The organism is Lysinibacillus fusiformis, assembly GCF_003049525.1.
Classification (GTDB): domain Bacteria; phylum Bacillota; class Bacilli; order Bacillales_A; family Planococcaceae; genus Lysinibacillus; species Lysinibacillus fusiformis.
The window spans coordinates 173,014-220,080 of record NZ_PYWL01000008.1; the positions used below are offsets into that span (position 1 = coordinate 173,014).

The window sequence follows — 47,067 nt, forward strand, 5'->3', positions numbered from 1 at the left end:
CACAACCATCCCCATAGTTCTCTAGCAAAAATAAAGGCAATCCATAAAATTACTCTCTTAAAAAACTTATGATAGCAAGCAATTGCCTACAATAGCCCTCTATCCACGCATATTGTAATAAAGAATCTGTTCAGTAAACATGAAGAACTAAACTACTTAATCAGGATGGAGGGATAAAATGAAAATAAGCTTTTTATCACCTACTTATAATAGCGAAGAATGGATCCTAACAATGCTTGACAGTATTCCTAAAGAATATGCCTATGAAATTATCGTTGTAGATGACGGCTCCACCGACAAGACGTTAGCCATTTTACAGGACTATCAAAAAAACTGTACAGCGTTAAAAATCATCGTTCATCCAACGAATCTAGGTGCAAGCGTTGCCTATAACCGATGCATCGCTGAAGCAACAGGTGATTATATTGCCATCATCGATAGTGATGACCACTATTTACCTGCCATCCGCAATGTATTAGCACAGGTGGATGGTGAATTTGATATTTACTATTACAACATGATCATTAAGAATGGCTATGCGTTTATTAAAGATGAATCAAATCGTTATTCCTTGCCGGGACAATTTAAAATCATACGAAGAAGCTTTATCGGGGATGCGAAATTTACTATACGTAAGGATATTGCAGGAGATTGGGATTTTAATTGTGCGCTCATGGACAAAAATCCAACCAGTAAATATACCCATGAATACGCTTATTGGTACAACTATCCACGAGAAAACTCAGAATGCGATTTGCATGAAAGAGGATTGAAATAACATCATGAACGGACCTAAGCATGTGGGAGGTGTAACAAGCCAGACAATGTTTAAAGATAAAACTTTACTGATTACTGGAGGAACAGGATCTTTTGGTAATGCGGTACTAAATCGATTTTTAAATACCGATATTAAGGAAATACGGATTTTTTCAAGGGATGAAAAAAAGCAGGATGATATGCGAAAGCTTTATCAAAACTCTAAAATTAAATTTTATATCGGGGATGTACGTGATTTACAAAGCCTTCACCCTGCGATGTATAACGTAGATTATGTGTTCCATGCTGCGGCCCTCAAGCAAGTTCCCTCTTGTGAATTTTTCCCTTTAGAGGCTGTTAAAACAAATATCTTAGGAACAGATAATGTTTTAACTGCGGCGATTCAAGCTGGCGTTAAAAAGATTATTTGTCTATCAACAGATAAAGCGGCATACCCTGTCAATGCGATGGGGATATCCAAGGCGATGATGGAGAAAACATTTATTGCTAAATCACGGATGGTCGACCCAAAGCAAACATTGATTTGCGGCACACGATACGGGAATGTAATGGCTTCAAGAGGCTCAGTCATACCACTTTTCATCGAACAAATAAAAGCTGGTAAACCTTTAACTATTACCGATCCAACTATGACTCGTTTTATGATGAGCCTTGAGGAAGCAGTCGAATTGGTGTTGTATGCATTCTCACATGCGCAAAATGGCGATATTATGGTGCAAAAATCACCCGCTGCTACGATCGAGAATTTGGCACAAGCTCTCCTTGAAATTTTCCAAGTGAACAATGCGATTCACATTATTGGCACGCGGCATGGGGAGAAACGGTATGAAGTATTATGTACAAAGGAGGAAGCAGCAAAAGCCATAGATTTAGGTGATTTTTATCGAATCCCAGCAGATAATCGAGATTTGAATTATGGAAAATACCTGGATGAAGGCTCTCCTAAAATTACCTTATCGGATGAATATAATTCCAATAATACACAAATGTTAAACGTGATGGCTATTAAAGAAAAATTACTAACCTTATCTCTCATTCAAGAAGAGCTTCTCCTTTGGACTGGAGGAACACCATGAAATTTTTAGTGCTCGGCGCTTCTGGCATGGCGGGTCATACCATTTCCATCTACTTACGGGAGCAAGGGTATGATGTGACAACGTATACGAGAACTGCTTTCGCATATGGAAATAATATTACTGGTGATATTACAGATTTGAACTTTTTACGTTCACTTCTTCAAGACCATCAGTATGATATTGTCATTAATTGTATCGGTATGTTAAATAAAGAATGTGAGGCAAATCCTGAGAAGAGTATTTTCTTGAATAGTTATTTACCACATGCTATCGTATCTCTCCTTGAAAATCGCCAGACGAAGCTTATTCATATGAGTACCGATTGTGTATTTTCAGGTGAAAACGCACCCTATTATGAAAATAGTGTAAAGGACGGAACTACCTTTTATGACCGTACAAAGGGTTTAGGCGAAATTGATCATACCAAACATTTAACATTCCGTAATTCAATTATTGGCCCTGATTTGAAAATGGATGGAATTGGGCTTTTCAATTGGTTTATGCACCAAAAAGGTCCGATTCACGGCTATACTGGTGCTATTTGGACGGGGGTCACAACCCTCACCCTAGCGAAAGCCATGGAGCAAGCAGCACATGAAGAATTAACTGGACTCTATCATCTTGTCAATACATCGCCTATATCCAAATACGATCTGCTTCAGTTATTGAATAAGCACTTTATGGACCATACAATAAAGATTACTCCACATCAGCTTATTAATGTTAATAAAACTTTAATTAATACTAGAAACGATTTTTCCTTTACGGTCCCTAGCTATGAAGAAATGATAATTGACATGAAGGAATGGATTTTGCAGCACAAGGATTTATATCCTCACTATATTTCTTAAAACTTCAACTCTATTACGAGTATTGTTACGTTACTCATAATGGAGTTTTTCTATTGAATGACTGTGCCCACTGGCAATTGTCCTTCCTTGATCCAATTCTCTACAAAACGATTAAAAAATGCAGGCTGGGCTAATGATACTCCATGCCCTATGTTGTTTAACATGATTCCTTTTGCATTTGGATGGCTTTGTACAAGCTTTTGTGCAGATTTTTTCATTATTTTTTTCTCTTGATTGCCAACAGTAATTAAAATATGCCCCTGTGCATTGTGGAAATTTCGTGGGATTGAAAACGTCATATTTTCTTGTAAAACCTGAATTAATGCATCGTATGTTATCTTAGTGCTATCATGATAATAGCGGTCAAAATAGCGATCATCGATGTATAAGGTTTTCGCTTGAAGCTTTGCGAAGGTTTTATTTTTGATAAGCGGGAATGATAGTCGGAGAAACGGCCGAATCATCCATGCTGTAGTAGGTGAAGGGATAACAAGAGCACTATTAATAATCGAAAAGTGGATTAAACTAGGCTTTATGCTTAACATTTGTATGGCAATTTGAGCACCTAATGAAAAGCCAATAACAATTACCTGCTTGCCATTCGCCTTTTCCTCTAAGAGCTGTACGAGATGTTGTGCACATTGCTCAATAGAAAATGAATGATCGGACACAAGCTCAGGCACTACACAGTGATACTTGGAGAAGTGCTGAATTTGTTGTTCCCACATCCATCCCCCAACACCACCCCCATGAAGAAACATCATCACTGGACCGTCGAAATGGCCATACTCTTTATATTGCATAATGGATTCATGCACCTACTTTCTTTACTGTTTAGCTTCTCAAAAGCTTGTTTGAGATTGATTGAATGTCTGGTTTTTTGTATTTCCTGGGCAATTGTTAACGTATGTCTTTCTCGATACGGAAATTAATTGCCTCAAACCTGTCAAAATGGAATCATTTACAAATGATCATCCCAAAAGTCCTTACTAAAACTCGTGTTTGCTTGATGCTTCCCTGCTGGTTTTACAATATCAGAACCTCTTAAAATGACACCTTTTCCAAATTTCTGTTCAATTTGATCTACCAATTTAATAATGGGTTCGTCTTTAATATGATCTTCAAAATCAAAAAAAGTTAGCTGCTGAGTCATCTCTTTAATGTCACTTACATTGGAAATAGTCACACCCAATAATCGAACAGGCTCCTCATTCCAGTTTTTATTAAACAGATTCCACGCCTGTTCAACTATATCCTCTTTTGAAAATATCGCGTTATTGACTGATTTACTCCGTGTATACGTTTCCCAAGAAGCTGTACGGATGATAATACTCACAGTCACTCCTGCGAGCTTTTTAGCCTTTAATCTTTCTGCTACCTTTTCAGAAAGAGTTGTCATTATTTTATATAATTCATCTCGGTCAGTCGTATCATGAGATAATGTTGTCGAATTCCCTACACTCTTCGTATCATATATTGCTTCTGGATCAACAGGTCGGTCATCCTCGCCATTGGCCTTCTGTTTCAAGCGAAGTCCATTGATGCCAAACTTCTGTTTTAATGTGTATTCATCAGCCGCAGCTAATTCTCCAATCGTTTGTATACCTAACTCTTTCAGTTTTTCTGCTGTGCTTTTCCCGATTCCATGCATCTCTTTAACATTCAATGGCCACAAAACTGAAGGGACATCACGTTTACGTAATATTGTAATGCCCATCGGCTTTCTCATTTCACTGGCCATTTTTGCTAAAAACTTATTGGGTGCAATGCCGATTGAACAAGGCAATTGTAGTTCGTTCCAAATTCTATCTTGTATACCATGTACATGTTCTAATACATTTTGTCCTTCGATTATAGGCAATTGTATATATCCTTCATCTATAGAAACGGGTTGAAGTATTTCACTATACTCTTTCAGTAATCCAAAAAAAGATTTTGAAGCAGCTCTATATCGTTCAAAATTTGGAGGTAGCACAATTAACTCTGGGCATTTTCTTCTGGCCTCACCGACATTCATGGTTGTATATACACCACTTTTTCTAGCTTCATAGCTACACGTAATAACAATCCCTCTACGTTCTTTTGGATTACCTGCAATGGCTATAGGTTTTCCCTTTAATGAGGGATCGTAAATTTGTTCCACTGAGGCATAAAAGCAATTAAGGTCAATATGTAAAATGATTCTTCCTTTATGCAATTTCGTTCACCTCACGTTGATTTTAATGTTAGCTATATTTTATCATATATGAGTCCTTTCACACTTAATCTACCGTCTAAGCAAAGCATGTTTTTATAGGTTTCACAATAAAATAAAAAGGTTCTTTTGATGTATACTCTCGGAAATCAAGTGACATCAAAAAAACCTTTTATTTTGGTTACCTATCCTATTAGAATCTATCCGATGAGCTCCCTTATTACTGATTAGTAAATGGTGAGAAATCATCACTTGTTTGGTCGTAATCTTCCATCCGCTTTTGAACCTTTATTTCATCAGAAGCTGCTATTCCTGTTATTAGTAGATTAAGTAGTGCAAAGGTTGGTGTAGCACCTTTTAGAGAAATAGGAGAAGGAGCAACCACCTTAAACAAAATGTCCGAAAGAAGCCCTAATGGCGACAATTCATCGTCTGTTATGCCTATCACTTGTGCCCCTTTTTTCTTTGCTGCTTTGACAAATGCATTCGTTTCTTTTGAATATCGAGGAAAAGAAATAGCCACCAATAATGTCTTTTCATCGATTAAGGATAATAAATAATTAGAATCCTCTATTTCTCCACGATATAAAAACGTATTTCCTACAACAACATTGAGACTAAACGATAGCCAGTTAGCAGGACCATATGAGGAACGGAAGCCTATGACGATTCTCTTTTCAGAACTAATTAAAAGATCTATAGCTTTTTTATACTGGGTGTAATCTATTTGTTCTAACGTTGCACGTATATACGAAGTATCTTTCTCGATTACATGTTGAATTAAATTTGTATCTTTTAAAGACTTGGACGTAGATCGAAGCCCTTCAATTGGATCTGAAATGGGTGAAGAATCTTCTAATAAAGTAGCTTGAATTTCTTTTTGCAATTCGCTAAATCCAGAATACCCAAGAGCATATGATAACCTAATCACCGTTGTATCGCTTGTTTCACTTGCAATACCTAGCTGCTTCGATGTTTGAAATGCAACCTCTTTCGGAAAGTCAACAATATATTTTGCAACTAATTTCTGTCTTTTTGTTAGTTCATTAAATTGTTTTCTAATTCTTTCATTATAATTATCCATACAGCCAGCCCTTCCAATGAGTTAATCTAGGTATGTAACTTATTTAATACAGGTTCAGTAAATGGTTGATGACTAAAAAAACTCCCATTTTATTATTCAGTATGCATCACTTTTATATTTAAAAAACCACTAAATCACTTAGAGATAATGAGCTCCAAGTTTTATACTTTTATCTGTCGGTGTAATGTATCCAATGAACAATTACTATAGTACAAACATTCAATCTATTACGTAGGTAATTTGGTAATTACACGAACCTTTATTGTGAGTTTTATGTATAATTTCAGTTTCATATTTTTAGCATATCCCTAACCCGTGTAACCTTTCAACCTTAGATTCTAGGGCATTCACTATAAATATATTTAGTGTGAATACCCCAACATTAATTGATTTTCAACAAGAAAATAACTTACTAGTTGTAACATCATCATACCATTTAGCTATGAGTTATGTTATAGTTGTATATTTTTTCATAACCGATTATATTTGATAAATTATTAATAGCCTTTGGGTTTAAAAGCTAAACGGTTACTTTATTAAGAAAATGATTATAAGCAACTCTCGATAATTTAGATATGAAACTAGCACCTTCTGCTTCAGTATTATTTCCTATAGAAAATACTGAAATGATAAAATTACCTTTATTATCAGGTAGCTGGACTATCCCTGAATCATTGACAACACTTGCAATGGTGCCAGTTTTATGAGCAACAACTGTATTTTGAGGTAATAAATAAGGTATTCTACTTCGAAATTGTTGCTTGGCAAGGATTTCAAACATATCATGACAAGCTTTTTCAGAGATTAATTGCTTATTTGCCATTTTTTCTAATAAAAGTGCCATATCAGCTGCGGTTGTTACATTGTTTGCATGACTTTCTTTAAATACAATTGAATGATGATCAATTTCACCATTTTTAAATCGACGGTTAATGTCATTATAAGTGTCCATTGAGAATTTTTGTGGAGGTAATCCCACACAAGAGCAAAGAAGCTCCCAGCAGCTGAGACGAATGTAAGTATTGCTTAGTCCAATTTCTTTCATATATTGATTTACATTTTCTTTCCCTAAAATACTCAATAACTTATCTGTTCCCACATTATCACTAACAATTATCATCATAGTCGCTAAATTTTTTATCGTAACGTCGATTCCAGGAATTAACTCCTTAAATATACCTGATCCATTGACTAAATCCTCTTCTTCCAACCTAATATGTTCTTTTAGTTCGACCTTCCCCATTTGAACATCACGATATAAAGTGGCCAAAATAGGAATCTTAAAAACACTTGCAGCTTGAAATAAACGATTCTCATTTATTGCAGCAGTCTCTCCAGATTCCAGATGTTTCACATAAACCCCGAATGTCCCAGTAGCTTCTTGTATAATTTTTTCCAAACTCTCCTGTAATCCCATCATCAACATCCTCTCAAATTTCTACATAAGGAGTTCAATATGAAAACCTTGGAACTCACTAGTTAAGTGGTATATTTACGGAAACTTTAGGGAATTGTCTAAAATGATATGATATTCCGTATGCTTCACTATTATCATCCACTAGTATCTCAGCTATTTCTGTAAAGTCATTAAAATATGCTATAAACATGTTATCGCTCACAAAAGTTATTGGTATCTCTACATTTTGTGAGAGTAGAACTGGGTTTCCTTCCTTGATTTTAATGCACACTTTCGTCCCTTCATTCGATTGATATTCTCCTTGATACTGTTGAAGTCGTTCTTCTGAAATATCATATTCTTCAAAGGTAAGGTGATTGGCGTCTACCTCCCTTTCACTCAAAGCATTAAATGCAAGTTGCATAATTCGGGCAGCAGGTACACCTGCCAAGTTAGTTAATACAACACCTGTAACCCCTTTTTCAGGTAAAATACTTAATTGAGCTGAAATTCCCTTGAGCCCTCCACCATGTTCAATAAGAGTAGTGCCAAAATAATCGGGAGTAATCATAAAACCGTACCCATAGAATCTTCCAGGTTGTAATTGAATATGGGGCTTAGTCATTTCTTTTACACTTTCTTCTGATAATATTTGCTTACCATCTACTACACCAGCATTACGGAAAATTTCTGCATACAATAACATGTCTCTAGCTGTAGATTTCAAAAAGCCTGCTGCTCGCATTGAAGTAGAATCCCACCAAATTGGTGCAGCCAAAACGTGTTTTGTTCCATCGCTTTTGTCCTCTGTATAGCAAGTGGTGATATTTTCATAATCAGCGTACTCCTCAATTGTGAAATAGCTGTTTTCCATACCACAAGGTGTGAGGATATGATCATATATATATTGTTCATAACTTTTTCCACTGATTCGTTCGATGATTGTTCCTAATAAGGCATATGATTCATTGGAATAACTAAAATGTGTACCAGGTGCACCCAATAATTCAATATCTTGTTCATCAATAAACTGCATAAGTTGCTCATAAGTGTCAATTGGTCCGTGATCTTCAACATTAATATTTAAACCTGGATATTTTTTTACAGTTGGGTCAAGATCTAGTGACCTTTTCATTGCATAAAATAACGAAGACATTGGAGGCAATCCTGCTGTGTGAGTCATAAAGTGATGAATAGTGATATCTTTGATAGCCTCTTTATTTTTAACGTTGAATTCAGGCAAGTATTTACTAACAGGATCATGCACATTCAATTTACCGACTTCCTGCAGTTGCATAATAGCCACACAAGTAAATGATTTTGTTATCGAACCAATACCAAAAACTGTATTTTCAGTTACAGGTAGTCCATCGGCTACATTACGGAAGCCAAATCCTTTATGGTAAAGAATCTCCCCAGCTTCAGCAATTGCAACAGCAGTACCAGGAATCTTATGTTTTTCCGTTATCTTTTGACCAGCCTCTTCAAATGCTTTTAAATTCACATCTACTTTCATTTCTTTTCCTCCTTTAGAGTAGTTGTATATAATAATGTAGATCGAATCGATGATCTAACTATTATCCTCACATTATTGATTCTCAGTCGTTATCAAGTTCGAAAAATTTTCTACAGGTAAATGTCTGTTTATAAAATCGAGCATTGAATTCAACCTAGCTATTCTTAATTCGGGTTTGCCGTATTGGAGGAGCCCATGACTTGATTGTGGAATACGAACCAGTTCTACTTCTCCTCCTCGACGCTTAATATGGGAATAAAACTGTTCTGCCTGCTCTATTGGACATCGTAAATCATCTTCATTGTGTAGAAGTAGAAGTGGCGTTTTTACATTATCTACATAGGCAAGAGGAGAGAATTTCCAAAGATTCTCCAAATCTGTCTTTCCAAGAAACTCCTGATCAATAAAATATGGTGCTATATCGCTTGTGCCATACATGGAAATCCAATTCGAAATACAGCCTTCAGAAACTGCTGCAAAAAATCTATCGGTGTGAGAGATGAGCCAATTTACCATGAATCCACCATAGCTAATTCCATTAACGGCTACCCTATTTTTATCAAGATATCGATTTTTTTGTAAGGCAAAGTCAAGTCCGTTCAAAATATCATTCATATCCTTTCCACCATAATCACCATGTACAGCATTGGTAAATTCTACACCGAATCCTGAGCTTCCTCGTGGGTTCGTATAGATAACTGCATAACCTCGCGCAGCGAATAATTGCAATTGATGAAAATATGTGAAACCATAAGCAGAATGTGGTCCTCCATGAATATCTAATAGAACAGGATATTTTTTCTCAGGATCAAAGTTAGCGGGTTTTAAAATAAAACCTTGCATATACCAATTATCAACAGATTTATAGGAAAAAACCTCAGGCTCAACTACGATGAGTTCGGATAATAACTTGTCGTTGCAGTCATCCAGACGAACTTCAGTTTCAGGGAAAATGGGTACATGTAATTGAGGAAAAGCTTCTGTTGGATACCGATAATTACAGTCGGCTGTATTCGTTTCATCAATTCTAATGGCTGATAACTTCCCAGGATGATTGACTGTCGAATAGGCCATACTAATCGTCTCTTCTCCATCAAATGAAAAATGAAAAATAGTACGGTCTCCACCAGCAATAATTACCGGATGATCGTCATTTTTATCATTCGAGAATCTAACAATTTCATTTCTTCCTTCATGGGTACTAAGCGCATAAATATACCTACTATTATTAGACCATTGAGGGCGAAGTGCATATCTGAGATTACGCATATCTGTAAAAGTCATATCAAGGAGGGTGTCTTGATATTTTTTGCTTAAAGATCTAACATCCCCTCCCTCTGAAGGTATGACTAATAATTCCTTCTGTTCTGCATGGTTGCCAAAAAACGCTATCCACTTTCCATCAGGTGAGTAAGAAGGTGAGCTTGCTTCCGTATCACTGTATAGCAACTCCGCATCTCCTCCGGAAGAAGAAACTCGATAAACCTTTCCTCCAAAAAGAAAATTTTCATTTTCTGCGTTTGAACTGAACACGATATATTCTCCATCTGGTGACACGTCAGGCTGATGAACTTCATTTATTCCTTTTGTTATCAAAACGAATGTTCCAGTATCTATATGAATAGCAACAATTTGACGTTTGTACGGTTTATGAAACCCAGTTCCATCATTTTTGTAATATAGATGATGATAGCGTTTAGCCCCATCTCTCCATAACTTATCCTCTTGTTCCTTCTCACTCTTTGCTTCATGAATTGTTGCATTTTCATGAAAGGTTTCTAGTTCCGAATGTACAATTACAGGTACCAATCCATATATCGTTTTACCGTTAGGAGCCCATACTATTGAGCTAATTCCTTGACGAAACTTTGTCAGACACCGGGCCTCTCCACCATCGAGAGATAACAGCCATGCCTGCATTCCGTAAGCACGGTCCGAGATAAATGCTATGGTTTTTCCATCGGGTGACCAGATAGGATTGACGTTCCTTGTGCCTGAGGATGTTAAAACTCTTCGTGTTTTTCCTTCTACATCGCTTAAATATAAATGTGTTTCGTAATTATTTTCTTTCACAGCTATGGTTCTTTCATAAACTACCTGTTGTCCATCAGGAGAAATGACAGGATTGCTTGGCCATTCAAAGTTATAAATATCTTCTGGCACTGTAGTTCTTAACATCTTTTAGCACTCCTTATTAATAATAGATATTTCACTATTGCAATTCTTCAGAAAAATACTTTCGCAATATTCTAATCTAGTCTCTTCTACTAATTTTCACTAATACTATGGTTTAAATAATTTAATGGTAGTCATAGCAAGAATTTTTACACCATTTTGCAAAGCATCTAAGTTAAAATTCATATGAGGATGGTGCAGTCCAGGTTGTAAATCGGTTCCAAGTCCAATCATTGTAGCTTTAATATGAGGAAAATACTTTTTATAAAAATGGAAATCTTCCCCTCCAGGAGTAATGACTGGAGCAGCGATTGCGTCATTCCCTAGAGCTTCAATAATAGCTTCTCCCACTAGTTCCTCAAGTTGTGAACTAGGTTCCGCAGCAATCATCGATGCTAGTGTCTCTATTTCAACTATTGCCCCATTTGCTGAGCCCGAAGAAAGAACCGCATTTTCTACCTTTTTAAGTAAATCTTCCATAACATAGTTCTGTTGTGCACGGACATCAATGCCAAATTCAGCATAATCGGGAATGATATTAATATTGTTTCCACCGGCCTGAACCATGGTTATTTTGACAGATGAGGATAATGTCGGATCTGTTTTAACTGAGTTAACAGCCTGAATAATGGCTCCAAGTGAATCAACAACATTTATTCCTAGATTTGGTCGTGAACCATGAGCTTGAATTCCATGGACCTTCCCTTTCAATAGTGTTGTCGCGCCATGATAGATGGCAGGAGATGCTTGGCCAAATTTTAATTCTTGAACGGGACGTACATGTATCCCTAGTAAACAATCAACATCATCCATAACGCCTCTATCAATTAGAGCCTTAGCTCCTAAACCGGATTCCTCAGCTGGCTGAAAAATAATTTTAATAAGCCCCCTTGGTTGAAAACCTAATTTCTTTAGACAAGAAATAGTATGAAGAACCATTGTCATATGAGCATCATGACCACAGGAATGATTGGCTTTCCATTCACCGTCGACCAGCTGCCATAACGCATCAATGTCTGCTCTAATTCCAATGGTTGGACCAAGTTTTTCATTTCCCCAATATCCAACAACTCCGGTATGCTCCTCAAACCTCTCAAAAGGTATTTTCAAATATTCGAATTGCTTACATAAGTAATCCGTTGTCTCTTTTTCTTTCCAACTAATTTCCGCATTACAATGAAAATGATGATATGTTGATTTTATTAGCTCTTTATTCTCATCAACCCAATTATTGATTTGTTCAATCATATAGGGGCTCCATGGATTTATTTTCAATAACATAAAAATGAATGTTAGCTAAATTTTTTTTTAACATTCCGGTTACTACAAAACCTTTTGAGAAAGCATCATTTACTGCATCTCTCAACTTATACCTCCAAGCCTTCGCCGCTTCAAAATCCTCTTGTTTCAAAATCTGAAAATTAGCTGGAACAGGTATTAAATATCCGTCTTCATTCTTAATCGATTCTCTCTCATTGGGATATGGGATATTTCTACTATCACTATATGACAGCAGAGACTTATAGTGATTAACCAATGTATCCTTTTTGAGTACACCGGTAAGTGCATTCGCTACTCGGCTCGAACAAATATCCCATTCTACTAAAAAACGATCAGAAGGTAGACCTTTATTCAGTTTATCGCTCATTTCACCATAATAAGAAGGAAAGTACGTTTGAGAATAAGCTCCTAGCTTATTAAGATTAAAGTATGCATTTTTGGCTTCTAAAGGATCAAAAGTCCATACAATTTTTTGATAGCCGTATTCCACTGCCCACTCCCTTTGCTTAAGTTTTAGCTGTAAGCCTATCCCATAATTACGGTACTTACTATGGACGCCAGTCATATGAGAAATTAAATATTTTTTCCCATTCTTAAAGCCCGAAAAACCGTATGAAAACCCAATTAATTCACCTTCTTTAAACGCTCCAACGATGTTTCCACCATTGTGAGTTGCAGCAACAAGCTGCGGAAGAGGCGTTACTACATCTTTATCCCAGATATCCTCTTGAAAACTAACTACATCTTGTATTTCCTTTAAACTTATAATACTTTTATAGATGATTGGCTGTGTGAAAACCATTGGTAAATCCCTCCAGACACCATGAAATAAAATCAACTTGAAAATCATTTAGTAGAACTTTATTTTATCTCTAATAAACTCTTTCTGGGTCACTGTAAGTTGATTAATGAATTCCTGATTAACCTCAAAACCAATTCCAGGTTGTTCTGGAACAATAATAGTGCCAGCCTTTGAAAGCTTTACTTCTGGTAAAATGATATCTTTATCAAAATAACGACTTGAAGCAGATGTATCACCCGGAATACTAAAGTTACTTAATGAAGCGATTGCGATGTTATGAGCCCTACCTATACCAGCTTCAAGCATTCCACCACACCAAACTGGGATATTTTTTTCCTCGCACAGATTATGCATTCGAATTGCTTCGAATAGCCCTCCTACACGACCAACCTTAATATTAATAATTTTACATGCATTAATTTCAATTGCCTTTCTTGCATCTTCTAATGAATGAATACTTTCATCTAGACAGATAGGTGTTGTTAATAAGTTTTGTAATTTTGCGTGATCTATAATGTCGTCATGAGCTAACGGCTGTTCAACCATCATTAAATTAAACTGATCTAATTCTTGTAATAGTTGTAAATCATTCAAACTGTAGCAAGAATTAGCATCAGCCATTAGTGGAATTTGTTCTCCAAACTTTTTCCGAATAGCCTCTAAAGGTTTAATGTCCCAGCCAGGTTTTATTTTCACTTTAATCTTTTTGTAGCCATCCTCTAAAAAGCCTGCCACCTTGTTTAATAGAGTTTCTATGTTATTTTCAATTCCAACGCTTACGCCCACTTCAATCTCTGATCGTTTACCTCCTAGTGTAGTAGATAGCGTTTGCCCTTTTTGCTTACTATATAAATCCCAAATGGCCATTTCAAGTGCTGCCTTTGCCATGTTATTTCTACGTATATAGGAAAACAATTCTGAGAAATCTTTGGGCTCTTTAATTTCATTTTCTAATAGCTTTGGAATCAAGTAAGTTTCAAGCATGTGCCATACTGTACCTGTAGTCTCTTCATTGTATATAGGAAAAGGCATCGCGACACTTTCAGCAAAGCCAACTTTATCTCCACCATGAACCTTAACGATGATAATATCCTTTTCAGTCACTTTACCGAAGCTAGTTTCAAACGAAGATTTTAAGGGTAATTTAATTCTTTGTAACGAAATTTTATTTATATCCATTTAGTAATACCTTCCTTTTTATATAAAATTACTTTTGGTCTCTTACTTCCGTTCTTTCTGGTTCAAACAAGTGACAAGCTACAAAATGTCCCGGTTTAACTTCTATGTTTCGAGGTTTTTTTGTCCTACAAACCTCCATACACGCGAAGCACCGCGGATGGAAAGTACAACCAAGAGGAGGATTTACCGGATTTGGAACATCACCAGTTAAAATGATCCGGTCTTTTTTTTCACTTTCAGGATTTGGGACTGGAACAGAAGACATAAGGGATTTTGTATATGGGTGAAGCGGTTCAGCAAACAATTGATTTTTATCGGCAAACTCTACCATTCTCCCTAGATACATGACCCCAATTCTGTCACTAATGTGTTTTACAACACTTAAATCATGAGCAATAAAAATATAAGTTAGTCCTAATTCTTTTTGGAGGCTTTGAAAAAGGTTAAGTATTTGTGCCTGTACAGATACATCTAGGGCAGAAACTGGCTCATCTGCTACGATAAGTGACGGTCCAACCGCGATTGCTCGGGCGATACCAATTCTTTGTCTTTGCCCTCCACTAAATTCATGAGGATAACGATCTGCATGAAAAGCACCTAACCCCACCATTTGCAAAATCTCTATTACTTTCTGTCTTCTTTCTTTTTTAGTCGCTCCTATTCCATGTGTTAATAGTGCTTCTTCTAAAATAGAAGATATTCGTAGACGAGGATTTAAAGAAGCAAATGGATCTTGGAAAACAATTTGCATTTGTTTCCTGAGCTTTCTCAATTCCTGTTTGCTCAAGCTTAGAACATCTTTGCCTTCAAATAGGATGTTACCACTTGTTGGTTCAATTAATTTTAGAATACTTCTTCCAGTTGTAGACTTGCCACAGCCGCTTTCTCCAACAATTCCTAATGTTTCTCCTTTAAATAGCTTGAAAGTAACACCATCAACAGCTTTCACATAGTCCTTATTTTTTGAAAAAAAACGTTTATTGATTGGAAAATAGGTTTTTAGATTTTGAACTTCTAGCAATACTTCACTCATGCGAATGCCTCCTCCTTACTATATAGCCAACATCTAACGGAGTGTTCATTATTCGTTTTTATGAGAGGTGGGTTGCTTTCAAAACATTTTGAATGAGCTTGGGTGCACCGAGAAAAGAAAGGACATCCTTTCGTTACTTCTCCGATATTAGGTACATTGCCTTCGATTGGTTTCAGCTTATCCTGTTCATCTTCAAGACTAGGAATAGAATTTAATAGACCAATAGTATAAGGATGTTGTGGATTTTTATAGATCGTTTTCACATGGGCTTCTTCAACAATTTGTCCATAATACATCACCATAACCCGATCAGCCATTTCTGCTACAACACCTAAATCATGCGTGATTAATAATATGGCTGTATCGTAGTTAGTTTTGAGATCATTCATTAAATCTAAAATCTGGGCTTGTATAGTTACATCTAATGCTGTTGTCGGCTCATCAGCAATTAATAGGCTAGGATTACACGCCATCGCCATTGCAATCATGATCCTTTGTCTCATTCCGCCAGAAAGTTGATGGGGATATTCGTTAACAATTTTTTCCGGACGTGGAATTCCAACCTTTTTTAATATATCTACCGTTTGCTTTTTTAACTCATCTCCTGAGGCATCTGTATGAAGCTTAAGAACCTCACTAATTTGCCTGCCAATTCTATGAACAGGATTTAAGGATGTCATAGGCTCCTGAAATATCATTGAAACGTCTTTCCCTCGAATCGAACGCATTTTCTTTTCAGATATTTGATTAAAATCCATATCTTTAAAAAGAATTTTCCCTTCAATTTCACCAACACCATTTGCTATTAATCTCATGATGGAAAGGGACGTAACGCTTTTTCCACATCCAGATTCTCCTACCAAAGCAAGTGTTTCACCTTTATTAATAGTAAAGTTCACCTGACTCACTGCATTGACAAAATCTTTCTTCCCCGTTTTAAATTTAATAGAAAGGTCTTCCACTCTCAGAAGCGCTTCATCTTTTATTCCCATATTTTTCACTCCCAAGCAGTTATTTTTGCCTTGGATCTAATGCGTCACGTAATCCATCACCTAGCAGATTAAAACCAAGGACGACTAACATAATGGCCATACCTGGGAAAAGGGACATCCACCAAGCCTGCCCTAAAAAAGCTTTCCCGACGTAAGCCATCGAACCCCATTCAGGAGTTGGAGGCTGAGCACCGAGCCCCAAGAAACTTAACGCTGCAGCTACTAGAATACTAGTTCCAAATTGTAAGCTGGATAAAACAATTACGGGTGATAAGACGTTTGGAAATACGTGCTTTACAATGATTTTAAAATCTGAAACTCCAAGGGCCTTAACTGCCTCTATATATTCTTTTTCTCTTATTGATAAAACCGATCCTCGAACTACCCTTACATACGAAGGTATTGCCGAAATTGCGACTGCGATCATCGCGTTCGTTAATCCGACACCAAGTACAGCAATAATAGCGATGGCAAGAAGGAGTGAAGGAAAAGCCAGTAAAATATCCATAACCTGCATAATATAAATATCAAATTTACGATAATAGCCTGCTATCACTCCTAAAATGACACCGATAACACCTGCGATTAGCACTGCAACAAGCCCCATCATTAAGGAAACCCGACCACCATATAATATTCTTGAAAATATATCCCTCCCAAAATCATCTGTCCCTAAAAAATATTGTCCTCCTGGAGGTAAAAACCTTTGTTCGAAATTCATTACGTCAACTGGATGTGGAGCTATCCAAGGAGCAAGTAAGGAAATTGATACGAAGAACAATAAGATAAAGGCCCCACTAACAGCACTTTTGTTAGTTATTATTCTTTTCCCCACGACTGACCAGTAAGTTTTAGACTTTGCTTCAGAATCTTTATTGTGAGGCGGATTGAATTTAGTTTCTGAATCTGTAAGTTTAGGAGCTGAACTACTCAAAATACTTGCCTCCCTTTCTAATACTTAATACGAGGATCTATTAGACTGTAAACGAGATCCACGATCATATTAGTTATAATAAAAAGAAATGCCATAAATAGAACTAACCCTTGTACTGTTGGCAAATCCCTTTTAGTAATGGCTTCAATAGAAAAACTCCCTAACCCCGGTAGTGCAAATACCGTTTCTATGACTACTGCACCTGCTAATAGAAAACCAAACTGTAGACCAATTAAAGTAATAACTGGGATCATCGCATTTTGGAGGGCATGCTTAAAAATCATAGGAATCATGTCAAGTCCTTTAGCTTGAGCCGTTCTCATAAAATCTTGTTTAATAACTTCAAGCATGCTAGACCTCGTCATTCTTGCTATATTGCCAGCTGAGCCTAAACCCAGTGTTATAGATGGCAAAATTAACGAGTAAAACCCTTGATATCCAGAAATAGGGAAAATATTGAATTGATAGGAAAACATCCAAATTAAGAATAATGCTATCCAAAAACCTGGTGCAGATATTCCTATTAAGGAAACCACCATAGCTAGTTGGTCAAAGATTGTGTTTTGTTTCACTGCTGCTAAAATACCCATTAAAATTCCAATGACGGCTCCAATGATTAAACTATAAAGTGCTAGTTGTACTGTAATTGGAAAGCGAGCCACAATCTCTTCACCCACTGTCAAACCCGTAATATAGGAAGTCCCTAAGTTCCCTTGCAACACATTTTTAATGTAATCAATGTATTGAATAAAAAGCGGTTGATCTAACCCTAAAGTCTTTTTCATTTCCACTATGGCCTCTTCTGAAGCAAAGTCTCCTAGAATATAAGTTACGGGATCACCCGGTATGAGATGCATCATCAAAAAGACTAAAATTGATACACCAATTAGAGTAATAACCATTGAAAGAGTTCGATTCAAAATATATTTAGACAAGTTTTAATCCCCCCTTTTAATAAGGCAGTTAGCGATGAGCGGTCCCTAACTTTACAGGTTAATTTTTATTTCGAAGTGATATCATTGAAAATAATTGATTGTGAGTAAGGATTTTGTTTAAATCCATTAATGTCACGGTAAGCGGTTACATTTTCACGTACAAATAACGGAACCCAAGGAGACTCTTCCACAAGGAATTGCTGTGCTTCCTCATAAATCTTCGTCCGCTCTTCCATATCCATCGTTTGACGTGCTTTAGTGAGTAAATTGTGTAATTCTTCAGGTTCGTAATGCATTCTTAATGAACTTCCTTTTCCAAAAAGCATATATAAGATATCTGGATCTGACCATCCGTACGTATTTAGAATGGCATCATGTAATCCCTTTGGTGTGTTTGCACTAATGGATGCTGGCTCTTGAACAGAAATATTAACTACAATACCAATCTCTTTTAATTGGCCTTGAAGAATTTGAACAATTCTTTGCATAACTGGTTCATCAGATAACCATATTTCAAATGAGAAAGGCTTTCCGTCCTTCTCTACAATGCCATCTCCATTTGTATCCTTCCACCCAGCTTCTTCGAGTAACGATTTAGCTTTTTCCACATTTTGCGTGTATTTTTGTGCTGCCTCTCCTTCAACTTTCTCACTATATCCAGGGATGCTTTGAGGCAGTGGACCAAAAAGTGGTTTTGCATAACCTTCCAAAGCAAATTCTACGAGTGGATCCCGATTGATACCAAGTGCGATAGCTTGCCTAACACGTTTGTCTTGGAACATTGGTTTTTTATTATTGAAGCCTAAGTAAGTTATGCCTTGTTCGAACATACGATCAATTTTCACACCCTCTGTTGTTTCAAGGTCTTTAATATAATTCGGGGGCACATTAGTCATAATTTGCGTGGTACCTTTTTTAAATTCTAGTACCCTCGTATCGTCATCCGTAATGAATCGGAATTCATATTTATCAAAACCAGGTGCGCCCTTATTGTCTACAAATGGTGGGCCCCAATTATAATCCTCATTTTTCATATAAGTAATAGAAGATCCACGTACTCTTTCCTCAAATTTAAATATTCCTGAAGCTGAAGGATTTTTTCCAAAATCCTCACCGTAATCATCAAGTGCCTTAGGATCCATCGGTGCTAAATAGGCGGTAGTTAATCCACTGGCAAAAGGTGCAAAAGGCTCTGTGAAATAAATCATTAATTTTTGCCCATCAACTTCCATTTTGTCCACTGGTCCAGCTAAAAACTTGACGGCAGAATACTCTAGGAACCTTTCAAATGACTTTTTAACCGCTTCAGCAGTAAGCGGTTCCCCAGAATGGAACGTGACATTTTCATCTAAATAAAAAGTCCAAATCTTACCGTCATCTGAAATATCATATTTTTCAGCAAGACCAGGTATTATATTTCCCTCCAGGTCTCTTTTTAACAATGTGTCATAAATATTAGCAGTTGAATTATCAACCCAAGTTGTTTTATGGACATCAATTGTATCCGGCTCACGAACAGAAGAGATGACTAATGTATTCTTTGATTTGCTATCGCCATTTCCAGAACTTTGTTCATTTGAATTTGGGGTACAGCCTGCTAAAATAACCATGATCATTACCATAACGATTAATTTAATTCCGCTGGTTTTCTTTTTCACCTTCATCCTCCTCTTTACTTAACTTTATCTTTCTGTAAAAATTCAACATCTTTTTTAAAAGGATAAACTTCTTTTGCAAGTCTTGAATGTTCAAAAGAAAACAGGTTAAAACTTGATAACCCAGGTGAGTCAACGGTAATGATTGTATGGGCTAAGGGTTCAAATCCGGCACGGAAATGCTGACTTGATTTTAAAGCGACAATTTTGTATGACCTAATATCAATCCCGTGTAATAAAAAGATTTGTTCATCCAGTGTTTGCGACCTTTTAGAACAAACAACAATATCAATATCGCCAACTACTAATCTTGCAGACTTACCATAATTTACTTTTGCACCTTTTCCCATTTGAGAAGACTGGATAAATCGGCCATCTGCTAGAGTTTTAACATAAGCAGTTACCTTGAGCGGTTTTCCATGTAAATCATCTGTTTTGCCACCTAGTAATACATCGATTGTTGCTCCTACTCCACTATTATGAGCAATATTCACTACTTCCGGGTCATAAATAAAACTGAAACAAGCATTTTCAAGATTTGCCTCTATCATGGCTGAAAGTAGATGAGTTCCATCACCTGGCGTACCCCCTCCAGGATTGTCTGAAGTTTCGTTAATGACAATTGGCTTTCCTTCTATTTTTAGTGCTCTTTTAATTCCTTCATCTGGATTAATAATGTCTGGAAAAAACATCTCTTTTGTATTCCAAATCTCCAAAGCGATTTCTTCTGCAGTTTGATCTGCAAGCTCCTGATCATTATTAGTGACGGTCACCACCGAAACTCCAACTTCAGGTATATTCGTGTAAGGAAAGCCATGAAAGAATGTGCAATCAATAATTTTTTCATTTACTTCATGTGCCCAGCACAGTTCATTGATATTTTTTGCTGGTGGTAAATTTGTAGTAGATGTAGGAATCATAAGTGGGAGTTTTTTTAGGCTCATTTTTGGTTGAAGCTCACCTGAAAGAATTTTTCGGGTAATATCGATTGCCTCGATTCCTCTTTCAAAACAATCAACATGTGGGTAAAAATTAACGCCCAATAGGACATCTGCTTCTTGAACCATCTGATCCGTTATATTTCCGTGTAGGTCTAGCGTGACGACAACAGGAATTTTATACCCGACAACTTCTCTAATAGCGGATAATATACCGCCTTCAAGATCATCAACGTCTTCCGCGACACCAGCACCATGAAGTGCAAGACAAATGGCATCATACTCTTTCACAGCTTTAATTGAATTCGTTAACTCCTGAAGAAGCACGTTGTAGGTTTCTTTTGTTATAACTCCAGAAGGCATGGCAAATGCTGAAAATAAAGGAATTATTTCTACTCCTGTTTCTTCAGCACGTTCCATCATTCCACCTAAGTAATCTCTTACTTTACGATGTTTCTGTAGGATCTCGTCGCCATGAATCCATTCCCATTCCTTAAACGACTCAACAGTTGTTTTCTCATTAGCAAACGTGTTTGTCTCATGTGCAATTTCGCCTATCAAGATTTTCATTATTTTACCCACCCTTTTTGAAGTATTTACTTTAAAATAAAACAAAAATAAAGTAAATGTTTTATTTTTTTAATCATATTGATTTTGGGCAAAGTTGTCAATACAGTTATTTATTTTTTCTAAAATTTCAGAATTTATAGATACATGTACCTGTTCAGCCAGCGCTATCATCAAAACAGGACAACAATCTACCGACTCTTGTCCAAATAAATCTAAAAAAAGCAACTGGACATAGCGATCGCCATGTTCAGTTGCAAAAAATTGCTTATTTATATAGAAAAGGCCCAGCACTTTTTTTATCGAGAAACTATGTCTGATCCATCAATTTTGTTTTCTAGCGCCAACTTCAAACCTTTTTGATAATATTGATTCATGATATCTTCCGGAACCATGCTCCCCCCAGTTCCCCAAATAATATGTGTACTGTTTTTCATTAATTGTTCTGTTAAATGAAGCTTGCTTAAATAATCAGTGCCCTCTTTATATAATTTTATTGGTCCTAACATACCAGCTAGTGCTGATGGTTCTAAATAAATGCCTTCAGTATCGACAAGGTCCTTAAGTAACCTATACAATTGTTCATCGCTAACAGTAAAATTACCACTTAAAAAAGGTTCTATAGTCTTACCAACAAATCCAGAGGGTCTTCCTACAGCAAGTCCATCTGCCTCTGTTACATTATCAATGCCAATCTCTTGCACAGAAACCTGATCATGCAGTCCTGTCATTAAACCGAGTAGCATACAAGGAGAGTGAGTAGGTTCAGCAAAGAAACAGTGAACATTATCTTCAAACAATAGCTTCAAGCCAAAAGCTATCCCCCCTGGACCGCCACCTACACCGCATGGAAGGTAAACCATTAAAGGATGGTGTTTATCTATCATTATATTCAGATCATCTAATTGTTTTTTTAAGCGTGACGCAGCTACTGCATAGCCTAAAAATAAATCATGTGAATTTTCATCATCCACAAAATAGCATGTTGGGTCCTTTTCTGCCTGAATTCGACCTTCTTCTACTGCTTTACTATAATCAGCTTCATATTCAATAACAGTGACATGACTATTTCTGAGCAAGTCCTTTTTCCATTGCTTAGCATCTGCTGACATGTGAACCGTCACATTAAAGCCTAATTTTGAGCTTATAATACCAATACTCAGTCCTAGATTCCCAGTTGAGCCTACTGCAATAGAATAGTGTGAGAAGAAAGATCGGAACTTCTCACTAGCCAAAATTGAATAATCATCATCGACCGTTAACAAATTATGTTGAATAGCCAAATTCTCTGCATGTTTGAGAATTTCATAAATCCCCCCTCTAGCTTTGATAGATCCAGATATAGGAAGATGACTATCACATTTCAGTAATAAATCACCTAAAATTGGCTGCTGAAAAGTATTCTGTAATGATTGCTTCATGGCAGGAACATCCACTAGAGGAGATTCAATCATTCCCGCTGTTCCTTCCGTTTCAGGAAAAACCTTCGCTATATATGGAGCGAAGCGTACCAACCTTTCCTCCGCATCCCTTACATCCGCTTCGTTCAGAGGGGATTTTTTAATTCCTGATTGGAAAATCTCCATATTCGGATTTATCCAAAATACTTCCTCCATTACTGTAAGCTTATCGAATATTGGATATTGTTCTTTCCATATTTGTTTATCTTTTTTCATCATCTAGCTGATCCCCCCATTTTTCTTGTAGTAGTTCTAGTTATAAAATATAATTAAATAATATTTAATAAAGTTTAACACATTTGCTGTTCCCGTTAAATAAAATTTAATAATGTTAAATAATTTTTAATTCATATGATAGGAGTTTCAAAATGGAGAATATTGATATTGGGAAGAAAGTTGAGAAATACAGAAAAATGAAGGATTTGACTAATAGAGAATTAGCAGCTTTAGCTGGCATTACCCCTTCCATGTTAAGCCAAATTGAACGGGGTCTAGCGAATCCATCCATTCAAACATTAAAAGTCTTAGCAAAAACTTTAGATGTTCCAACATTTAGCTTTTTTATGGAAGAAACAAACACTGAGGCTTTAATAGTGAGATCCAATAAACGTAAGAAAATGATTGTAGATAACTTGTCCTATGAGTTATTATCACCCGATTTCACAGGTAATTTGGCGTCAGCCATTTTGACCGTTCCACCCTATACGTCTTCTTCAGAGAAACTTTTGGATCATAGAGGCGAGGAAATAGCAGTTATTATAGAAGGAAGCATAAAAATTTATTTGGGTGAGGAAGAATATCTTTTAGAAGTTGGTGATAGTGTGAAAATACCAGCAAATTTGAAGCATAAATGGGAAAATAATTCTAATACAGTGGCAGTTGTATTATTTTCTGTTACTCCTCCTATTTTTTAAAACATTAAAAGAGATATGTATGAATACGAACAAAAAATATTTTTGTCTCACCTAAACAAATTTGAATATAGAAGGAGTTAGCATGGTAAGTTCAATTAGTGAAATCACCAAAAAAATTATATGGAGGTTTGTGAGTTAACAAGTAATAAAAATGGCAACTTACATTGTACGAAGAATTTATATGTAGTAATGCTGTATCTTTAACGGAATCTGTGTATTCTTCAAATATGCATCCTATGTCCCCTTATAATGATGAGGTTTTAATAAGTTTCTTTATGTATGAGCAAATCGAAAAAATTATATACATCTTATGGGTTTACGTTTACTAGGAAAGTAAACACTTTTACAGGGGACATGACAACTCATGAATATTATTATAGGCTAGATTTATAAGTTTGACTGTCAATACATAAACGAGTCTGTAGACAAACTTAACATTTTAAGAGTTTGTCTACGGACTTTTATGTTTTTCCTCATGGATAGTCATAGTTATGTAATGCCTAGCGCACTTAAAATTTTAGGTTTCCTACAATTGCAATAGACTTGCCCACCTAAGAATCACGCACTCTTCATTAATATCTCTATACCTCTTCGTATGACTTAAAGACGATTAATCAACAAATGTATAGTCACCATTACTTTCGAGAATATCCTTTAAGATGATTAATGCTTGCTCCAACTGATACTCTGGAGCTGCTATAGCCATACGCACAGCATTCACTGGCTTTGCATTGCCGACTGCGAAGCGTTCTGCAGCATAGACCTGTACACCCGCTTTTGAGGCCAGCAATTCAAATTGTACGCCTGTGAATTTGTCTGGCAATAGGAGCCATCTGAAAATACATTCCTCGTCACCTAAAATGTGATACTCTGCTAAATAATGATTAACAAGTGCATTTTGTTGTTTTGCATATGCTCGATGTTTTTCCAATATGGTTTGAGCAACTCCTTCATGTATCAATCTTGCTGCAAGCTCTAGCATAATTGGAGAGACTGATATATTGATATTATAGAGAGTTTCCATTATTTTTTTACGAAATGCAGGAGGTGTGACGATAAAGGATAGTCGCAGCCCTGGTGAGATTGTTTTCGACAGACTAGCAATATAGATCACTTTTTCTGGTGCATAGGAAGCAATCGGAGCATATGGATTTTCCTTAAGAAAGCTATAAATTGCATCCTCAATGACAAGCAAATTTCTCTGTCTTGCTACTTCTGCGATCATTTTTCTTGTTTCTACCGACATCGTATGTGTAGTTGGATTATGAAAATCAGGGATGACATAAATGCCTTTAATATGTTCATTTTTACAAGCATACAGCAGTCCTTCTTTTGTCATCTCACCCTGGCATTGTTGTATAGCGACAAGCTGAATACCTAGCATATTGGCAGCAGTTTTCACCCCAGCGTAAGTAATAGGATCTGTCCCAATTCGATCGCCTGGCTGGAATAATGCCGCAAGTGTTCCAACAATGGCATTTTGTCCACCAGCTCCAAGCAAAATGGGCTGATCTGTTTGAAAATTTACCAATTCGAAGAGCTTGAGCACGGCCTCATTTTGCCAAGCGTTACCCTCAGGTCGCCCATATTGAAATAGTTTAGGAAAGCTAGGTTCACCTACCATTTTTTTCATATAACGAGTAATGTCCTCATTGACAAAGTTATCTGGTAGTACGGAGCCCATTTCAATGATCGGTGTCGTACGGTTTGATGGTAATAAAATTTTATTGCTAGCTGCATCCGTTGAAACAAATGTGCCACTACCAATCGAGGCATATATTAATCCCTTTTGTCCACAGAGCTTAAATGCACGTGTAATCGTGCTTAAATTCACATCTAAAAAATCTGCTAATTCGCGTTGCGGTGGCAATTTTGTTCCTGGCGTTAGCCTTCCTTCTTTAATGTCTAGCTCTAGCTGTTGTGCAATGGCTATATATAATGGAGCCGTGCTATTACTAATATCTGGCTTCCAACTCATAGGATACGCATCAAATGAATTAATAGGCATTCGCAAAGCGCCTTCTTTCTATTAATTTGCATACAATAGTTTAATTGTCTTGCATACAATGATAATATTGTATGCAACCGATGACAATGATATAATTTTTAAAAAATCAGAAAAAAAGGACCGATCATTATGCAATATTCTGAAAGAATCTTAAATACTCCATCCTCATTTATTCGAAATATTTTGAAAGTGACAGATGCAGAGGATGTCATTTCCTTTGCAGGTGGGCTTCCAAACCCAATCTCTTTCCCAATTGATGCATTAAGAGCATCAGTAGATCAAGCTATCACAAAAAATGGTAGCCGTCTATTTCAATATTCTTCAACTCAAGGTTATGCACCATTACGTGAGTACATTGCTGCGAAGTATCAACGTGTCCACGGGCTTGATATCCATGCTGACGACGTCTTTATTACAACAGGTTCACAGCAAGCACTTGAATTAATTGGTAAAGTACTTATTAATAAGGGCGATGGCATTATTATCGAAGAGCCTGGTTACTTAGGGGCTATTCAAGCCTTTACATTAGCTGAACCAACCTTTCATGGGGTAACACTAGAAAACGATGGTCTTAATCTGGAAGAATTAGAGCAAGCCCTACAACAACCAAATGTAAAATTTATTTACACAGTTCCAAACTTCCAAAATCCAACGGGTCTCACATACTCGAAAGAAAAGCGTGAGCAAATATACGAATTGGTTGCCAAGTATGATGTTGCTTTAATTGAGGATGATCCTTATGGGGAGCTACGTTTCCAAGGCGAGCCACTTCCTTATATCGGCGCTGGTAAATTAGAAAATAGTATTTTACTAGGTTCTTTCTCTAAGACGGTCACACCTGGCATGCGTCTTGGTTTTATCATTACAAAAAATAAAGAGCTTTTACAGCATATCGAAACAGCTAAGCAAGCTTCTGATCTTCATACGAATATTTTCTCGCAATATGTTATCTATGATTATTTAGCAAGTAATGATTACACGGAGCATGTTAATAAAATAATTAGCTTATATAAAAATCAATCAGAAGCGATGCTAGATGCGATGCAAGAGTTTTTCCCTGCCCATGTTGAGTACACACGACCTGAGGGAGGCATGTTCATTTGGGCAACAATGAAGGATGGTACGTCAGCCCTTGATGTATTCCATAAAGCGATGGAACAAAAGGTTGCCTTCGTGCCGGGTGATCCATTCTATACATCGAAAACGAACGTGAATACAATGCGCTTAAACTATACAAATGCAACACCTGAAGTAATCCGCGAGGGTATTAAACGTTTAGCAAGTATACTGTAAAAAAATGAAACCGTATAAACGCTTTGAAGGCGTTTATACGGTTTATTAATGTGGATAGTATATGGTCATGCTGAGACGTGTTAAAGTCTTCCCAGGGTTGATATATGTGTGGGGGCGATCAGCTTTAAAACGGATGGCATCACCGCTTGCTAATCGATAGTCCTTACTTTGTATTCGAATGATTAATTCCCCATCAAAAACGGTTAAATATTCCTCCGTTCCTTCTCTATGTGCCTCAGCGTGTAATGTTCCATTCTCCTTTATCTCGATACTATAAATTTCAAAGCGGCTATCCTTTTGAAAAGGAAAATGAGGGTAGACGATATATTTCCCGTTATCTTCCTCTAATGCATGAATGTCATTGCCTAAGATGAGCTCTATCTCTGCTTGCGGTTGATGAATAAGCTCTGTGAAAGAAACTTTTAACCCATTAGCTATTTTCCAAATGGTAGTTAATGTTGGGCTCGACTCCCCTCTTTCAATTTGTCCAATCATGGCTTTACTAACCCCGCTTAGTTGCGATACCTTCTCTAGGCTTAATTTCTCTCTCACGAATAGCCTTTAAATTTCGAGCAAAAATCAGTTGAATATCATCCATATTTAATCTCCTTTTAAATATATACAATATAACGCACGTTATGTATAATAAAACAAACAACGTTATAATGTCTGTTTCGGACATTATAACATACAAATTGAAAGTGGTGATGGTCCTTGCCTATATTTTCCTTTTTAGTTTTTATCACGATTACAAGCTTCACTCCTGGCCCTAACAACTTTATGGCCATGGTATTTGCCAAACAGCATGGCTTATCAAAAACGTTGCCCTTCTGTTTTGGTGTGGGAATTGGATTTTTTATCATTATTGCTCTGAGCAGCTTTTTCAACATCGTCATGCTAAATATTTTACCGACCATTAAATTACCCTTAACCATTTTTGGTGTTGGCTATATGCTATACTTAGCCTTTAAAATTGTGACAAGCAAAGAACAGGAGGAAAGCAACAACGTAGAAGAAAGACGGAACTTATTTTTTATAGGAACCTTCTTACAATTTATCAATCCAAAAGGAATACTATTTGGGATTACCGTAGTTGCTACCTACATCCTTCCTTATAATTCTTCCTACATAAGCTATCTACTATTCTCCCTCTTTTTAGGCTTCATTGGGATCATTAGTACATTTAGTTGGGCATTATGTGGGTCTGTTTTCCAAAAGGTATTGCAGCAGCATCGACAATTGTTTAATATCATCATGGCTTTATTACTTGTGTATAGTGCCTTTTCAATTGTTGTTCATTAAAAAAACAGCCCTCAACTGTCGAGGGCTGTAGAAAAAAGAACTTTTATTTTGTATATGTTAAAACCGCATTTTTTTTGAATTTCGCCAAAGCCTCTGTTGCCTCATTTTTGTTTGCATACTCAAAAATTCGAACATCCTTTTTATCAAATACTGTAATAACCCACATGTAAAAAGCTCCCTTCTCTTATTTTTTGTACTATAACAATCACTAAAATTTGTGACACTACTCGTCAACTGTTTTACAACAATTCCTTACTTGATTCTTATTTTACGCTGAATTTATGAAAAAGAAAGCTTTATGTGAAGGTCTTCACAAACTGTTCAATTTCAAACCGCTTTCATTGAACAATTTGTGAATTTCTTTATTTTTTAGGTATAAAACCGGTTTGAGATGTTAGGTTTATCCGTCATTTTTCACTCACTATCCATTGCATTACGGCTTTTATCCGTAGATTCTTTCTATTGATCCATCATCATTACAACTGTATCCATCTTAAGCAAAAAACCGTACGAGTGCACGGTTCTCTTTAGTAGATTTTATTTCTAAAGCCCTAACAAAATGCTGCCTCTTGCTTTTGCGTTAATTCAATCTCAAAGCCTAAATCCTCCAACATACGATAATCACTATTGGCTTCCTGGCCTGCAGTTGTTAAATAATCCCCAACAAATATACTATTCGCTGCATAAAGGCCCAGTGGCTGTAGAGAGCCGAGATTGATTTCACGGCCACCCGAAATTCGAATTTCCTTTGTTGGATTGATGTAACGGAATAATGCCAAGACCTTTAAACAATAACGTGGATTTAAGTCCCTTGTCCCTTCCAGCTTTGTGCCGTCAATCGCATTTAAAAAGTTAACAGGAATCGAATCTGCATCTAATTGATGGAGGGCACGCGCAATATTGACGACATCCTCCCGAGTTTCCTTCATCCCAATAATGGCGCCCGAGCAAGGGGAGATACCATGTTTTTTAACAATCTCTACCGTATTGACACGATCCTCATACGTATGTGAAGTCGTAATGAAGGAATGGTGACGCTCAGAGGTATTCAAATTATGGTTGTAGCGATCCACCCCGGCCTCCTTTAATTGCTGTGCCTGTTCTTCTTTTAGCAAGCCAAGACAGGCACAAACCTTCAAGCCATATTTTTCTTTAATTTCAGCAACTGCCTCGCTTACGACATTGACGTCCTTCCTTGTCGGCCCACGACCACTTGCCACAATACAATACGTTCCAATCTTATTGTCAAATGCTCGTTTCGCACCAGCCAAGATTTCCTCTTTCGTAATAAAAGGATATTTTTCAATAGGTGCTGTTGATTTAGAGGATTGAGAACAATAGCCACAATCCTCTGGGCAGTAGCCGCTTTTAGCATTCATAATCATATTCAGCTTTACTTTTTTACCATAATAATGCCGACGAATAGCAAAGGCACCATCCATCAATTGTAATAGCTCATCATCCTTACTATTTAAAATAGCAAGTGCCTCCTCATTGCTAATGATTTTGCCATCAATTACTTCCCGTGCTACCTGTAAAAAATTCATATCATCGTCTCCCCTTCCCCTTGAGAAATACTTTCTCTTCTAGCTGAATGAAATACTTTATACAATTTCTCTGCTAATAAGCCGGCTGAAATAGCTAAGCCAAAATCAGCAATGATACTGCTTACAAAGCCAACAACAAAAACATGTGACCAGCTTGTTTTCATATCTAACCAGAAGTTTAAAGCTATATATAAATATGGAACAGCTACAGCATATACAATGAAAAGTCCTAAAATTGTCGCCCCAATAAAATGCTTTTTCGTTGGCTTTTCAATTCTCTCAACAATCATTCCAATCACATAGGCGGCAATAGCAAAGCCAATAAGATAGCCAAATGTGGGCTGTAATACATAAGTAATGCCTCCGCCCTGAGTAAAAACAGGTAGCCCTACTAAGCCAACACCGATATAAACAAGCTGACTATATAATCCATTGCGACTACCTAGTAAACATCCTGCTAAAAAAACGAAAACAATTTGTAAAGTAAACGGGACAATCGGTAATGGAATTTTAATAAACGCCCCGATCGCCGTTAATGCAGCGAACATGGCAATCATGACTAATGCTAATGTAGAATAACGTTTAATCAACCTCCTCCCCCCTATCTTTGAAAAATTGTTCAATCGTTTCTTTCGTTGTTTTCATCATGAACGTCATTTCTTCATTTGAAATGATATAAGGTGGCATAAAATACAAAATATTGCCAAGAGGTCGTATGAGTAGACCTTTTACTAATGCTTGTTGATAAATTTGGTAACCAATTCGTTCTTCACTGGCAAATGGCTCCTTCGTCTGACGGTCTGCAACAAGTTCTATAGCCCCCACTAAACCAACTTGTCTGTACTCACCCACATAAGGCATATCATCAAATGCTGCCATTGCTAGCTCTCGCATTTGTTGCCCCTTGCGTTGAATCATGTCCATTATTTGCTCTTCTTCAAATATTGTTAATACTTCCAGCGCCACACGACATGCCAATGTATTACCAGAATAGCTATGAGAATGTAAAAATGCTTTCATTGTCCCATATTCATCATAAAATGCGTTATACACTTCATTACTTGTGAGGACAGCAGATAATGGTAAATAGCCGCCTGTTATGCCTTTGGATAAACACATAAAATCAGGTGTGATATTCGCCTGCTCACAGGCAAACATTGTTCCTGTACGACCGAATCCAACAGCTATTTCATCAGCAATTAGATGAACATCGTATTGTGAGCATAATGCTCGAAGCCGTTTTAAATAAATGGGTGGATACATTTTCATCCCTGCTGCTGCCTGAATAAGTGGTTCTATAATAACTGCCGCGATTTCCTCATGATGCACCTTGAGCTGTTCTTCTACGAATTGACTGCATGGTGCGTCACAGCTTTCTGGTACTTTCTGAAACGGGCAACGGAAACAATCCGGCCCCTGGGCACGTACAGTATCCAATAAAAGTGGCTCAAATACTTCATTGTACAGTCCTACCCCTCCTACAGATAAAGCACCAATGGTTTCACCATGATACGCATCTGTAAACGCTAGAAATCTAGTCTTTGTTTGTTTTCCAGTTTGCATATGGTATTGAAAGCTCATCTTCAATGCCACTTCAACGGCAGAAGAGCCGTTATCCGCAAGAAACACTTTATGTAAACCAGGTGGTGCTAAAGCGACTAGTTTTTCAGCTAACCGAATAGCCGGTTCATGTGTAAAATTAGCAAAAATCGTATGCTCCAACGTAAAGGCTTGATGACTTAAGGCTTGACTGATCCGCGGATTGGCATGTCCAAATAAATTTACCCACCATGAGGAAACTGCGTCCAAATAGCGTTTATCATGCTCATCATAAAGCCACACACCTTGTCCTTTTTTTATGACGATTGGCGGAAATGCTTCGTAATCTTTCATTTGCGAGCACGGATGCCAAATATGCTGTAAATCTCTAGCTTGTAAGTCAGTTATTTCTCGTATCATTTCCATAAAGCCTTTCAAATAATGTTGTGTGTGTAATGTTGATATTCACTAGCTGTGAAATGTCCTGAAGACGTGGAATAACCGCATAGGGCAAAGGGTGATACTGTAAAATCGTTTTTATATTGTCCTGTTCCATCATACTGCCCGTGTCACCATTAAAAACAATGCCAAGAACGTCAATCTGGCGTGATTGCAATGCCTCCATCGTTAACAAGGTGTGATTGATGGTCCCAAGGGATGTCCTAGTAACAAGCACTACTGGCAATTTGCTACTCACAATGACATCGAGCAGTGTGATGCTTTGTTGAACATCTAAAGGCACAAACAATCCACCTGCTCCCTCAGCTATAACGACATCGTAGGATTCTTGTAAGCATTGAATACGCTGTAAAAGATTTTCTACATCAATTTGCTGTCCCTCCAGTTGAGCAGCAAAATGAGGCGATGCGGCTTCCTTAAACGAATAGCCATTCATATGCTCTTTATTTAAAGCTTGCAAGGAATACTTCTCATACATAGCCGTATCAGCATAATAGCTATGCAAATTGTCGTATACCTCTCCTGTTTGCACAGGCTTAAAAGGTGTAATTTTCAACCCCAGCCTTTGCAATTGACACATCAACAATGTGGTGACAATCGTCTTACCAACATCTGTATCAGTACCGACAACCCAAAAATGTTGCATTGTTAACCTCCCTCCTCTTTTTAAGTTAACCTAAGACACTTTAAAAGTTAACACATTTATTTTCTTTTTGTAAATGCCTATTCTTTAATTTCTCAGAAACTTGTACAAAAATAACAAAATCTTGTCATAGCTCCTTGAAAAGTTAGACCTTTCAAGGAATGCACCAACTTAATATGTTTTTTCATAAAATAAAGTAGGAGATACTTCTTAAATGAAAGGAGTTTTATCTAGCTGTGTAGTATTACACTATATGGGGGTGGTTGTATGTTTGGGATTTTTAAAGACGCAGAGAAAAGCATTGATACATATGAACAAGTGCATACAATTTTAAAATCATTGCTTACCTATGAACTAAGAGAATTACCGACTCGCTATGAATTTTGGTATCGTGTAGCTATTCGCCAGGAGGAGTGTCGTAGTCTTCAGTCGGAACATCGTGCAAAAATTTCGATGACCTCTGCAGTAGGACGTTTTCATCAAAAACAATATGAGGCGATGACCAAGAAACTAGCCAAACTGGAGCGCCTGGCTGATATCTATAAATTATTTTGTTTGGAGGAAGAACGAGCGAATCTAAACCATCGACTATCCTTCCATCAAGAAGACATTGCCGCACTATACGATCACATTCAGCATAAAGAGCTTTATACGTATTGCGACTCGGTTCAACTGCAATTTTGGGAAGCCATCCGCGATGATATTTTACAAGCAATCGCAGACCTTGATTAAATAAAAAAAGCCAACGTTTTTATTCAAAACGTTGGCGATACATATATTTAGGCAAAATGCTTTGACATTTTTAGTTGAAGCATTTGTTTAAATTCTTGTGACTGATCAACTTTAATCGCTACTTGATGATAGCTTTTTTTAATGCCTAACATAAAGGTCACTTCCACTGGCTCTTTCATTTTTAAAATAACGTGCGGATAAGCTTCACCAAAATCACGTGCCACGAAATCTATCGTATCCTTTGATAATTTTCCTTCTAACTGTACCTTATCCTCTACGATCTCTTCAATTTTATTAAAGTCGATTTCTGTACGCTTCATTAAACCTAGCGAAATATATATTGTCTCGTCTGTTACGTATACAGGATTTAATCGAACCGCCTGCATATCTGCGATAAAAAAGATGACTGTATACACATTAAAAATGAGCAAAATAATGGAAAGGATCATAGACTTCTCATGTAGCCACCAGTGAATGCCAATTGTTTCAATCACAATACCGTGGATAATCATCAGTTGAAAAGCGATATAGCTTGAATTTTTATGCAAAGTAAAACCGGGTCGTTCTTGTCGCTTCCAGCTAGCAAATCCATAATAAAGGACAAGTAAATCGGAACAAACCATTTGAATGACAGGATGCTGCGGTATTTGTTTTTCCACAGCTTTTGAAAATGAAAATAAATCTGGTAATGAACTGGCGCGTACATCGGCAAGAACCCTTGGCAAATAGCGTACAAGGGTAGCAATGAGAAAAATTTCCAATACGATCATCATGCCTTCAATGGCAAAGCCTGCCCACGTGACTGCGACAAATGGCTGAAGATGCTCTATCGGAATGATAAAACGTGCGGCAAGACAGCCAATTGCAGCTAATAAAATGGCTTGCTTTAATGAAAACTTCCCTTTATAAAACATCCATAATACAGGTATGATGACTACTAAATCAATAAGGGAACCTAGGACAACTCCATTTGTTTCAATTGGCAAGATGGAAGAACCAAGCCCCGTATTATAAAGCGTATAATTGCTGACTAACACGATGAATAAAAAGGCTAGCCATATATGCTGCTTTTTCCTTAAAACCATCATTCTAACGCCCCCCACATACTATTAATTTCACTTTATTGTAAATGGTGAATCATGTATAGATTACAGGCATAAATAATCATATTTTTTCCATTTACGTTCAAGATTTTTTCACAATTTAATATTTTGCAGGAATTTCTTGCGATAAACATGTGGTGAATAGCCTGTATATTCTTTAAACTTCTCAATATAATAGCTGACTGTACTAAAGCCTGTATTGGCAGCTATAATCGTGACGGTTTGCTCGTCATCCCTCAATAATTCAATACTTTTGCGCAGTCGATATTGTAATAAATAAGTAAATGGTGTCAGTCCAATTATTTTCTTAAAATAACGACTACACTCAGCCCTACTTACATACACATGCTTCGCTAAATCCTCTAACGTTATTTTTTGCTGATAGTGCGTATGTAAAAAATTTAGCATCACTTTAGCCCGTTCTTGTTGCACAATGATCGAGGGGTCTATAATCTCTTCAGTTAGCAAAGATTGGGTTAACATCAATTCCCAAATGTATAGCAGCTCTCTCCATACTTTTAGTTGATAAAAGGCATCTTGCTCTCGCAAAATATCAGCCATACATGCCACTTTTTGTGATAGCTCCTTTGTAAGCTTGACGTATGGCAGTCGCTGATTCGTTAAATAAGGTTGAACATAATTAGTTATAAAAATACTGCCTTCATGTCCACCGATGATTATAGGATCTACATTTATACAGTAAACAATAGCCTGCTCCATTTGAAATGGCTTTGCCTCATGTAATTGTGAGGCGTTGATGAATAGCCCTTCCCCCTCCTCTAAAACTATAACATTCGCTCCTATCCGATACTTAGCACGTCCACTTTTGAGATATACAAATTGAATTTCTTTATGCCAATGAAGCGGTAGAAAATCCATACTATCCATTCTCATTGTTGTTTCATACAAGGCAACTGGAAATTCTTTCGATCCATGCAATGTTAGCTCTTGTAAATCTTTCGCAACTTTTATATGTGTTAAAGGCATTCTCATCACCTCAATATATTGATATTTTTAACATGTTAACACGATATTTATTGGTTTATGGATCGCTTATAATCACTTTATATTGATAGTTTAGGAGATGTTCATCCATGAATCAAATCATCCCAAAAAATCGGTCCCTCGGTTTTTTACTAGTTATCCTCGGGGCAAGTTTTTGGGGAATCGGTGGAACCGTAGCCCAAAGACTGTTTCAGCAGGAGCAAATAGCTGTAGAATGGCTAGTTTCTAGTCGTCTACTTTTGTCTGGTCTATTACTCATAGGAATATATAAAATAACCCATCGACAAGGGTCAATATTTGTAATGTGGCGGACAAAACAAAATGCAATGAGACAACTTCTATTTAGTTTACTCGGCATGCTTGCTGTCCAATATACGTATATGATGTCTATTTCTATTGGAAATTCAGCAGTAGCCACGCTTCTACAATATTTAGCACCGTTGTTCATTATGGCGTATTACTTCTTATCTAAGCAAAGCCCGCTGACAAAACAGGATAGTATTGCTGTTACACTTACGCTTGTGGGAACCTTTTTATTATTAACAAATGGGTCCTTTTCAACACTGTCAGTTCCTTTTATGGCGGTCTTCTGGGGTGTAGTATCAGGACTTTCAGTTGCCTTTTATACACTATATGCAGTTCCACTTCTCCAGCAATTTCATTCCTTACTTGTTGTAGGTTGGTCCATGATCATTGGGGGAATCGTTATGAGTTTTTTCCATCCACCATGGGCTATTGATGTATCAGACTGGACATTTTCTACGATTGCCTATTTTCTTTTTATTATTATATTCGGCACCATGCTAGCTTTTTGGTTTTATATTGCTAGCTTGCATTATTTATCCCCAAAGGAGTCAAGCTTGTTAGGTAGTTTAGAACCATTAATGGCCGTCATCACAAGTGTATGGTGGTTAAAAATAAGCTTTGGAGGTTATCAATTTATTGGCACTTTGCTCATTCTTCTAATGATTCTATATCTCACAGTGTTTCAGAAGAAACAGGCTTAAACACCCAAATATCTGATTTTTCTAATTTCATGTAGTTAATACCTCCTATATTAAATATTGGTTTATATAAATTTATACATAAAATTTACATATTTCATATATCTTTTCTCCTTGTTTGTCTACTATACTGAAAATAAATGACAAACAAAAAAGGAGGTATTATTGATGAATAAAAAAGTTATTTTTTTCGAGGTTGAGGGTGGCACAGATAAAGGACCAGATGGCTATCGTCCAGATACAATGCCGATGGTGGAAGCTTTAAAGCAACGTGGACAAGATGCAGAGGTGCTTTTTTTTGATAATGCAAAAAAACAGCAAATTTTTGACTACGTGAAGGAACATGGTGCTGCCTATGTATCACGTATAAACCCTGGCAATTTACAACATGAAGAAGAATATTTTGCGATGCTCCGAGAACTTTGCCAAGTCGGCGTAATGGGCATGCCACATCCCGATGCGATGATTAGCTATGGCTCTAAAGATGTATTATCCAAGCTGATTGCTACTAATTTAGTACCTGATGATACGTTCGCCTATTATACGATTGAGGCATTTAAAGCGCAATTTCCTACTTCACTAGCATTAACAGAACGTGTTCTGAAGCAAAATCGTGGTTCTACAGGTGAAGGTATTTGGCGTGTAAAATTAGTAGAACCTCTAGCTGAAGGAATGACTGAAGTTCCACTAGATGCACAAATTAAATGTACGGAAGCGAAAGATAATCATGTTGAATATTGGTCGCTTGGAGACTTTATGACATTCTGTGAGCCCTATATTACTGGACTGAATGGTATGTTGATCGATATGCGTTTTCTTCCTCGTATTACAGAAGGTGAAGTTCGCTTATTGATGTTGCGCAATCACCCTGTTCACGTGGTACATAAAAAACCTGCTAATACTGAGGATGCCTTTAGTGCAACATTATTCTCAGGTGCACAATATCGCTATGATTCACCAAAGGATTGGCAAGAGCTGGTCGAAAACTTTTTATCGCAACTCCCTCAAGTAACGAGCCTATTAGGGGGTTATGACTTACCACTAATCTGGACAGCTGATTTTATGTTAGATACGGATGAAGCTGGAGCAGATTGCTATATATTAGGTGAAATGAATTGTTCTTGTGTGGGCTTTACGTCAGAGCTTACCTTAGCACATCAAGTAGCAGAAGAAATTTTGGCCTGTCTCCAAGAGCAGTCAACAGTCGTTTCACCATCATAAAAAAAGTGCGATCTGAGTGATCGCACTTTTCATATATAAATTTTAATTGCTTGTATAAATTCATATATAAAATATCCAGCAAAGCCAATTAACAAGAATCCTGCGACAATCGTAAATGTTTTAATCATTTTACGATTCATGGCTTTACGCGTAACTGAGACAATGGTTAGTAAACCAAGATCGTGGAGTAAAATTCCACTCAGAACGCCTGCAGCAATAATTAAAAAGCTTGATTGCTCCCCTTGTCCATAAGATTTAGCTAGAACCACGCCGAATACATTGACCCAAAAAACAAGGTTACCAGGGGAGATCGCTACCAATAATCCATTAAAATAAGAGGCAAAAAAGGACTTGGTTACTTTTTCTCCTGCCAATGTAATATCATGATCGGCATTCTTAATAGAGTCATAGCCTAACAAGAATAAAAAGCCCGCTCCAATGATCCACATCGGAAGCTGTACCATAGGCATAGCCAAAATGGAGGCTAATCCCATATACAAGGCAAAAACTAATACGATGTCAATGGTCATGCCACCAAGCCCTACAGCCCAGCCGTGCAGAAAACCATTTTTGAGTCCTTGCTTTGTCATTTCGACTGTAATTGCACCTACAGGCATGGCAATGGCAAGTCCCACTAATACATACGCTACATATAAACTCAAAAAAACACTTCTTTCATGTCATCGATAAGCTTCATACGTCCGTTTATACATTCATAATAGCATAAATATACTCAAAAGTAAATAATTATTAATAGTTTGAACATCTCTTTTCTAGATTTATAGCATTTGTTTTTTCCATTGTCTTAACATATCATTTGATTTCACGAGATCCATTTTCAAGGTAATTTGCTTGGTAGAACAGCGTTTTTTAGCTCTTTCCCAAGCCTCTTCTAAAGCAGGTAAATAGCTTAAATTTTTCGTAGCAGCTACAAGCTGTAAAAAAATATTCCCTTGAATAAAGTGCCAGCGAGGATTCATACCATCCAGCTGTATGGCTTCCTCAATGAGTCTAAGTGCTAAATAAGGGCTCCCCTCATGACGATTTAAAAATTGAGCAAAAGCACCCCAATAGAGACCCTTGTTAGGCTGTAATTTGATTGCCTCCGCAAATTGTACCATTGCTTTGTCCTGTTCTTTAGTAAGAACGTAGTATTCAGCCATCGTATAATACGCGTTTGCCTGTGCTTCAATGGGTCCGGCTAATAATTCGTCAATTACCTTCCCAAACTGTTCATCATCTTGAGTACCGATATAGGCTGTAAGAACATCTCGCTCTGGGTACGAGCCATCTGTACGCTCGGCACTTTGTATGACTTTTTCATCAGTCGTTTCGGGCATATTGGCATATCCATTTGCCTCGAGTAATGCAACATGTTGCTGAATAAGCTGATGGGTCTCACCTTCTAAATTTGTCTGGTTGGCAAGTATCTCCTTTGCTAGCCGATAACTCTCTTTTACTTGACCACTTAAAAATAAGTCATTCATTTGCTGTACTTGCTCATCCATTTGTTTTACCACCACTAAATCCTCACCTTCACCAAAAGAAAAATCTTATTGATAGTGTACCATCTTAGACACGCAAGCAAAAGCTAACTTATTCTAATTTTTCTACAATTCTTTTAATTTAAATGCTTTTACGTGTTGCTCTAGTGTATGTGCCATATGGGTCGTTTCATTCGAACCTTGTGCAACCTCATCAATACTTGCTGTTGTTTGCTGAGCTGCTAAAGTAATTCTATTCATGGCTCCTTCGATGTCTCTAATGGATTCAGTTAATTGTTGTATCATCTGGACAATTCGAGCTGACTTTTCATTTTCAGCAGTCACTGCATGAGAAATACTTATAATTTCCTCAACGGTCTTCGCTACAGCGTTTGAAATATTTCCCAAAGATTGTGCTGTTAAACCGACAGTCTCTGTTCCTTTTTCAATATATTGCGTATTATCATTCGTTGACGACATTACTTGTTGAACATGTTTCATCATATCCTGAATAAGCTGTTCAACTTGTAATACTTCTGCATTGGACTGCTCTGCTAGCTTTCGCACTTCCTCAGCAACAATCGCAAAGCCTTTTCCTTGCTCTCCTGCTCTAGCCGCTTCGATAGAAGCATTCAGTGCTAATAAATTTGTTTGTGATGCAATACCAGCAATAGATGTTGTAATTGCCTGTATTTTAGCAGCAGACGTAACTAAGTTTTCAACAGTATGCTTCACTTCATCTGATCCACTTTGAATCGATGCCATATCATTATTTATGTCTTTGGCTAGCCTTTCTCCCTCTGTTGCTAGTTCCATTGTTTCTCGTGCATTATTAGCACTATCCGTAGCATTGTACTGGATTACCTGCAAGTCATCTGCTAAGGAGGTAAGCACTTCGGTAGCATTTTCAGCATGATGCATGCCTGCCGTCACAGTGCTTGTTACCTCTTCGATATTATGAGCGACCTCTTGAATGGTATTTGTCATTTCGTTTAAGGTGCAAGCGGTTTCATCTGCATTATTAGCAAGTGTATTAGAAGTAGAACGCATGGTCATGATCATACTTTGCAGGCTAGCGGTCATACGATTTAATGTCTTCGCTAAATCCTCCACCTCATCTTTGCTATTTATTTTTGTTTCAGCTACTGCTAAATTGCCATTCGCAATTTCTTTGGCCTGTTGAATGAGAACACTAATTGGCTTCACTTTTCGACGGATTAAAAACCCTGTAATAATTGAAGCAATCAGCATAGGGAAAATACTAATTAATATCCCACTTCGCACAACATCCCATGTACGCTCTTTGACAATATTGGCGTCAAAATCGATCACACTGATGGCAATGATTTCTTTACTTGAATCGTGGTCTTTGAAAATGGGCGCATAGCCCGATAAGCGATCCATGTCAGCATACGTATAGGGCTGAGAGTAAGTTGGATGCTTATCTTGTAACAACCTATCAATCGCCTCTTGATCCAAATAGAAAGAATCCCCAGGGGCAAATCCTTTCTCGGCTAAATGGTCGTCCAGCGCTAACAATGTACCGTCAAGGGACAGAATATATTGAGTTTGAAAAATATCTTTGTGTCCGGTTGTCCAGTTTAAGTCATTCCCAATCCGTTCCTGAGCTGCCTGGTCGCCACGCATGGCCTTGTCCATTAGTTCAGGAGCAATTAAACCAGTTGTAATATTGGCACACCCATATGCCTCCACACCAGCAGCATCATAAAGTTTATTGTAAGCAGTTATGTATGTAGCGAACGATGTAATCCCTAACATGACTACTAAAATACCAGCAATAATCGTTCCAAGTTGAAAAGTTAATGAATTTCGTAATTTCACGATTCATCTTCTCCCCCTTTCTTGTAATAATCTATGAATTTTCCCTTTATTTTCTCATCATACTATAAAAAGATGTATTAAAAAAGCATCTTTAATTTTTCCTATAAATAAAAGTATTGGATAAAAGTTCTGAATTATGCGATAATTGAAGTGGACTAACTTTATTTTGAGGCATTCAATCATTCATCTACAAAGGGGGGCTTACAATAAATAAACGTTTTCATTTTGTATCGCTTATTACTGGAAATTTGCTAACAATAGGAGCTATATTCATTTATGCCGTGCAAAGCCAAGTACATGTAGCCCTCAGTACGTATGCACTAGTGATGGGATTTTTAAGTACATTACTTGTGATTTTCTTTTATGTATGGGGAGATGAAAAGCAACAAATATCCAGTCGATTTTTAAAATAAAAAGAGTGAAATGATGTTCTAATGTTTCAAGCAATGATGTCCCTTGCTACCTTTGTAGAAAAGGGATTTTTTCATGTTTTCCAAGCTATTTTCTTCTGATTACGTCTAATTGATGTAGAAAAATTAAATTTTTTGTAGAAAATTTTAAAACAATGATTGAGTACTATATCAAATTTCTGTATAATCAGCTTGTTTGACAATACTTTTATGAACTTGGGGGTAGACAATTGGGTAAAGCATTGATTATCGGAGCTGGCGGAGTTGCCAGTGTTGTGGTACACAAGTGTGTTCAAAATTCGGACGTATTTGAGGAAATTTGTATCGCAAGTAGAACTGTTTCAAAATGTGACGCTCTAAAAGAAAAACTAGACGGCGGAAAAACAAAAATTCATACTGCACAGGTAGACGCAGATAATACAGAAGAGGTTATTGAGCTTATTAAAGCTTTCGGACCAGATGTAGTGATTAACGTTGCCCTACCTTATCAGGACTTAACGATTATGGATGCTTGCTTAGCGACAGGTGTGCACTATGTGGATACTGCAAACTACGAGCCACCTGAAACGGCAAAATTTGAATATAAATGGCAATGGGCTTATAAAGAGAAGTTTGAAAAAGCTGGCTTAACTGCATTACTTGGTAGCGGTTTTGACCCAGGTGTAACAGGCGTTTTCACTGCTCATGCGCAAAAACATGAATTTGATGAAATCCACTATATCGATATCGTGGATGCAAACGCAGGAGATCATGGTTATCATTTCGCAACAAACTTCAACCCAGAAATTAACATTCGTGAAATTACTGCGAATGGTCGTTACTGGAAAGAAGGCGAGTGGGTTGAAACGGCACCACTTGAGAAAAAAGAAGTGTATAACTTACCAGAAATTGGACCAAAAGATATTTACCTTCTATACCATGAAGAACTTGAATCACTAGCGAAAAATATTAAAGGTTTAAAACAAATCCGCTTCTGGATGACGTTCTCTGAAAAATACTTAACACACTTAAAAGTATTAGAAAACGTTGGTATGACATCAATCGAGCCGATCGAATTTGAAGGTAAAATGATTCAACCAATCCACTTCCTGACAGCGGTATTACCAGATCCAGCTTCTCTAGGACCACGTACAAAAGGTAAAACAAATATCGGTTGTATCATTCGCGGTCTAAAAGATGGCAAAGAAAAAACGTATTATGTGTACAACGTATGTGACCACGAAGAATGCTATAACGAAGTGGGCTCACAAGCAATTTCTTACACAACTGGCGTGCCAGCTATGATTGGTGCAATGCTTGTGATGAACGGCGAATGGCGTAAACCAGGTGTTTGGAATGTAGAAGATTTCAATCCAGATCCATTCATGGATGCATTAAATAAATGGGGTCTACCATGGCAAGAAAGCCATAACCCAGAGTTACTAGACCTTGATTTAGATGCAAAGGAATTAAGCCGATGAAACCAATTGATTTTTCAAAAGTTCCATCCCCTTCTTATGTAGTGGATGAGCGATTATTAACAAAAAATCTTGAGCTTTTAAAATCAATTCAAGATCGTACAGGCTGCCGCATTTTACTAGCCCTTAAAGGGTTCTCTATGCATTCAACTTTCCCTCTAGTAGGGGAATATTTAGCAGGCATTACAGCCAGCTCCCTGCATGAGGCACGTCTTGGCTATGAAAAAATGGGCAAAGAAGTACACGTTTATGCACCTGCTTATATTGAGCATGAAATGGACGAGCTTCTAGGCTATGTGGATCACGTCGTATTTAACTCATTTAACCAATGGGCTCAGTTCAAGGATAAAGTAAAATCTACTGGTAAAACAATTGAATGTGGTATTCGTGTGAATCCTGAGTACTCTGAAATTGAAACAGCTCTTTACGATCCTTGCTATACGAATTCCCGTCTTGGAACGACTTTGGCTAACTTCGATAAATCCCAACTTGACGGCATTGATGGCTTACACTTCCATGCAATGTGTGAACAAAACTCGGATACGCTAGAGCGTATTATTGAAGTAGTGGAAGAAAAATTTGGTGATGTATTACATCAAATGAAATGGTTGAATTTCGGTGGTGGTCACCATATTACACGTGAAGATTATGATGTAGAGAAGCTTGTGAACATCATTAATTATGTGCAAGAAAAATATAACCTGCTTGTGTATTTAGAGCCAGGTGAAGCAGTAGCCCTTAATACTGGTTATTTAGTAGCTACTGTGCTTGATATTCAAGAAAATGGGATGGATCTTGCAATTTTAGATACGTCGGCAACATGTCATATGCCTGATGTACTTGAAATGCCCTACCGTCCAATGATTATTGGTTCTGGTCAAGCTAATGAATTTGCCCACACATATCGCTTAGGTGGACTAACATGTCTTGCTGGTGATGTTATTGGTGATTATTCATTTGAACAGCCATTAAAACCAGGAGATCGTCTTGTATTTACGGATATGGCCCATTATTCAATGGTAAAAAACCATATGTTTAACGGTGTTAACCTGCCTTCTATCGTTTCTTACAATGATGAAGAAGGTATTAAAATTATTCGTGAATTTAAATTTGAAGACTACAGTGGTCGTCTTTCTTAAGAAGGCGACAAAGCCCTTCCGTTTTTGCAGGAAGGGCTTCTTTTTATAGCTGTGTAGTCTTGGAATCTGTTCATACGTCGCCTTCGCCTTGTCCCAACATTACATACTATTTGAACATAAGAAAAACGTAGAAGCCTAAGCCTCTACGTTTTCTTTTTCATTTTCAAGCATTTTGTGTAAATAATTGATAATTTCACGAATACCCTCTAATGAATTGACGAGTATTTTTGGGTCAACATACGTAATCATTCGGTTTTCAAGATTAGCCACAGCTGTAAAATAGCGAGTTTTACTATAATTCACAAGTCCTAGTTGTTGAAGTATAGACTCATCTAAATCAAGAATTTCACGAGCTTCCGTAACAAGCAACCCATAGTTAACAACATCTGTATTCAATACAATCACCCGAGCAGTTGTTGTATTGGAAGAGCGATTATATAATATTCGTTCAAAATCTAGAACAGGCACAAGTTCCCCACGAATTCTTGTAAAACCTAAAAGATAGTTAGGTAAATGAGGAATAGGTGTTACCTGCTCTAATTTTTCAATTGAAATCGCTTGCTCTACAGGCACTGCATATTCCTCTGTACCACAAGCAAAAACTACTGCTTTTACACTTTCCATATGGTCACACCCTTCAAATTCGACTATTATTTTTTCGCAGATTCTTTGACGATCTCAACTAGTAAATCTGCTAATTTTTCTAATTCTTCAACGGGTATTTTTTCATTCGTCGTATGAATATCCTCATACCCAACTGATAAATTAACTGTTGGGATACCAAAGCCTGCAATCACATTTGCATCGGACCCACCACCTGAAATACCTAATGTAGGTGTACGATCAATTTGGCGTGCCGCTGCCATTGCCACTTGAACGACTTTGTCTGATTCGGTTACACGGAAACCTGGATACATAAGCTTCACTTCAACTTCAGCTCGTGCCCCTAATGAAGCAGCTACTTGTTCAAATGTCTCTTGCATATGCTTTGTTTGAGCATCTAATTTTGTTTTATCAATCGAACGCGCTTCAGCTAGAATAGTAACTTCGTCGCAAACAATATTTGTCGCCTGTCCACCCTCAAAGCGACCAATATTGGCTGTTGTTTCTTCATCTAATCGACCTAGCTTCATCTGTGCAATACATTTTGATGCAACTGTAATAGCTGAAATTCCTTTTTCAGGCGCAACTCCAGCATGCGCAGTTTTGCCGATAATCTTCGCGAAAATTTTCGCTTGGAACGGTGCTGCTGTCACAATGCCTCCAACTTTGCCATCACTATCCACAGCAAAGCCATATTTTGCTTTAATAATAGAAGGGTCCAATTCTTTGGCACCAACAAGACCGCTTTCTTCACCAGCAGTAATAATAAACTCAATATCTCCGTGAGCAATATTTTGCTCTTTTAAGCGTTTTACCATTTCTAGTAGTGCTGCAAGTCCAGCCTTATCGTCCGCACCTAAAATCGTTGTGCCATCCGATACAATATAACCGTCTTCGCGTAATGATGGCTTTATGCCTTTACCAGGAACAACTGTATCCATATGAGAAGTAAAATAGATCGGCTCTACATCTAATGTGCCTTTTAATGTGGCAATAATATTGCCTGCACCATGTCCGTTACGTGTATGGGCGTCATCTTGGACTACTGTAAATCCAAGTGCTGATAACTTATCGACTAAAATTGGTGCGATTTCTTGTTCATATTTTGTTTCTGAATCAATTTGAACGAGCTCAAAAAACTCTTCCACTAAACGACTTGTCATGTTGTAAAACTCCCTTAGTTTACGTGATTTTCCACGTTATAGTATAAGTATTATTTTAGCACAACGTCAGAAGAGTTGAAATCATTCAACAATACTACCCATATAAAAAGTCTGAGAAATTAATCTCAGACTGAACTTACGCATTGAAAATGGCCCCTTGTTCTTGTTCGATTGTTTGTAAATAGTTCGCTGCTTTATTATGTTTATCCTGTAAACGCCAAATTGTATTATGTACATCATCTTGGACACGTGAAACCTGTTCTCTTGCGGTTGAAATTTTGGAATGGACCGACCAAGCTGAAAAAAGATCATCGAAGAAGTAGTCCGCAAATTTAACAAAACCATCTGTTTCGACTTGTAGTGTCTTTGTAGACATCTCATGAACATCTAATAACTCATTGTAAAAACGTTGCAACGCAATTTGGGCACTATGTATGTAATTTTCTGATTGATCAAGTGCACCATGCTTTAAGTGTGTAGCGACTACTCCACCACCAAAGAAAGTATCCCAAGTCGAATATTCGTTGGCCGAATGAAGTGACGCAGCTGCTTGCCCCAACTTTGTCAGAGCTACCTCCCCTGCTCCTTCTGCTTCTTGAATTTCAGTAATGAGTTGCTTCGTGTGCATTTTTTCCTGAGCTAAATGCTCCAATCTCTCTGCCTGTGCAGGATTATGGATTTGTAAATAGCCCTTCTGTTTTGCGTGAATTTCTCGAAGCTCATCTTGTAAGGCTATTGTATTGATATGAGCTAATTTCTGAGTTATTTGAACTTTATCTTCGCTTAAATCCGTCTGTATTTTCTTCGCTTCTTTAATTTTTAATTCAAGCACGGCTGCTTTATCAATTTTTTCAGCCCGTAATTCATCTTGTTGCCCCGTCCAAGTACGAATCATATTCATAAATGAGAAACCCTCTAATTTATGTAGTTTGGACCGAATTTGATTGAGTGTACTAAAATGTTTGTCTATTTCCTGTTGTGTATGCTCAATCTGCTTGTCAATTAACTGTCCCTGCTCGTTTAGCCTTGCCGCTTTTCTTAGTTGTGTATGAATCTTTTCCTGCTCTTTTTGTAATTGCTTCCATTCCATTCATATCAACTCCTTATATATCAGTACGGATGACAAGGAAAAATGTTTCAATTTTCATTGATAATATCACATACTAATTTTTGGGAATAAAAAGCCTAGTAACTGTATAGCTGAACTGAACCCTATAAAGTAGACATTTTAATAAAAGACCATTTGCTACATTAAACAGCGATTAAATGACTTCGGTATGCTGCCGGAGTCATTTTTTTTAACGTCCATTGCTTTCTTGTATTGTTGTAGTGCTCCATATAATCATCTATCATA

The 47,067-nt window shown here is 37.2% G+C and carries 42 protein-coding genes and 1 pseudogene; 11 read left to right on the forward strand and 32 right to left on the reverse strand.

What is annotated here, in order from left to right; translation table 11 throughout:
* The first annotated feature begins 178 nt into the window (after positions 1-178).
* The 3 genes from C9J29_RS17525 to C9J29_RS17535 are packed head-to-tail and all read left to right on the forward strand — an operon-like array spanning position 179 to position 2,704.
* A complete protein-coding gene (locus C9J29_RS17525; RefSeq protein WP_008178244.1) occupies positions 179-778 on the forward strand; it encodes a glycosyltransferase family 2 protein in 600 nt (199 codons plus the stop codon).
* A 46-nt stretch (positions 779-824) separates the two neighbouring features.
* Entirely contained in the window at positions 825-1,853 is a 1,029-nt protein-coding gene (locus C9J29_RS17530) for a polysaccharide biosynthesis protein (protein ID WP_089986380.1), read from the forward strand.
* Entirely contained in the window at positions 1,850-2,704 is an 855-nt protein-coding gene (locus tag C9J29_RS17535; RefSeq protein WP_090002586.1) for an SDR family oxidoreductase, read from the forward strand. Before C9J29_RS17530 ends, C9J29_RS17535 begins: the two co-directional genes overlap by 4 nt.
* A 50-nt stretch (positions 2,705-2,754) precedes the next feature.
* Here C9J29_RS17535 and C9J29_RS17540 read toward each other — a convergent pair whose 3' ends face one another.
* From C9J29_RS17540 to C9J29_RS17615, 16 genes are all read right to left on the reverse strand, one after another.
* Positions 2,755-3,507 (reverse strand): alpha/beta fold hydrolase, encoded by a 753-nt coding sequence (locus C9J29_RS17540; protein WP_089986294.1) that lies wholly within the window; start codon positions 3,505-3,507, stop codon positions 2,755-2,757.
* A 158-nt stretch (positions 3,508-3,665) separates the two neighbouring features.
* Positions 3,666-4,901, reverse strand: a complete 1,236-nt coding sequence (locus C9J29_RS17545) for a DNA polymerase IV (RefSeq protein WP_089986293.1) — start codon at positions 4,899-4,901, stop codon at positions 3,666-3,668.
* Between the two features lie 217 nt (positions 4,902-5,118).
* Entirely contained in the window at positions 5,119-5,982 is an 864-nt protein-coding gene (locus C9J29_RS17550; RefSeq protein WP_008178234.1) for a MurR/RpiR family transcriptional regulator, read from the reverse strand.
* Between the two features lie 520 nt (positions 5,983-6,502).
* Positions 6,503-7,402: a serine hydrolase gene (locus C9J29_RS17555; protein ID WP_237068868.1), complete on the reverse strand. Its 900-nt coding sequence runs from the start codon at positions 7,400-7,402 to the stop codon at positions 6,503-6,505.
* A gap of 55 nt (positions 7,403-7,457) precedes the next feature.
* Entirely contained in the window at positions 7,458-8,894 is a 1,437-nt protein-coding gene (locus C9J29_RS17560; protein ID WP_107922528.1) for a serine hydrolase domain-containing protein, read from the reverse strand.
* 72 nt (positions 8,895-8,966) lie between these two features.
* Positions 8,967-11,072: a S9 family peptidase gene (locus C9J29_RS17565; protein WP_107922529.1), complete on the reverse strand. Its 2,106-nt coding sequence runs from the start codon at positions 11,070-11,072 to the stop codon at positions 8,967-8,969.
* 105 nt (positions 11,073-11,177) lie between these two features.
* The gene (locus C9J29_RS17570; RefSeq protein ID WP_107922530.1) at positions 11,178-12,317 is read right to left on the reverse strand and encodes a M20 peptidase aminoacylase family protein; all 1,140 of its coding nucleotides are present in this window, start codon (positions 12,315-12,317) and stop codon (positions 11,178-11,180) included.
* The gene (locus C9J29_RS17575) at positions 12,310-13,152 is read right to left on the reverse strand and encodes a GNAT family N-acetyltransferase (protein WP_237068869.1); all 843 of its coding nucleotides are present in this window, start codon (positions 13,150-13,152) and stop codon (positions 12,310-12,312) included. Before C9J29_RS17575 ends, C9J29_RS17570 begins: the two co-directional genes overlap by 8 nt.
* Positions 13,153-13,200: 48 nt before the next feature.
* On the reverse strand, positions 13,201-14,331 hold the full coding sequence (gene menC, locus C9J29_RS17580) for an o-succinylbenzoate synthase (protein ID WP_090002581.1): 1,131 nt from the start codon (positions 14,329-14,331) through the stop codon (positions 13,201-13,203).
* A 28-nt stretch (positions 14,332-14,359) separates the two neighbouring features.
* The gene (locus tag C9J29_RS17585; protein WP_008178220.1) at positions 14,360-15,364 is read right to left on the reverse strand and encodes an ABC transporter ATP-binding protein; all 1,005 of its coding nucleotides are present in this window, start codon (positions 15,362-15,364) and stop codon (positions 14,360-14,362) included.
* Complete coding sequence (locus C9J29_RS17590; RefSeq protein ID WP_107922532.1) at positions 15,361-16,356, reverse strand: ABC transporter ATP-binding protein; 996 nt, start codon at positions 16,354-16,356, stop codon at positions 15,361-15,363. The genes C9J29_RS17585 and C9J29_RS17590 overlap by 4 nt, the downstream gene beginning before the upstream one ends.
* Before the next feature lie 19 nt (positions 16,357-16,375).
* A complete protein-coding gene (locus C9J29_RS17595) occupies positions 16,376-17,290 on the reverse strand; it encodes an ABC transporter permease (protein WP_008178216.1) in 915 nt (304 codons plus the stop codon).
* Positions 17,291-17,307: 17 nt separating this feature from the next.
* The gene (locus tag C9J29_RS17600; RefSeq protein ID WP_115648621.1) at positions 17,308-18,225 is read right to left on the reverse strand and encodes an ABC transporter permease; all 918 of its coding nucleotides are present in this window, start codon (positions 18,223-18,225) and stop codon (positions 17,308-17,310) included.
* 65 nt (positions 18,226-18,290) lie between these two features.
* A complete protein-coding gene (locus C9J29_RS17605; RefSeq protein WP_107922533.1) occupies positions 18,291-19,889 on the reverse strand; it encodes an ABC transporter substrate-binding protein in 1,599 nt (532 codons plus the stop codon).
* Between the two features lie 8 nt (positions 19,890-19,897).
* Positions 19,898-21,388, reverse strand: a complete 1,491-nt coding sequence (locus C9J29_RS17610) for a M81 family metallopeptidase (protein ID WP_089986284.1) — start codon at positions 21,386-21,388, stop codon at positions 19,898-19,900.
* Positions 21,389-21,684: 296 nt separating this feature from the next.
* A complete protein-coding gene (locus C9J29_RS17615) occupies positions 21,685-23,064 on the reverse strand; it encodes a D-serine ammonia-lyase (protein ID WP_371861912.1) in 1,380 nt (459 codons plus the stop codon).
* Between the two features lie 149 nt (positions 23,065-23,213).
* On the opposite strand from C9J29_RS17615, the gene C9J29_RS17620 reads away from it, so the two are divergent.
* Entirely contained in the window at positions 23,214-23,759 is a 546-nt protein-coding gene (locus C9J29_RS17620; RefSeq protein ID WP_089986283.1) for a helix-turn-helix domain-containing protein, read from the forward strand.
* 610 nt (positions 23,760-24,369) lie between these two features.
* On the opposite strand, the gene C9J29_RS17625 is transcribed toward C9J29_RS17620, so the two are convergent.
* Positions 24,370-25,767: an aminotransferase-like domain-containing protein gene (locus C9J29_RS17625; RefSeq protein WP_090002576.1), complete on the reverse strand. Its 1,398-nt coding sequence runs from the start codon at positions 25,765-25,767 to the stop codon at positions 24,370-24,372.
* Positions 25,768-25,896: 129 nt separating this feature from the next.
* Here C9J29_RS17625 and C9J29_RS17630 point away from each other — a divergent pair, with 129 nt between their 5' ends.
* Entirely contained in the window at positions 25,897-27,060 is a 1,164-nt protein-coding gene (locus tag C9J29_RS17630; protein WP_107922534.1) for an aminotransferase-like domain-containing protein, read from the forward strand.
* 45 nt (positions 27,061-27,105) lie between these two features.
* On the opposite strand, the pseudogene C9J29_RS17635 reads toward C9J29_RS17630, so the two are convergent.
* A pseudogene (locus C9J29_RS17635) lies at positions 27,106-27,658 on the reverse strand (helix-turn-helix domain-containing protein).
* A gap of 116 nt (positions 27,659-27,774) precedes the next feature.
* Between C9J29_RS17635 and C9J29_RS17640 the strand changes: the two are divergent.
* Positions 27,775-28,362: a LysE family transporter gene (locus C9J29_RS17640; RefSeq protein ID WP_043990450.1), complete on the forward strand. Its 588-nt coding sequence runs from the start codon at positions 27,775-27,777 to the stop codon at positions 28,360-28,362.
* A 43-nt stretch (positions 28,363-28,405) separates the two neighbouring features.
* On the opposite strand, the gene C9J29_RS24975 is transcribed toward C9J29_RS17640, so the two are convergent.
* From C9J29_RS24975 to bioD, 5 genes are all read right to left on the reverse strand, one after another.
* A complete protein-coding gene (locus tag C9J29_RS24975) occupies positions 28,406-28,528 on the reverse strand; it encodes a hypothetical protein (protein ID WP_008178200.1) in 123 nt (40 codons plus the stop codon).
* Between the two features lie 385 nt (positions 28,529-28,913).
* Positions 28,914-29,909 carry a biotin synthase BioB gene (bioB, locus tag C9J29_RS17645; RefSeq protein WP_107922535.1) on the reverse strand — a complete coding sequence of 332 codons (996 nt, stop codon included), beginning with the start codon at positions 29,907-29,909 and terminating at the stop codon, positions 28,914-28,916.
* Positions 29,906-30,499, reverse strand: a complete 594-nt coding sequence (locus C9J29_RS17650) for a biotin transporter BioY (protein ID WP_089986279.1) — start codon at positions 30,497-30,499, stop codon at positions 29,906-29,908. The genes bioB and C9J29_RS17650 overlap by 4 nt, the downstream gene beginning before the upstream one ends.
* Entirely contained in the window at positions 30,492-31,868 is a 1,377-nt protein-coding gene (gene bioA / locus C9J29_RS17655) for an adenosylmethionine--8-amino-7-oxononanoate transaminase (protein WP_043990462.1), read from the reverse strand. Before bioA ends, C9J29_RS17650 begins: the two co-directional genes overlap by 8 nt.
* Positions 31,849-32,553, reverse strand: coding sequence for a dethiobiotin synthase (gene bioD, locus C9J29_RS17660; protein ID WP_089986278.1), 705 nt, complete (start codon positions 32,551-32,553; stop codon positions 31,849-31,851). Before bioD ends, bioA begins: the two co-directional genes overlap by 20 nt.
* Before the next feature lie 264 nt (positions 32,554-32,817).
* On the opposite strand from bioD, the gene C9J29_RS17665 reads away from it, so the two are divergent.
* The gene (locus C9J29_RS17665; RefSeq protein WP_008178191.1) at positions 32,818-33,282 is read left to right on the forward strand and encodes a hypothetical protein; all 465 of its coding nucleotides are present in this window, start codon (positions 32,818-32,820) and stop codon (positions 33,280-33,282) included.
* 47 nt (positions 33,283-33,329) lie between these two features.
* On the opposite strand, the gene C9J29_RS17670 is transcribed toward C9J29_RS17665, so the two are convergent.
* Together C9J29_RS17670 and C9J29_RS17675 are read right to left on the reverse strand one after the other, a co-directional pair.
* Positions 33,330-34,370 carry a beta-carotene 15,15'-monooxygenase gene (locus tag C9J29_RS17670; RefSeq protein WP_107922536.1) on the reverse strand — a complete coding sequence of 347 codons (1,041 nt, stop codon included), beginning with the start codon at positions 34,368-34,370 and terminating at the stop codon, positions 33,330-33,332.
* Between the two features lie 108 nt (positions 34,371-34,478).
* Entirely contained in the window at positions 34,479-35,372 is an 894-nt protein-coding gene (locus tag C9J29_RS17675) for an AraC family transcriptional regulator (RefSeq protein ID WP_107922537.1), read from the reverse strand.
* A 107-nt stretch (positions 35,373-35,479) separates the two neighbouring features.
* Here C9J29_RS17675 and C9J29_RS17680 point away from each other — a divergent pair, with 107 nt between their 5' ends.
* Positions 35,480-36,397 carry a DMT family transporter gene (locus C9J29_RS17680; RefSeq protein WP_107922538.1) on the forward strand — a complete coding sequence of 306 codons (918 nt, stop codon included), beginning with the start codon at positions 35,480-35,482 and terminating at the stop codon, positions 36,395-36,397.
* A gap of 165 nt (positions 36,398-36,562) precedes the next feature.
* Positions 36,563-37,615 (forward strand): Cj0069 family protein, encoded by a 1,053-nt coding sequence (locus C9J29_RS17685; RefSeq protein ID WP_107922539.1) that lies wholly within the window; start codon positions 36,563-36,565, stop codon positions 37,613-37,615.
* Positions 37,616-37,644: 29 nt separating this feature from the next.
* On the opposite strand, the gene C9J29_RS17690 is transcribed toward C9J29_RS17685, so the two are convergent.
* The 3 genes from C9J29_RS17690 to C9J29_RS17700 all read right to left on the reverse strand — a co-directional run bounded on the left by C9J29_RS17690 (position 37,645) and on the right by C9J29_RS17700 (position 40,941).
* Positions 37,645-38,277 carry a LysE family translocator gene (locus C9J29_RS17690; protein WP_008178185.1) on the reverse strand — a complete coding sequence of 211 codons (633 nt, stop codon included), beginning with the start codon at positions 38,275-38,277 and terminating at the stop codon, positions 37,645-37,647.
* A gap of 117 nt (positions 38,278-38,394) precedes the next feature.
* On the reverse strand, positions 38,395-39,123 hold the full coding sequence (locus C9J29_RS17695; protein ID WP_237068870.1) for a tetratricopeptide repeat protein: 729 nt from the start codon (positions 39,121-39,123) through the stop codon (positions 38,395-38,397).
* Between the two features lie 102 nt (positions 39,124-39,225).
* Entirely contained in the window at positions 39,226-40,941 is a 1,716-nt protein-coding gene (locus tag C9J29_RS17700; RefSeq protein ID WP_090002568.1) for a methyl-accepting chemotaxis protein, read from the reverse strand.
* Positions 40,942-41,581: 640 nt separating this feature from the next.
* Between C9J29_RS17700 and C9J29_RS17710 the strand changes: the two genes are divergently transcribed.
* Together C9J29_RS17710 and nspC are read left to right on the forward strand one after the other, a co-directional pair.
* A complete protein-coding gene (locus tag C9J29_RS17710; RefSeq protein ID WP_008181665.1) occupies positions 41,582-42,811 on the forward strand; it encodes a saccharopine dehydrogenase family protein in 1,230 nt (409 codons plus the stop codon).
* A complete protein-coding gene (gene nspC / locus C9J29_RS17715) occupies positions 42,808-43,947 on the forward strand; it encodes a carboxynorspermidine decarboxylase (RefSeq protein ID WP_025116106.1) in 1,140 nt (379 codons plus the stop codon). The genes C9J29_RS17710 and nspC overlap by 4 nt, the downstream gene beginning before the upstream one ends.
* A gap of 135 nt (positions 43,948-44,082) precedes the next feature.
* On the opposite strand, the gene C9J29_RS17720 is transcribed toward nspC, so the two are convergent.
* The 4 genes from C9J29_RS17720 to C9J29_RS17735 all read right to left on the reverse strand — a co-directional run.
* Positions 44,083-44,571, reverse strand: coding sequence for a chemotaxis protein CheW (locus C9J29_RS17720; protein WP_090002567.1), 489 nt, complete (start codon positions 44,569-44,571; stop codon positions 44,083-44,085).
* Positions 44,572-44,597: 26 nt separating this feature from the next.
* Positions 44,598-45,713: a M20/M25/M40 family metallo-hydrolase gene (locus tag C9J29_RS17725; RefSeq protein WP_008181660.1), complete on the reverse strand. Its 1,116-nt coding sequence runs from the start codon at positions 45,711-45,713 to the stop codon at positions 44,598-44,600.
* Positions 45,714-45,849: 136 nt separating this feature from the next.
* Positions 45,850-46,803, reverse strand: a complete 954-nt coding sequence (locus C9J29_RS17730) for a hypothetical protein (RefSeq protein WP_107922540.1) — start codon at positions 46,801-46,803, stop codon at positions 45,850-45,852.
* A 161-nt stretch (positions 46,804-46,964) separates the two neighbouring features.
* Positions 46,965-47,067: IS3 family transposase (locus C9J29_RS17735; RefSeq protein ID WP_153062678.1), on the reverse strand; the 103-nt coding region annotated here is incomplete at its 5' end.

What these genes read in the sequence shown, in the direction of transcription:
- C9J29_RS24975 (WP_008178200.1), bottom strand. Translation starts at nt 28,528, where the DNA reads ATGTGGGTTATTACAGTATTTGATAAAAAGGATGTTCGAATTTTTGAG.
- C9J29_RS17720 (WP_090002567.1), bottom strand. Translation starts at nt 44,571, where the DNA reads ATGGAAAGTGTAAAAGCAGTAGTTTTTGCTTGTGGTACAGAGGAATAT.
- C9J29_RS17620 (WP_089986283.1), top strand. Translation starts at nt 23,214, where the DNA reads ATGGAGAATATTGATATTGGGAAGAAAGTTGAGAAATACAGAAAAATG.
- C9J29_RS17670 (WP_107922536.1), bottom strand. Translation starts at nt 34,370, where the DNA reads ATGATGGTTTTAAGGAAAAAGCAGCATATATGGCTAGCCTTTTTATTC.
- bioA (WP_043990462.1), bottom strand. Translation starts at nt 31,868, where the DNA reads ATGATACGAGAAATAACTGACTTACAAGCTAGAGATTTACAGCATATT.
- C9J29_RS17695 (WP_237068870.1), bottom strand. Translation starts at nt 39,123, where the DNA reads ATGGATGAGCAAGTACAGCAAATGAATGACTTATTTTTAAGTGGTCAA.
- C9J29_RS17665 (WP_008178191.1), top strand. Translation starts at nt 32,818, where the DNA reads ATGTTTGGGATTTTTAAAGACGCAGAGAAAAGCATTGATACATATGAA.
- C9J29_RS17630 (WP_107922534.1), top strand. Translation starts at nt 25,897, where the DNA reads ATGCAATATTCTGAAAGAATCTTAAATACTCCATCCTCATTTATTCGA.
- C9J29_RS17605 (WP_107922533.1), bottom strand. Translation starts at nt 19,889, where the DNA reads ATGAAGGTGAAAAAGAAAACCAGCGGAATTAAATTAATCGTTATGGTA.
- C9J29_RS17555 (WP_237068868.1), bottom strand. Translation starts at nt 7,402, where the DNA reads ATGATGGGATTACAGGAGAGTTTGGAAAAAATTATACAAGAAGCTACT.
- C9J29_RS17675 (WP_107922537.1), bottom strand. Translation starts at nt 35,372, where the DNA reads ATGCCTTTAACACATATAAAAGTTGCGAAAGATTTACAAGAGCTAACA.
- C9J29_RS17565 (WP_107922529.1), bottom strand. Translation starts at nt 11,072, where the DNA reads ATGTTAAGAACTACAGTGCCAGAAGATATTTATAACTTTGAATGGCCA.
- C9J29_RS17685 (WP_107922539.1), top strand. Translation starts at nt 36,563, where the DNA reads ATGAATAAAAAAGTTATTTTTTTCGAGGTTGAGGGTGGCACAGATAAA.
- C9J29_RS17680 (WP_107922538.1), top strand. Translation starts at nt 35,480, where the DNA reads ATGAATCAAATCATCCCAAAAAATCGGTCCCTCGGTTTTTTACTAGTT.
- C9J29_RS17625 (WP_090002576.1), bottom strand. Translation starts at nt 25,767, where the DNA reads ATGCCTATTAATTCATTTGATGCGTATCCTATGAGTTGGAAGCCAGAT.
- C9J29_RS17560 (WP_107922528.1), bottom strand. Translation starts at nt 8,894, where the DNA reads ATGAAAGTAGATGTGAATTTAAAAGCATTTGAAGAGGCTGGTCAAAAG.
- C9J29_RS17530 (WP_089986380.1), top strand. Translation starts at nt 825, where the DNA reads ATGTTTAAAGATAAAACTTTACTGATTACTGGAGGAACAGGATCTTTT.
- C9J29_RS17535 (WP_090002586.1), top strand. Translation starts at nt 1,850, where the DNA reads ATGAAATTTTTAGTGCTCGGCGCTTCTGGCATGGCGGGTCATACCATT.
- C9J29_RS17570 (WP_107922530.1), bottom strand. Translation starts at nt 12,317, where the DNA reads ATGATTGAACAAATCAATAATTGGGTTGATGAGAATAAAGAGCTAATA.
- C9J29_RS17550 (WP_008178234.1), bottom strand. Translation starts at nt 5,982, where the DNA reads ATGGATAATTATAATGAAAGAATTAGAAAACAATTTAATGAACTAACA.
- bioD (WP_089986278.1), bottom strand. Translation starts at nt 32,553, where the DNA reads ATGCAACATTTTTGGGTTGTCGGTACTGATACAGATGTTGGTAAGACG.
- C9J29_RS17610 (WP_089986284.1), bottom strand. Translation starts at nt 21,388, where the DNA reads ATGAAAATCTTGATAGGCGAAATTGCACATGAGACAAACACGTTTGCT.
- C9J29_RS17525 (WP_008178244.1), top strand. Translation starts at nt 179, where the DNA reads ATGAAAATAAGCTTTTTATCACCTACTTATAATAGCGAAGAATGGATC.
- C9J29_RS17575 (WP_237068869.1), bottom strand. Translation starts at nt 13,152, where the DNA reads ATGGTTTTCACACAGCCAATCATCTATAAAAGTATTATAAGTTTAAAG.
- C9J29_RS17730 (WP_107922540.1), bottom strand. Translation starts at nt 46,803, where the DNA reads ATGGAATGGAAGCAATTACAAAAAGAGCAGGAAAAGATTCATACACAA.
- C9J29_RS17615 (WP_371861912.1), bottom strand. Translation starts at nt 23,064, where the DNA reads ATGATGAAAAAAGATAAACAAATATGGAAAGAACAATATCCAATATTC.
- bioB (WP_107922535.1), bottom strand. Translation starts at nt 29,909, where the DNA reads ATGAATTTTTTACAGGTAGCACGGGAAGTAATTGATGGCAAAATCATT.
- nspC (WP_025116106.1), top strand. Translation starts at nt 42,808, where the DNA reads ATGAAACCAATTGATTTTTCAAAAGTTCCATCCCCTTCTTATGTAGTG.
- C9J29_RS17725 (WP_008181660.1), bottom strand. Translation starts at nt 45,713, where the DNA reads ATGACAAGTCGTTTAGTGGAAGAGTTTTTTGAGCTCGTTCAAATTGAT.
- C9J29_RS17590 (WP_107922532.1), bottom strand. Translation starts at nt 16,356, where the DNA reads ATGGGAATAAAAGATGAAGCGCTTCTGAGAGTGGAAGACCTTTCTATT.
- menC (WP_090002581.1), bottom strand. Translation starts at nt 14,331, where the DNA reads ATGGATATAAATAAAATTTCGTTACAAAGAATTAAATTACCCTTAAAA.
- C9J29_RS17585 (WP_008178220.1), bottom strand. Translation starts at nt 15,364, where the DNA reads ATGAGTGAAGTATTGCTAGAAGTTCAAAATCTAAAAACCTATTTTCCA.
- C9J29_RS17540 (WP_089986294.1), bottom strand. Translation starts at nt 3,507, where the DNA reads ATGCAATATAAAGAGTATGGCCATTTCGACGGTCCAGTGATGATGTTT.